We start from the raw sequence: 57,671 nt of genomic DNA, 5'->3' as shown, positions 1-57,671 counted from the left end.
CCGTTATTATGCAGTTCAATTTCTATTCAGGGAGTATGACATAATGAAAGTCGGTATCATAGGTGCGATGGAGCAGGAAGTAACCCTGCTGCGTGATCAGATTACCAACATGCAAACCCTCCGCCACGGCGGCTGTGAAATCTATACCGGTCAGATCAACGGTGTTGATGTCGCCCTGCTCAAATCCGGTATCGGTAAAGTGGCGGCCGCCATCGGTACCACCCTGCTGCTGGAGCTGTGCAAACCGGATGTGGTGATTAACACCGGTTCTGCCGGTGGCCTCGCCCCGCACCTGAATGTCGGCGATATTGTTGTCTCCTCCGAAGTCCGTTATCACGACGCGGATGTTACCGCATTCGGCTACGAGCCGGGCCAGATGGCACAATGCCCGCCTGCCTTTATCGCTGATGCCGGTCTTATTGCACTGACTGAGAAATGCATTCAGACGCTCGGCCTGAACGCCGTACGCGGCCTGATTTGCAGCGGTGACGCCTTTATTAACGGCGCAGAGCCGCTGGCGCGTATCCGTGCAACGTTCCCGTCCGTGGTGGCGGTGGAAATGGAATGTGCGGCTGTCGGCCATGTGTGCCATCAGTATCAGGTACCGTTTGTGGTGGTTCGCGCCATTTCTGATGTGGCAGATAAAGCCTCTCACCTCAGTTTTGATGAGTTTCTGCCGCTGGCGGCAAAGCAGTCTTCCCTGATGGTGGCGGAAATCCTCGCCAATATTGATTCGCTGAAATGATCAGACGATCATTGCGCTTCGCCGGTCTGCTGTTTCTGCTGGCATCCGCCGGAGCACAGGCTGCGGCACAGCGGGTGATCGCCCTCTCCCCGTCACTGGCGGAGATGGCCTATGCCGCCGGTCTGGGAGATAACCTGGTCGGCGTCAGTGCCAACGCGGATTCCCCCCCGGAAGCAAAAAACATCGAACAGGTGTCCAGCTGGCAGGGACTGAATCTTGAACGTATTATTGCCCTGAAGCCGGATCTGATCATGGCCTGGCGCGGCGGCAACCCGCAGCGCCCGCTGAGTCAGCTGGAGCATCTCGGGATAAAAGTCGAGTATTTTGATCCGCACAACCTCGGTGAAATTGCGGATGATCTGGATCGCCTTGCTTCTTACAGTCCGCAACCGGCCCTGGCGGAACAAGCTGCTTCAGATATGCGCAGCGGGATTGAAACCCTGAAAGCCCGCTACGGTGATAAACCGGAAAAACGGATCTTTCTCCAGTTCGGCCAGAACCCGATTTTTACCGCATCCGGCAACACCCTGCAAAGCGAAGTGGTCACACTGTGCCGTGGTAAAAACGTGTTTGCCGACAGCCCGGTTCCCTGGCCGCAGGTCAATCGTGAGCAGGTACTGACCCGCAGACCGGCGATGATCCTGATCTCAGGGGATGACCGCGAAGTGGAGAATGTAAAACGCTTCTGGTCTCCGCAGCTTGATGTGCCGGTTATTACTATCAATGCCGACTGGTTCCAGCGCGGCACGCCGCGGCTGTTAAAGGCTGCGGAAGAATTGTGTGAGAAGATAAATAATACCTGATATGAATATATCATGTTAATAATATGCCGCTTATTATGCGGCATATTATATTTTTGTTTTATTTTATCTCACTCTTCATTTTAAATTCCTCCATATTTAATTCATTTTTATATTCCCTGTTATTATTACTTATTTCTCCGTGACTATTCTTATTCCGTAAACCCAAGAAAATTCCTATACCCGTCAGCGTCATAGCAGGCGACAATATTGCAGACTGAAATATAAAACGGACTGTAACGATGATTAAATACCTCAAAGGTGATTTACTGAGATCTGATGCGCAGGCATTGGTAAATGCCGTTAATTGTCAGGGCGTCATGGGAAAGGGAATTGCCTATCAGTTCAGACTGGATTATCCGGTCAACGCACACGCCTATGAAGCTTTATGCAAAGAAAATAAAATAGGCGCCGGTCAGCTGTCAGTTACGGACGAACACGGCCGGAAAGTGATCAACTTCCCGACCCGCGATAAATGGGACTCCCCTTCCGGTTATGAATTTATCGAAAGCGGACTGCGCGAGCTGAAAGCCCTGATTAAAAAACAGGGACTGAAATCCGTGGCCATTCCGGCACTCGGCTGCGGCAGCGGCGGGCTGGATTGGCGTCAGGTGGATAATCTGATCCAGACACATCTCGGCGAGTTAACAGATACCGATATTATGATCTATCCGCCGGTCAAATATATTGATGACAGTATCAGCCCGCATCATGTGCTGGTCTGGTGGATTGATAACTGCCTGCTGATCCCGTCACGCTACAATCTCTATATTGCCATTTATATTTTACAGCGCCTGAACGGCATGAATCTGTTTAATTTCAGCGGCACGATCAGCACGCTGTATTCCGATGATATTGATCGCTATGTCAATGATCTGCGTGACCGGATTGCATACTACGGTATTGATTTTAATACGGTGATCGATGTGCAGATCAAACTGAACCGCGAGCTCCCGGAAAACCCGCTGCCAATCTTTGATCACTACCTTAACCGGGTGATGGGTTCACTCAATCCGCTGACCTACCGTGATCAGTCTCTGCTGCTGGCGATGATGATTGACGGATTATTGCAGGGGAAAGCAATCAAAGAGATCACCACGATTCTGCGCGAGCGCTATCAGGCGCGGGATATTGATTTTGTGCTGTTCCAGGCCAAAAACGGCGGCCTGCTGAAAGATAATATTTTAGGGGATGTCATTCTTACCCGCTGATAAAAAATCCGGACGTGAAGGCGTCCGGATCTTTGTTTCATACCGCGTATTACCCGCCGAGCGAGAAGAACACCACACGCCCGACCGCTTCACCGGCAAAGACACAGATAACCGCCAGTGCCATCATCAGCGTGCCGTGAGTGACCTGTGCATTTTTCTGACACAGCAGACGTCCGGCAAAGAACATTCCCAGTCCGATCAGCACCACACGGATAATATGCAGGTTCAGCAACCCTTCCGGCATAACCCGTGGTGTCATTCCGGCATAGATCGGCTCACCGATGTTACCGGTCAGCGACAGCGCACTCAGCAGTATCAGCAGCAATCCCGCCACGCCCGCCGCAAGCGCAATCTTCACCACACGCTGAATCAGCACATCCTCACGGGCATAACCCAGTGCAGTTACCAGCAGCAGTCCGGCAATCATTCCGCCGGTCAGCAGCACGGAACCGAAGAACCCGGTATAGGTAAACAGTCCGCCCCACAGATTAAACAGGGTGTTTGCGTACAGCGCGGACATCACATACATATACACCAGCCCCGCCACTGCACTTAACAGCAGCAGGAAGCCGTTCACTTTCTGTTTTAACAGCAGCAGCGCGACACTGAAGAACAGCAGCGCCATATAAACAGCCGTCGCCCAGACTTCACGGCTCATCCACGAGTCAGAAACGTGCAGCATGGTATAAAACATATGGAACGGATTCCCCATATGGAACAGGGAACCCAGCAGACCGGCACAGCCCAGCAGGAAAGAGACAACCAGCGGAACGCGCACCCATTTCATCGCGGTGCGGGCATCCGTGCAGCCGAACAGGCGGAAGTAACAAAGTAACGTGATCACCAGACAGCCGACCGAAGCCTGCATAAATAAGGTGAATATAACAAGAGGCAGTTCATGCATGATCATTCTCCTTATCCTTTGGTGCCGACAACCAGGTTCGGCCGGGTAACGGATGAGTTAGGCAAACCGCCGATATCGGCATTGGTACCGTATTTTTTGCGCAGTTCGCTGATAAGACCAAACTCAATGGCGCGCATCGGGCAGGAATCCACACACATCGGATTGCCGCCCTGCTCCCGCAGATCCAGACAGGTATCACATTTGGTCATCATACCGAGCGCAGGGTCAAACTGCGGTGCTTCATACGGACAGGCCCAGGTACAGTAACGGCAGCCCACACACTTGTCATGATCCACCAGCACCACCCCGTCCTCTTCCCGCTTATGCATCGCGGTTGTCGGGCAATGGCTGACACACTGCGGATCATCACAATGGTTACAGGCAATGGAGAGATGCCAGCGGCGCGGGCGCGGATACTCCCCGGCCTCGATATCATACACCCGGCGGAAGTTACGCCCGACCTCGAGATCGTTCTTATCCTTACACGCCACAACACAGGTTTTGCACCCGATGCAGGCGGCGACATTTATATAAAATCCAACTTGCTTATCCATGTCTGTGCCCCTTATCCGATAATCCGCTGCGGCAGACGCGCATCGTCAGTTAATTGCTCACCGTGCCATTTTTCGATATTACACAGCATCGTGTTCCACCCGGAGGTGCCCAGCCCGGTCGGTACCTGAATCGTCAGGGAGTTATCCGCCCCGGCCATATCGATCCCGGTGGTTTCATCCACATTGGTCCAGCTCCCGTGCGGCAGTGCAACCACACCCGGTTTCATGGTCTGGGTCACCAGTGCCGGACGCAGGATTTTGCCCTGCGGGCTGGTCACCAGAACCGTTTCACCCTGTTTGATATCCAGACGTTTGGCATCGGAGGCATTAATATAGATAGGGCTCGGCCACTGCTCACGCAGCCACGGCACGTTATCCAGGGTACTGTGTGAACGGCGCAGATAGTGCGGGTTATAGACCTGGAACGGATAATCCCCTTTCTCTTTTTTGCTGAAATCTTTAAAACTGGCTTCATAACCGCTCGCAGACGGGATGTATTCGGCGATTGGCGGTAATTCTGTCCAGCCGCACTCTTTCGCTTTCTCCGTCAGCGTTTCGCAGTAGATTTCAAACTTACCGCTCGGCGTCGGGCGCGGATTCGCCGCCGGATCGCGGATAAAGTCCTCATACGCAATATAACCGTAATTATCATCCGCAGTGCGCTCCACCTGATATTTCCCTTTGGTCAGGAATTCATTCAGCGTGATACGTCCTTCCTGCGGCGTACCGGTCACCTGCCATTCATCAATATCCGCCTGCGTAATGGTGAACAGCGGCGCTTTGGTAACGCCATCTTCGGTAATGATGGTTGCACCGTTGAGTTTGTTGAAGAACTGCTGCTTTTCGGAGATCGGGAAGATCTCGTCCACATTGACACCCAGGCGTTTACCCAGCTCTTTCGCGATCCACTGGTCGCTTTTCGCTTCATACAGCGGCGGGGTCACATTCACCGCAGCAATGATTACTTCACGGTTACTCGGGTTAAGAATGGTACCCTCGCGCTCCCACTCGGTTGTCACCGGCAGGATCACATCCGAATATTTCGCACAGGTATGCGGGACATAGGCTGCGGTCGCGATAAATTCCACACCGCTGCGGTAAGCCTCAATCCCCTGCATAATATTGGCGCGGGTCTGTAAGGTGGCGTTAAACGGATGAAAAATCATCTGAATATTGGCATCCACATCCCCGACACCGCGCTGACGGAATTTTTTCTCCAGCAGGGCGCGGTTCAGTTCATTGTGGTTGATTTTCAGACTGACCGGGTTTTTCACCGCCGGTAAGCCGTTCGCACCGGCCATCACCAGACGGGTGCCGTTGTTCCCGGCGGCATAGTGACAACACGCGCCGGTCATGCGGCCCGGGCGGCCCATATGGCCGGTCATAAAGCCGAGTGTTGAAAATGCCTGAACCCATCCCTCACCGTTATGAATACGTGCCGGTGCCCAGCCGGTTAACAGCGCCACGCGCTGTGTGCCGCCAATCTGACGTGCCAGCGAGCGGATATCCGATGCGGAGATACCGCAGATCTCTGCTGCCCATTCCGGAGTGGTCGGTTTGCCGGTATAGGTACCCAGCAGATAATCTTTGAAGTTTTTCTTCGGATCAGCCCCTGACGGCATATTGCTTTCATCGAAACCGACAGTGCAGCGGCGCAGGAATTCCCAATCGATCAGCGGATTTTCCGGGCTGTCCATCTCCAGCAGTGCATGCATGATCCCCAGCGCCAGCGCGTGGTCTGTACCCGGGTTGATCGGATACCAGTCTGCATCCATCAGTTCTGCGGTGGCGGTATAGCTCGGGTCGATACTGATAAAACGCGCTCCGGCTTTTTTCGCCTGATAATAGTTATAAGTCGGACTGCCCGGACTGGACCACGCCGGGTTCGCACCCCACATCACAATCAGCTGTGAGTTACGCATATCAAAACGGTCATTGGTGCCGAAGGTGTAGAACCCTTCCAGCAGCCCCAGATGTGCCGGCGTTTCAAACCACGCCCCCCAGGAAGTCGTCCCCCAGTCACCGGTAAAACCGCCTGCGGCAGAGAATACACTCTGAAAATCCGTACCGTTACCACCGGTAACCCACAGGGATTCATTGCCGTGTTGTCCGGTAATGCGTTTGGTTTCGGACGCCACAATATCCAGCGCCTCATCCCAGCTGATACGCACCCACTGATCGCGTCCGCGCAGGGTTTTATCCCCGCCGCCCGGTGCCCAGTTTTTACGTTTCATCGGGTATTTCAGGCGGTCAGCCCCGAACACCTGTTTACGCTGGGAGCGGCCGCGCAGACACCCGCGCTGCTGCGGGAAGTCCGGGGAATCGGCCACCACATCATCGGTTTTTTGTCTGATCACCACGCCATCAGCCACCAGTGCTTTGTTAACACAGCGGCCGCCGCAGTTATGCCAGCAGGCGACAGGTTTCCACTGCCCTTTGGCGGCTGAAGGTGCTGCGGGGTGGTCTGTGCCGGTGCCGGGGTGGCGGCATGAAGTTGTCTGCTCAGCGGCAGTGCCGCCATGGCGGATGCTGCCGACGTCCATTTCAGAAATGAACGGCGGGTTACGCCGGTTTTCTGTCTGTCTGACATTGCTCTTACCTCATCATCATGTTTTTAAATTATTATTGTAAGTTTATTAATTCATTGATTTTTTTATAATCATTCCGGACAAAGACTTCCAGAAGTGTACTGAGCTGACGATAAAACCCCGTTTCCGCGTGATTATTCAGTTCACGGCAGAACGGTGTGATAAACGCCAGCAGATGTGCCTGCATAAATTCAGATGAAACCGCCAGCAGTGCGGTAATGCGCTCACATATCGCCTGTTCACGGTCAAGTTCCTGTGATGCCTGCTCACTCAGCTTCCACAGGAAATCCAGTTCATAGCCGATGTGATCCGCCGCCTCATACTCCGTTTCCGGCAGATGAAAACCGTGCTGCTGATAAAAGGTTTTCACGTTCAGGGTGCTCTCCTGAAACAGCAGTTTGTCGCGGGAGACATAAACTGACTCCCACGGCGGCGCAGGCGGTGATTCCGGTCCGATAAACAAACGCGTAAAGTCCCAGTGCAGCGCCTCAAAATCAGATGCCCCCTGTTTAAGCATGCGGGTGTTCAGATCATCCCGCATGGCATCGAGCGCACTCTGCATGGCAGGCAGCGAGTCATCTGCCGGAAACAGTGACAGCCCCTCATCACGCAGATAAACCAGCAGTTCTGCTGTCGGCTCGTCCGTCAGCAGACGGCGCAGAACATCATAAGCAAACTGACGCGCATACAGATAATCCGGGTCCCGGTCATCACTGTTCACACATACCTCCGTGGATATCGTCGGGCGAAAATTCAGCGGGCGTGGTGAGTTCAACCCGCACTTCTTTAATCAGGGGATTGCCCTGCTCATCGGCCTCCGCAATATGGGATGTCAGCAGAACAGGCAGTTCAGGGGTTTCCGTCAGGTGCATAATCGATTCAGGACTGAATTGTAAAAAATCGTGCAGGAGATCTTCCCGGAAGGGTGCATCTGCTTTACGCAGCACCGCCGCGACAGCAGCGCAATCCTCACCGAACACCTTCGCGCTTTTGAAAAAATAATCGCGGGGAGAAAAAAGGTAATACGGCTCCGCGCTGAGAAACGCGTTGCTCTGATACACCTGGCCGGTGTGTTTGTTCTCCAGTGAGCAGTAATGCACACCGGCGGAAAGCTGATTTTCGAGGGCAAATTTCAGTACCCGCAGACAGGCAAGTTCACTGTCCGCCACCGCCAGACCACCGGCATACCAGTAATTGTAATAAACTTCGTAAGGCGGATTTTTCAGGGCAAAGCCCCGTTCCTGATAGGCCGGGCTGTTGGTCAGCGGAAAACAGAATTCCAGCAGATTGATGCCGTTCACGCCGATAGCATCCAGTTTCAGCAGCAGGTCATACATCTGCTCTTCACTGCCGGGGATCACCGGCATTTCCACCATCACATCCGGAAAAATCTCCCGTGCCAGCGCTATCCGGCTGAGCACTTTTTCAATTTTCTCCGGCGGATCATCAATTTTGATACTGAAACGCACCTCTTTCAGACCGGCTGCCGCCAGTGCCAGCGCGGTATTGCGATCCAGCGGATCACCGGCGGTATACAGCCGGGTATGAACGCCGGGCAACTTCGCCTGTACCGTCTCAAAAAAGCGGATGCTCTCCTGACGAAACAGCAGCGGCTCGCCGCCGGTCAGCGCAATGTGAGTAAGCGGATACCCTTCTCCGGCAATCGCATTCACTTCACCAATGGCATCACGCATCTCATGCTGAAAACCATCGTAATTTTCCTGATTCGGATTGAAGCAAAAATAGCAGTCGCGGTGACATTTCAGTGATAAAAATGTGGTGTAACTGCCCTCACCGGTGCGGCACTGCACACACGCGGATGACAGCCAGCGGCTGTGAATACTCTTGCCGTTATTGGCAAAAACCGCCCCCAGCGCTTTGACTTCACGGCGCAGTGCATCCGTTTCCGCCCGGCGGCGGCGGGGTGCTTCAAATGGTAATCCGTACTGCGCAATGGCCTGCTGTGTCTGTTTTTCAATATCGGCATAGCGCCTGACATACCGCTGCAACGCCGCATTATGCTGTAAAACCGGGGTCTGTTCTGTCAGCGGGTAAATCATAGAAGATTCCTTAACGTACGCTGCCGGAAACGCTCCGGCGGGTATCACTGGCTGAGATAAAATAGTCAGGTATATTCCTGCATTTATTTCTCATATTTCAGGTGTGACCGATGTGAACAGGTAATATTTTTACATGTTCAGTGTAAATGAGTGAAATACCGGCATATTGAGCGGGATCAAGATGAAATCAATTTATCGCTATAGATACAAGTATATAGCGATAATATTATCAGCCAATGATGAATATAATAAAGTCAGAGAGGATAAATAAAAAAATAACTATAAATCAAAATAATACAATGATGCAGTACTGCATTAAAATGCCGTAAATGCGATTGATATTTAATAAATAATTAAATTAAAAACCATATAGCAATAAAAGTCCGGATTAAAAATATTAAATAATATATTTTTATTTCATTTTATTAATTCATCAGTTTATCTGACAAATAATATTAGCATTACACCGTTATATAATATAATCCGAAGTATTTAAATGCTCCCGTTTCAGCCGGAGATCCTGGTTTTTGCAGCGCAGCGGAATAAAATCATTCTGAATGACCGATTTTCTCTGTCTGAGGCCGGATATACACAATTATCCTCTTTTATTGTATGGATACAGGTTGCAGACAATAACCCTTCTTTCTTTAATGATACTTATCGGCATAAAAACAAAACGGGCGCAAAAGCGCCCGTTTTCAGGCCGTTGACAAACCCGCAGGGGGTGGCGACGACCAACAGTGGTTGTAAAAATAAACCTGGAAAATCAATTTATTGATTTTCGGCTGATAACACTTTCGGCTAATAACACTTTCGGCTGATAACACAAAGCAGGAAAAACCACGTTTTATCCTGCTTTGTCAGCAATATCAAAACGGGCGCAAAAGCGCCCGTTTTGTTTGTTGTCTGCGGATAAATCAGATACTGAAAGATGAACCACAGCCACAGGTTGTTTTGGCATTCGGGTTGGTCACGATAAACCGTGAACCTTCCAGCCCTTCGGTATAATCCACACAACCGCCGACCAGATATTGCAGGCTCATCGGATCAACCACCAGCGCCACGCCCTCTTTCTCGATGGTCATGTCGCCGTCATTGATGGCATCATCAAAAGTGAAGCCATACTGGAAACCGCTGCAGCCGCCGCCGGTGATATACACACGCAGACGCAGGTTCGGATTTTCTTCATCCGCGATTAATATTTTTACTTTTTTAGCTGCCGCATCAGTAAATTGCAGAGGCATTGCTGAATCATCGCTCATTTATTACTCCAGACTGGCCGTGACCAGTAAACACACGCAGAAGCTGACCGCTTCCGGACACTACCGGTGATTATCCACCACCTCCGGCAATCGTTCAAGTTTCGTCACACAGAAAGCACAGTATCCACATTATTAATAAGGATATAGTTATCATGAGGATAATGCGATAAGTTGGATTCACCGGCGCTCTCCTTTACAATAGCCGCAATTTCCCGCTCACCGACTGACAGGAGTCCTGCATGAGCCGTTCTGAAAATCTCTATACTGAAGCACAACATTTTATCCCGGGTGGCGTGAACTCACCGGTTCGTGCCTTTAACGGCGTCGGCGGTACTCCGCTGTTTATCGAACGCGCCAACGGAGCCTATATTTATGACGTCGACGGCAAAGCCTATGTCGACTATGTCGGTTCATGGGGACCGATGGTACTGGGGCATAATCACCCGGCCATCCGCACCGCTGTCATCAAAGCGGTGGAAAAAGGGCTGAGCTTCGGTGCGCCGACCGCCGATGAAGTGGAAATGGCCAAATTTGTCACCGAACTGGTGCCATCCATGGATATGGTGCGGATGGTAAACTCCGGCACAGAAGCCACCATGAGTGCGATTCGTCTGGCGCGCGGCTACACCGCCCGCGATAAAATCATCAAATTTGAAGGCTGCTACCACGGGCACGCTGACTGTCTGCTGGTCAAAGCCGGTTCCGGCGCACTGACCATCGGCCAGCCGAACTCACCGGGTGTCCCGGCAGACTTTGCCAAACACACGCTGACCTGCACCTACAATGATCTCGGTTCTGTCCGTGAGGCATTTGAAAAACACCCGCACGATATCGCCTGTATCATTGTCGAACCGGTCGCCGGGAATATGAACTGTATACCGCCGTCAGCGGACTTCCTGCCGGGCCTGCGCGCCCTGTGTGATGAATTCGGTGCACTGCTGATTATCGATGAAGTAATGACCGGCTTCCGTGTCGCCCTCGGCGGTGCGCAGGCACATTATGATGTTGAGCCGGATCTGACCTGTCTGGGTAAAATTATCGGCGGCGGAATGCCGGTGGGCGCCTTCGGCGGCCGTGGTGAAATTATGGAAAAACTGGCTCCGACCGGCCCGGTTTACCAGGCAGGAACCCTGTCCGGTAACCCGATTGCGATGGCAGCGGGCCTTGCCTGCTTACATGAAATCGCTCAGCCGGGTGTACATCAGCGCCTGACCGAACTGACAGATATGCTGGCAGACGGCCTGTGCGAAAAAGCCCGCGAAGCCGGTATTCCGTTTGTGGTTAACCATGTCGGCGGGATGTTCGGCCTGTTCTTTACCGATGCACCGGCAGTTACCTGCTATCAGGATGTGATGAACTGCGATGTTGAGCGCTTTAAGAAGTTCTTCCATCTGATGCTGGAACAGGGCATTTACCTGGCGCCATCCGCCTTTGAAGCCGGGTTTATGTCTGTCGCTCACAGTGATGAAGATATCCGTAAGACGATTGATGCGGCCGCTTACGCCTTCTCAAAACTGTAATACCGCATAACCCGTCACGCCCGGCATCTGTCCGGGCGTTTTTGTTTTTCGTCTTGCTTTCTTTTTTTTTCTGCTTAAAATTCCCTCTGTTAGCCCACTCTTTTTCCGTATTACCGCGGCTGCTGAACCCGGTAATTCAATTCTGAAAGAGAGAAAAAGATGGATAACACCCGAAACCGCGCCTGGCGCAGATTCAAAAACCGTATCAATAAGTCCCGTGATCAGAAGCACGATGCATCGTTATATGATTATCCGGCAGAAAAATGCTGGAAAATGATGTACGGACGCAGTGAAAAAATGATCCGGGCGGCTCAGTTGGGCATGGCATATCCGCAAATCAGTCAGGCGGTTCTGACGCGCAACGCCTGCGATGAGGAAGATAAAGTATGAATGTCCTGTTTATCTGCAGCCGCAATCAATGGCGCAGTCCGACGGCCGAACATCACTGGCGGAATCACCCGCAGTGGTCAGTTCGTTCCGCCGGTACCAGCCGCAATGCAAAACGCCGGGTTACCCCGGCGTTACTTCAGTGGGCTGATGTGATTTTTGTGATGGAGCAAAAACACAAAAACCGCCTGAAAGCGGAATTTACCCGCCTGTTGGATCACAAACCCCTTCATGTCCTTGAGATCCCGGATGATTATCATTACGGCGATCCGGCGCTGATCGCCCTGCTGGACGATCTGGTGCCACCGTATCTTTCCGCTGACTGAACCTTACCGGATCAGAATTCCCGCTGCTCTGTCAGCCAGCCGTTAAAGCGAACCGAGCACTCATCCTTGTCAGCCAGTCCGGAGGCGATAAATATATTCTTTTTATTGTCCCTGTTCACATACGTGATCCGCAAAACCAGGTTATACGCCGGGTTAGCGGTAAACAGTTTCTTATAGGATTCCGGTGAGCTTTTGGCTTTGTCTGTCAGGGCATCATAAGTTTCCTGCGCAAACTGAGAAATCAGCAATTCCCCGGCCGGTTGAGCAGACAGAATTTCTGTTTTGGTTTTGCTTTCATCGATCTGCTTTATATCAATATGAAGCGTATGCTCCATCACTATCTGCATTTCCCGGTCAACGGAACGGCCGGGTGTGCTGCATTCACTGACAATATCCGGTGCGGCAAATAACGGCGCACTGACCAGTGCTAACAGCAGCGGAGATAAATATTTCAGTTTCATTCGACAATCAGCTCCGTATCACCACTGTCCACAATTTCTTTTCTGCGGGATTTTATCAGAACAATACAGCCGGTGGATGCAGTCCCGGGATTACTGACACTGTCACCGTGGATCAGAAATCCGTCCCGCCCGCACATACTGTTACCGGCATCCGGGGTTAACCGGAGAGTATACGCACCTGCTGTATTATGTGTGAAAGGTGCGCCGATAGTGTATGTTCCGCGCGGCAGCGGCCCCTGATTAACTTTGCATTCATTGGCTGAATCATTTTTGTACCCTTCCGCACCGGCGTACTCCGCATAAAACTGATGCACGCCGTTCAGTGAAAAAGCCCGTGTTGATACATTATATTTCCATGACATTTTAGAATATTCCTTATCCGTTAAAACAAATCATCATGATAAAAGTTTGATAAATTTAAAATCTTAAAAATAATACCACCATGACAATAAATTGACAGCACAGTGCCCATACACGGTAATTTAACTTAAGGTGGATTACGCGGTGCTGTAATGAAAAAATACGCCTCCCGGAGAAAGAGGCGTATAAGATTACGAGCAATGTAATCAAACCTTATAACTGTGAATATTATACTTTTATAAATGATTGCACGGTGGTCAGCGCCAGCCGGGTCAGTGCAGAATAAAACGGGCTGTTTCCGTGGGTATCCAGCCGCTGCGCGTAACGCGGCAGCCAGTTCATCAGGTGCTGACTGAGCAGCGTGTTAACGGCCGCTGCCCGCATTTCAGAGGCCAGTACCGCCGCCTGAAATAAAATCAGCCCGACATGGTCAGCCGGTTCCGGATACGGAGTATTGAGTTTCAGCCGCTCCTGTTTTAAAAACGCACTCAGCGCAAGGGTTGAATCCCCCTGCAATAATCCTTCCGCATCCAGATATACCGACCCCCAGGGCGGAGCCGGTAACGCTCCCGGCCCGGCAAACAGTGACTGCCATGCGGATTTCAGCATTTCTGTGCCCGCTGCCGCCGTACGGCTCAGTTGCAGGCAAAGTGTGTCATCCACCTCACACGGCCACTGCTGCGCAAACCCCGGTAAGGAAAACAAACGCATGGCGGTCCGGTTGCTGTCATCATCCGGCGGGAACAGATAGCAGATCCCCAGCACGTTAAATGCAGCCGCATAGTGAGCTGTTCTGCTCATGACATCCCCCGTCAGATATGAATGTAATAGAACACATAGCGCAGCATAAACTCTGCCGCGATGGTCAGCAGACAGCCGCTGATAAATCCGCCGCAGACCGGTAAACCGCTGCGTGCTTTTTTCTGTACCCGCACCAGAGAGATACCGCAGAGTGCCACACCAATCACCGCCGCTGCCCAGACACCAATCCGCAGCCCGGCAATACTGTCATACGCCTCAATCGGTGACAGCGGAAAGGTGATTGATGTGTGTGTCAGTTGCGTACGCGTCAGGTAATGCGCATAAAACGGCTGATACAACAGGCGCCCGATCAGACTTACCGCCATCACACTCCACAGCAGCCATAATGATGATAATGACAGTGCGTCAGCAGGCAATGTAATTCCGGCCCGGTGTCCGGCTTTCCGGATCACCATCACCACCAGAACAAACAGGACGGCCCCGAGTGTCAGTGTTGTGCCGTAAAACATCAGATAGGTGTTGATATCATTCCAGGTCAGAATCGAGGTATAGCGGTAAATCGATGCCATACAAAAAATATCAGCCAGCCCGATCGCCATTGCCCCGCCGTATAACAGGAAAGAGAATTTTCCTGTCTTCCACAACCAGAGAAAACTGACACCGAGCGCACCGACAAACGCGGCTGTTACCACCACTTCCCGGCTGAGCCAGGCGCTGAACACATTATTAATCGCATTCGGGGCATTAAGCGGCACACCGAGGTGAGTAATTGATGCAACTGAGCCCGCACCGGCAATACCGCAGATAATAAAAATCGTCAGCATCATAAAGCGCTTAAAACTGTCTGCCGGGAGGCGGCGGCTGAGATGCACGGCAAACACCCCGCTCACAACGCACAGCCCCGCCGCCGCATTCATCATGTAAGTGAAAATTAAAAGTGACCACTCATTCATTTTTCTTTTCTCTCACTGTTCATATCATCAAAATTTGCGCCCTGATGCGGATTAATCACCAGATTCGGATGTGTAATTGCCGGATCCGGCAGCCCGGTCACGTAATCAAGGTCACCGTATTTCGCCCGCAATTCCTCAATAGGCCCGAACTGAATCGCCCCGAGCGGGCAGGTGCTGACACATACCGGCTGCTCACCGTTCTGCTGAAGATCAATACAGAAATCGCATTTCGACATCTGCTTTGTTTCCGGATTCATCTGCGGTGCGCCATACGGACACGACCACGCACAGGCACCGCAGCCGACACATTTATCGGTATTGACCATGACGATGCCGTCCCCTTCGCGCTTATGCATTGCAGTTGTCGGGCAGTTGCGCACGCAGATCGGGTCTTTGCAGTGGTTGCAGGAGATGGAGAGCGTATAGGCGAACACGTTATTGATCAGTGCGCCGTTTTTATTGCGGCTGTAACCACCGCCGGACATTTCATACACGCGGCGGAAGCGGCGGCCGACATCAAGATTATTTTTATCCTTACACGCCACCTGACACGCCTTGCAGCCGGAGCAGCGCGCGGAATCAATATAGAAACCTAACTGTTTGTCGCTGACTGCCGGATAAACGATAAATTTGCTCATGCTTTTTCCACCTCAACCACTTTTTCCACCTCAACTACTTTTTCCACCTCAACTAATAATGTCTGGTGCGCGTTGCCGTGGGCGAGCGCGGTACTGCGTGACGAGGTGAGCACGTTGGCACATCCGCCCTGATCGATGCCGTTACTGTCCGGCTGCCACCAGGCGCCGGCCTGTAATGCCACCACTCCCGGCATAATGCGCTGTGTGATTTTCACCGGTATCATGGTGATCCCGCGATCGTTATGCACTTTCACTTTTTCACCGTCACCGATACCGCGATCTGCCGCGTCCGCCGGGTTGATCCACAATTCCTGGCGCTGCACTTCCTGTAACCACGGGTTGGCAAACTGAGTGGAGTTCGCGCGGTTGCGCCCTTTCCAGGTGATCAGCTGTAACGGGTATCTCGCCGTGAGACTATCCTCCGGGCCCTCGGTGGCTGCCACATAATGAGACAGCGCCGGGATCTCCGGATTGTGCATGTCATACAGGCGCTTGGAGAAAATCTCGATTTTGCCGGACGGAGTCGGGAACGGGTTGTTTTCCGGATCCTGAATGTTCTGCTCAAACGCGACGTTCTGCGTATGCGGACGATGCGTTAATAAATGGCGGCGTTTAACCAGCAGTTCCGCAAATGACGGAATGTTATCTTCCGGGCGCTTTTGTGCAGCATCATTAACGAGGAATTCTATCCAGTCGCGATCCGTTTCGTGACCTTCCGTAAATTCATCACGGACCCCCAGTTTTTCAGCAACCTCACACAGCCAGTCATAATCCGTGCGACGCTCAAACTCCGGTTCAATGGCTTTTTCAGACAGGATCAGGTAATCACCGTAACTCCAGGTACCGCCGATATTCCAGCGTTCGAGGAAACTGGTTTCCGGCAACAGCAAATCGGCATATTTGGCGCTCGGTGTAAGATAGAGATCACTGCACACGATAAATTCGACTTTCGATTCATCCTCCAGCACTTTCGCGGCATGAAGAATATCGGTGTTCTGGTTGGTCATGTAATTACCCGCCATCGAGAACATCATTTTGATTCCGGTGCCGAGTTTGTCTGCATTTTTCAGCCCGTTCTCCGGGGTCACCAGGGTTTTGTCTTCGCACGCCTGCACCCAGTTGGTGATATTAATTTTGGCTTTGACCGGGTTATCAAACAGCGCCGGACCGGCGATGGTTTTGCGCAGTTCCGGGTTCAGCGCCATGCCGTAACCTGCTGCCCAGCCGCCGCGCACACCGACATTACCGGTGATGGTTGCCAGCAGCGTGGCTCCGCGCGCACTCCGCTCGCCGCAGATATGGCGCTGCGGTCCCCAGCCCTGCATCAGCACTGCCGGTTTGGTGACGGCATATTCACGCGCCAGCTGACGGATAGTCTCCGCCGGCACTTTGGTGATTTTCTCTGCCCATTCCGGGGTTTTGGCAACGCCGTCTTTTTTACCGGTCAGATACGCTGACAGCGATTCATTATCCGCGACACCTTCCGGCATCTGGTCTTCGCTGAATCCCAGGGTGTATTTATCAATAAATGACTGGTCATGAAGATTTTCTGTCACGATGACATACATCATCGCATCCATCATGGCGTTATCAGTCGTCGGCAGGATCGGTATCCACTGATCGGCCAGCGAGGACGCTGTATCGGAGTAGCGCGGATCAACGACAATAAATTTGGTGCCGTTCTTTTTCATCTTCTGAAAATAGTGGTTGCTGTGCCCGAAAATCGTTTCGTTCGGGTTATGCCCCCACAGGATCACCAGCGGCGTGTTTTCCAGGGTATCGAGCGTACTGCCGCTGGCAGCGGTTCCGTAGGTATACGGCGTGGCGGCCATGGTGTTACCGTTACTGACCGAGTGATAATTTTCCAGGAATCCGCCGGTCAGATTAAACAGGCGGCGCAGCATATTCGCGCCGGAAAAAATCCCGCCGGTCACCCCGGTACTCAGACTGACAAACCGCGACGCCGGGCCGTGTTTGTCACTGATGCGCTGCCATTCAGCGGCGATCAGACTGGTGGCCTCATCCCAGCTGATGCGCTCAAAACGTCCCTCACCGCGCTTACCGACCCGCTTCATCGGGTATTTCAGGCGATCAGGGTGATAAATAAATTTCCGGTAACCGCGTCCGCGTACGCAGGCGCGCATGATCGGCATCTCTTCATTCAGTTCCGCATCCGGACGGGTCGTGATGCGGACAGCTTTTCCGTCTTTGATATGGGCGCGGATATCACATTTCCCGCCGCAGTCAAAACTGCTGCAGGTCGGTACAATGCGCACGCCGTCATCCGCCTGATGAACCGGAATATGTGCCGGATCAGACGGCGCGGATGCAATACTTTCAGAGGCCAGAAACGGCACCGCAGATAATACGGAGCTGACCTGTATAAAACGGCGGCGGCTTATTTCGCCGGGCGCAGCGGATTTTTCATTATGGTGGCCGGATTGATGACTCATAATAGATTTACCCCGGGTGAGAAACACATTGCGGAATTTAACAATCAGAAAATAATAAATATTATTTAATTTTAAATAACCGGAAATAACATCACACCGCCGGTAATCAGTTAATAACCGGTAATAATGATAATCTGAACAAACAGAATGGCGGCAGCAAGATAGTAATAGATTAATATATTGCCGCCATGCGCAAATCAGACAACGACAATTGAATTCCGGCCTCTTTCCCGCTACTGTTAACTGAACGTTTTGTATTTGTTATCGTAAAAATACAGATGCGGCATCCGGTTCCGTTATTATCACAATAAGACCTGTTTTGCGGTGACGGGATCTGATATAACACCCGCCGGTTTTTCCTTTCAGTCAGATACGGAGCACAGCACTTATGAGAAATATTCCGTTAAAAAGCGTGGATAATATCGCGCGGGATGTCATTGCGCTCGGTACAGATTATCTGCCTGATACCCTGCTGGAATATCACGCTCACCGCCGGGCGCAGTTTTTGTATCCGGCCACCGGACTGATTGAAGTCAGTACCGCAGACGGCGAATGGGTGATCCCGCCGTCCTGCGGGGTATGGATACCGGAACAGGTCGCCCATGAAACACGGATGCTGAATGTCAGCACCCGCAGTCTGTATATCGAACCGGCAGCAAAACCGCGCCACGCCGTCAGTTGTGAGGTGGTGAGTGTTTCCCCGCTGCTGCGCCAGCTGCTGCTGGAAGCCGTGGATATCCCGGCGGAATATGATATTCAGGGACGTGACGGTATGCTGATGCAGCTTATTCTCTGCGAACTGGCGCGTATGCCTCCGCTGCCGTTTTTCGCGCCGATCCCGCGTGATGAGAAACTCGGCCGTCTGTGCAGAGAGTTTATGCGCAAGCCGGTGATTACCTCACAGCCCGGGGAATGGGCTGAACAGCTGCATAAAAGCGAACGCTCTTTCAGCCGTTTTTTCCGCACCCAGACCGGGATGTCGTTTTCAGAGTGGCGCCAGCAGGCTTGCCTGCTTAACTCGCTGTCTCATATTCTGTCCGGGAAATCGATTACCGAAGTGGCCTATGAGCTGGGTTACAACAGCGCAGGTGCATTTTCCATTATGTTTAAAAAACAGATGGGGCAATCCCCTTCCCATTTTAAAAATGACGATTCGGATATCCGCCATTTTTAAATTGTTTTTTAACAAATATAATTTTAGTATGATGTCCGGAATACATTTGATTTATTTTCCTGTTTTCTCTTTTTGTGTATTTCGTTTAATTGATCTGAATCAAATTTAAATTTACCTTACTACTACTTTGTGATTATTTACAAAACACTAAAATCTCTGATTATTAATTATTAAACATCAAAGTTCACTTTCATTGATTTCAGGCAATATAAATTCAACCTTTGCTGATATTCTCCTCACGATTTTTTACAAATAAATAAAAAAGAGGATGCGATGAATTTCAGCCGCAGACAGTTCTTTAAGGTTTGTGCCGGTGGTCTCGCCGGAACAACTGCCGCCGCTTTAGGCTTTATGCCGTCAGTAGCAATGTCCAATGTCCGGGAATACAAATTACTCCGTTCAAAAGAGACCCGTAACACCTGTACCTACTGCTCCGTCGGGTGCGGATTACTGATTTACAGCATGGGCGATGGTGCCATGAATGCCAAATCAGCAATTTTCCACGTCGAGGGCGATCCTGATCATCCGGTCAACCGCGGAGCGTTATGTCCGAAAGGTGCCGGTCTGCTCGATTATATTCACAGTGAGAGCCGTCTGCGTTATCCGCAGTATCGTGCGCCGGGTTCTGATAAATGGCAGCGTATCAGCTGGGATGACGCGTTTGAGCGTATCGCCCGCCTGATGAAAGCTGACCGTGATGCTAACTTCATTGAAAAAAACAGCGAAGGCACTACGGTAAACCGCTGGCTGACCACCGGGATGCTCTGCGCCTCAGCCGCCAGTAACGAAACCGGGATGCTGACCCAGAAATTTACCCGTTCCCTCGGGATGCTGGCAGTCGATAACCAGGCGCGTGTCTGACACGGACCAACGGTAGCAAGTCTTGCTCCGACATTTGGTCGCGGTGCCATGACCAACCACTGGGTTGATATCAAAAACGCCAACGTCGTTGTGGTAATGGGCGGGAATGCTGCGGAAGCACATCCTGTCGGATTCCGCTGGGCGATGGAAGCAAAAAACAACAACGATGCCACACTGATTGTTGTCGATCCGCGTTTTACACGGACCGCATCGGTGGCAGATCACTACATCCCGATCCGTTCCGGAACCGACATTACCTTCCTTTCCGGTGTGATCCTGTATCTGATGGAAAACGGGAAATTCCACGACGAGTATGTGCGCCATTACACCAATGCGCCGTTACTGGTCCGTGAGGATTATGCTTTCAGCGACGGTTTATTCAGCGGCTACGATGCTGAAAAACGCCGTTATGACAAAACCACCTGGAATTACCAGTTCGGTGAAGACGGTTATGCCCTGCGTGACGACACTCTGCAACATCCGCAGTGTGTATGGAATCTGCTGAAAACGCATGTCAGCCGTTATACCCCGGATATGGTAGAAAAAATCTGCGGTACACCGCAGGCAGATTTCCTCAAAGTCTGTGAGATTCTGGCGTCCACCAGCCCGGCCAACCGTGCGGCCACTTTCCTGTACGCCCTCGGCTGGACCCAGCATACTGTCGGTGCGCAGAACATCCGTACCATGGCGATGATCCAGCTGCTGCTCGGCAACATGGGTGTGGCAGGCGGCGGCGTGAACGCCCTGCGTGGTCACTCCAATATTCAGGGACTGACAGATCTGGGTCTGCTCTCCACCAGCCTGCCGGGTTATCTGACCCTGCCGTCTGAAAAACAGACCGACATCGGCAGCTATCTGAAAGCCAATACACCGAAAGCCACACTGCCGGGCCAGGTCAACTACTGGAGCAACTATCCGAAGTTCTTCGTCAGCCTGATGAAATCGTTCTACGGCGATGAAGCAACCAAAGAGAACCAGTGGGGCTATGACTGGCTGCCGAAGTGGGATCAGGCTTATGACGTGCTGAAGTATTTCGACATGATGAACAAAGGCGAAATCAACGGCTATATCTGCCAGGGCTTTAACCCGGTTGCGTCCTTCCCGGACAAAAACAAAGTGGTCAGCTGCCTGAGCAAACTGAAATACCTGATAACCGTTGACCCGCTGAGCACTGAAACCGCGAGCTTCTGGCAGAACCACGGTGATATGAATGATGTCGATACCGCATCCATTCAGACTGAGGTGTTCCGTCTGCCGTCCACCTGTTTCGCGGAAGAAGACGGCTCGATTGCCAACTCCGGCCGCTGGTTACAGTGGCACTGGAAAGCGGCGGATGCCCCGGGGGAAGCCCGTACCGATGGTCAGATCCTTGCCGGTATTCTGTGGAAAATGCGTGAACTGTATGAACAGGAAGGCGGTCAGGGTGTTGATCAGCTGATGAAAATGTCCTGGGATTACAAGCAGCCGTTTAACCCGGAATCCGACGAAGTCGCCAAAGAGAACAACGGCGTGGCCCTTGAAGATCTGTATGATGCCAACGGCAACTTACAGGCGAAAAAAGGTGAACTGCTCAGCTCCTTTGCACTGCTGCGTGATGACGGCTCAACCGCGTCCTCCTGCTGGATCTACACCGGCTGCTGGACCGAACAGGGCAACCAGATGGCGAAACGGGATAACAGTGACCCGTCCGGCATCGGTAACACCCTTGGCTGGGCATGGGCATGGCCGCTGAACCGCCGTGTGATCTATAACCGCGCCTCCGCTGATCCGCAGGGTAAACCATGGGATAAGAACCGTATTCTTATCGAATGGAACGGTAAGAAGTGGGTCGGTAACGATATCCCTGACTTCAATACCTCTGCACCGGACGCCGGTACCGGGCCGTTTATCATGCAACCGGAGGGTTTAGGCCGTCTGTTTGCCATCGATAAAATGGCGGAAGGTCCGTTCCCGGAACACTATGAACCGTTTGAAACGCCGATTGGTACTAACCCGCTGCATCCTGAGGTTGTTTCCAACCCGGCCGCCCGTATCTTTGAGGACGACAAAAAACGTCTCGGAAATCATACGGAATTCCCGTACGTCGGCACGACTTATCGTCTGACAGAACATTTCCATACCTGGACCAAACATGCGCGGCTCAATGCTATCGCACAGCCGGAACAGTTTGTGGAAATCAGTGAAACCCTGGGGAATGCCAAAGGGATCAGCAGCGGCGACAAAGTAAAAGTCAGCAGTAAACGCGGCTTTATCCGTGCGGTTGCTGTGGTCACACCGCGTCTTCAGACACTGATGGTGGATGGTAAGCCGGTCGAAACGGTCGGAATTCCGATTCACTGGGGTTTTGAGGGTGCTGCCCAAAAAGGCTTTATCAGCAATACGCTGACCCCGGGAGTCGGTGACGCCAACTCGCAAACGCCTGAGTTTAAAGCGTTCTTAGTTAACATCGAGAAGGCGTAAGGAGGAATTATGTCCATGCAATCTCAAGACATTATCAAACGTTCTGCGACCAACAGCATAACGCCGCCTCCTCAGGCCCGTGACGACAAGTTTGAAGTCGCCAAACTGATCGATGTATCCACCTGCATCGGCTGTAAAGCCTGTCAGGTGGCCTGTTCTGAGTGGAATGATATCCGGGATGACGTCGGGTTCTGTACCGGGGTTTATGATAACCCGACCGATCTCAGCGCCAAATCCTGGACTGTCATGCGGTTCAGCGAAACCAAAGAGAACGGCAAACTGGAGTGGCTGATCCGCAAGGACGGCTGCATGCACTGTTCAGATCCGGGTTGCCTGAAAGCCTGCCCGTCTGCCGGTGCCATTATTCAGTATGCCAACGGTATCGTTGATTTCCAGTCAGAGCACTGCATCGGCTGCGGCTACTGTATCGCGGGTTGTCCGTTCAATATTCCGCGTCTGAACCCGAAAGATAACCGGGTGTACAAATGTACGCTCTGTGTTGACCGGGTCAGCGTGGGCCAGGAACCGGCCTGTGTGAAAACCTGTCCGACCGGCGCTATCCATTTCGGCACCAAAAAAGACATGCTGGAAGTGGCGGATGAGCGCGTGCAGAAACTGCAAAAACGCGGCTTTGCCAATGCCGGTATCTACAATCCGGACGGTGTCGGCGGCACACACGTGATGTATGTGCTTCAGCACGCGGATAATCCGGAACTCTATCACGGGCTGCCGAAAGATCCGCAGATTGATACACCAATCGATCTCTGGAAAGGGGTACTGAAACCGCTGTCGGCTATCGGGTTTATCGCCACCTTTGCCGGACTGGTTTTCCACTACGTGGGGATCGGGCCGAACAAAGAGACGGACGATGAGGAAGAGGAGGAAACTCACCATGAGTAAGAAAAGCAAAATGATTGTCCGCACGAAATTTATTGATCGTGCCTGTCACTGGACAGTGGTGATCTGCTTTTTCCTGGTCTCCTTATCCGGTATTGCGCTGTTCTTCCCGACACTGCAATGGCTGACGGAAACATTCGGGACACCGGCGATGGGGCGTATTCTGCACCCGTTCTTCGGTGTGCTGATTTTCGTCGTGCTGATGTTTATGTTTTTCCGCTTCGTTAAGCACAACATCCCGGACAGAGAAGATCTGCCGTGGATTAAAAACATTATCGAAGTGCTGAAAGGCAACGAGCACCATGTGGCGCGTGTCGGTAAATACAACGCCGGACAAAAAATGATGTTCTGGAGCATTATGAGCATGATCTTTGTGCTGCTTGCCACCGGGATCATCATCTGGCGTCCGTACTTTGCGCACTACTTCCCGATGTGGATGATCCGCTGGAGTCTGCTGATCCACGCAACGGCAGCCATCATCCTGATCCACGCCATCCTGATCCATATGTATATGGCTTTCTGGGTGAAAGGGTCAATCAAGGGTATGGTGGAAGGTAAAGTCAGCCGCCGCTGGGCGAAGAAACATCACCCGCGCTGGTATGAAGAAGTGGAAGCCAAAGAAGCTGCTGAGGAAGCGAAGCAGAAGAAGTAATTTTCACCGGCTTTTAACTGTGAACTGCGCCGCAAACGTTCAATGCAACGAATGCGGCGCAGTTTTTTTATGGTTTAATTTCCATCTGCAATAAGGCATACCGCACAGTAAAACGGATAAATCAGCAGAATGAATAAGTATCATGTATCAAACAGTGAAGGAAAATTTGCTGCCGGTTCAGGTGATGACGTTTTGGAAAACAAGCTTCAGCTATCTGAAAACAATGATATTAATGATGCCGAATTAGTATTACTGGAAAAGCTTTATAAGTTTGTTTTCAGTACTGCATTTCCTGCCGGAAAAATTACCGTACCACTAATAAAACAATGGCATCGTCAGTGGCTGGGGAATATCTATGACTGGGCCGGGCAAATCCGGACTGTTAATATCAGCAAAGATAATTTCATTTTCGCGCCTGCAGGCAGAATTGCGGGGTTACTTTTACAATTCGAAAAGGAGTTCCTGAGCAGGTACACGCCCTGTACAGGAATGACCAGAGAACAACTGACAGAAGCGATCGCAGTCGTCCACACTGAATTTATACTGATTCATCCGTTTCGTGAAGGAAACGGCCGTTTGTCCCGCCTGATCGCTGATGTTATGGCAGTTCAGGGTGGATTACAGCCTCTGGATTATAACTGCTGGAAACAACATCCGGCACATTATATTGCTGCTATTCACGCAGCATTAAATCTGAATTACGAACCAATGAAATATTGGGTTAGTCAGGCACTTAAAAAAACTAAACCGCCAGCCTGAGGTGGGCATATTTTTCACGTTTTTTTTTCAGAGCCTCAGCCAGTTTTTGTGGCTCCTGTCCGGTTTCAACCGCTGTAGATGTTACAACAGCCCGGATTAGCTGTTCATTATCAGGCATTATCAGCTTCTGTTGTGTTTTCTTACTGTTTTTCATTTTTCCTCCGGACATATACCGCATACCTGATCATAATGCCATTACACATAATCCGCAATGGTCACTAAAAAAACAAAACCCGCCTTGCGGCGGGTTTTCAGTGCTTCTCACAGAACAGAGATTACTGTTCAAACATCTCTTTCAGCCAGCCGGGGGCTTCTTCACCCTGCTGCTGAGCCGGTACCTGCTGTCCGCACAGTGCCTGTGCATCTGTTGTCCAGACCGGTAAAGTCCGGGTGACACCGACGCCGTTGCAGACAAAGTTTCCATCTGCATCCACGGCCATCTCTGCGATATCTTCCGGCGGCGTGAGGTTCAGCGCCAGCGGCGGCTGATTGTCCAGATAACGGCCGTAGAGCACCAGCGCACCGGAACCGCCGTACAGGCCGGACGGGCTGTTATCATCCAGACCCATCCAGGATACGGTGACTTCTTTGCCGTCGATACCGACAAACCAGCTGTCACGCATCAGGTTCGTGGTCCCGGTTTTCCCGGCCAGATGGTATTTACCGAATTTAGATCCCAGGCGACGCGCTGCGGTACCGCGTTCCACCACCTGCTGCATGCCGTAGAGCGTCATATAAGCCGCCTGCGGAGCCACGGCGCGCTGCGCCTGCGGGAAGCTCTGGTAAATCACCGTACCGTCTTCCGCAATCACTGAACGCAGTGCGGACAGTGTCGCGCGGTTACCGCCGCTGCCGATGGTCTGGAACAGCTGAGAAACCTGCAATGGCGTCAGGTTTACCGCGCCGAGCAGCATCGCCGGAACTTTCTGGATATTTTTCGGCGGTGCGCCAAGGCGGATAAAGGTATCCGCTACCGCATCCAGGCCAACCGCCATACCGAGGTTAACCGTCGGCACGTTGATAGAGCGCGCCAGACCATCCACCAGCATCACACGGCCGCTGAAGGTTTTGCTGTCGTTACGCGGTGACCAGGTCCCGCCGCCGCCCGGCACGTTAATGGTCAGCGGCTGATCGTCCAGCCAGGTATTCAGACGGTAAGAGTCGGGAATACCGAGCGCGGTAAGATAGGTCATCGGTTTTGCCAGTGAGCCGATAGAGCGCTCCGCTGCCATCGCGCGGTTAAACCCGGCAAACTGCGGCTGGGAACCGCCGACCATCGCGCGGACTTCGCCGCTGATGCGGTCAACCACCACCATCGCGCCTTCCAGCTCCGGCTTTTTACGTTCCGCACGGATGGCTTTCACGCCCTCTTCAACCGCATTTTCTGCCGCATCCTGTGAAACCGGATCAAGCGTGGTGAAGATTTTCACCCCGGACAGATCATCCACTTTATCGCCGAGCTTCTCGCGCAGTTCCTGGCGAACCAGCTGCATAAACGCAGGCTGCGGCGTGATCACACCACTTTTCTCTTTCACACCCAGCGGACGTGCGCTCAGGACATCATACATTTCCTGATCGATCACACCGCCCTGGGTTTGCAGGAGTTTCAGTACCACGTTACGACGCTCAAGCGCATTTTTCGGGTTACGCCACGGGTTATAGACTGACGCCCCTTTCACCATACCCACCAGCAGTGCCACCTGGTCGAGGCTCAGCTCATCCACCGGACGGCCGAAATAATAGAGGCTCGCCAGCGGGAAGCCGCGGATCTGTTCATCCCCGCTCTGCCCCAGATAGACTTCGTTGAGGTACAGTTCCAGGATACGGTCTTTGTCGTAGCGGTAATCCATAATGAGCGCCATATAGGCTTCATTGGCTTTACGCACCAGTGTCCGTTCGTTGGATAAGAACAGGTTTTTCACCAGCTGCTGTGTCAGGGTACTGCCGCCCTGCACCGCACGTCCCGCCGTCAGGTTTGCCAGCAGGGCACGTCCGATGGAGGTGATGCTGATACCGTCATGTTCATAGAAGTTGCGGTCTTCGGTCACCAGCAGGGCTTTGACCAGCTCATCCGGGAAGCCGCTGCGGGCCAGGAACAGACGCTGCTCACCATTCGCGGACTGCATCATGGTGATCAGTTTCGGATCGAGGCGGAAGAAACCGAATTCGCGGCCGTTATCCACGTTTTCTATTTTTTCCAGTCCGCTGCTGCCGAAGGTCAGACGGGCATTGATCTGCCCCTCTTTGCTGTCCGGGAAATCAAACGGGCGGCGCAGCATCTGAATGGTATTACCGGTCACAGAAAACTCACCGGCACGGGTGATTTTAGTGACTTTGCGGTACTGCATGCCTTCCAGCAGTTTAACCATCTCATTCAGGCTGTAATCCATACCAGGCTCAAGGTTAACGGTGCGTCCGTAAACCGCGGCAGGCAGATCCCAGACTTTGCCGTCCAGGCGGTCACTGATTTTTCCGGCCAGATAAACGCCGTAGATCCCCAGCAGGATAGCCATCACAATGCCGAGTTTGACCAGGAACCAGAACCAGCGCCAGCGTCGTTTAGGCGGCTTGTTTTTGCGCCCTTTTTTACTCATGCGCGCAGTATCCTCTTCATCGTCATAATCATCATCCGGCTCGTCATCACCAAATTCATCATCGTATTCAATATCATCGTCATAATCCTCATCCCGGCGGCGACGGCGGTCTGAGCGCCCTCTTTTTTTACCGGCAGAGGCTTTACTGCCCCTGCGGCCGGTGGGTTCACGATCAAAATCAGACATGGTCTCTCCCGTCAGTCTGTCTGCCGCACAGTGATGTGCCGGGCGGGACAGGCGGTTATTTCATCAGTCGCTATTGTCGCCGATTCCGGCAACAGACACAGTAAAAATCCGTTAAACAAAGGCTATCTTTGCATTTACATAAACTTTTTTACACGCTTTGTCGGCAGTGCGTTTGCCGGATCATCCGGCCAGAAATGTTTGGGATAACGCCCTTTCATCTCTTTCTGCACATCCCGGTAACTCCCGCCCCAGAAGGCTTTCAGGTCAGCGGTCACCTGCAGCGGGCGGTGTGCGGGGGATAGCAGACTGACCGTCACCGGCACTCTTCCCTGCGCCACCACCGGCGTTTCACGGACACCATACATCTCCTGAATCCGGACTGCCATCACCGGCGGTTTATCCGCGGCATATTCTACAGGTATCCGGGTCCCGGTGGGTACTTCAAAATGACGCGGGAACTGTGCATCCAGCCATTGCTGCTGTGACCAGTCCATCCGCTGACGCAGCGCGCCGCACAGATCCAGCTTTGCCAGCTGCTGCTGATTGCGCACCCCGGTCAGATACGGCGACAACCACGTCTCAAGCGTGGCGAGCAGTGTATCATTATCTGCGGCAGGCAGTGTCTGTTCCGGAAACAGATCGTGTGCCAGCTGCTGGCGGATAAGCAACTGCTCACAGGCGTCACTGAACGGCAGAACAGATAATCCCTGTTCGCGGATCCAGCTGAGCAGGGCTTCGCGGACAACCTCATCAGACGGTGCCGCCAGCGGTTTGCGCTCAATAATCAGCTGCCCGCAGGTGACCGCCTGCCATGCCTGCCAGCTGCCTTTGTTTTCATCACGGGTAAGACGATTTTCGGTTTTCAGCAGATGCGGTGCCATTTCTGTCAGCTGTGACAGCGCAAACGGCACTGCTTTCAGTATCCGCGCATTGGCCTGCTGATCATTTTGCAGGATCAGCGGGGCGATAAGCCCCGGCTCATTACCCAGCGGGCTGCTTTCATCTGTAACAGCGCCGGTGCCGTTTGCCAGCAGAAAAGCACCACCGCGCCCCCGGCTTCCGGCAATTCTGTCCGGAAAGCCCTGTAATAAGGTGCGGCACAACCAGCCGCTGTCCGGATCATGTGCCGGTTTTCTGACCGGCAGACCGGCCGCCTGTAATAACTGATGCGCCCGCTTATCCCAGCGGGCGGACGGGTGTGTCAGGTCATGCAGCAGATTACCGCTTCCCTCGCGGGATGGCTCTTCCAGCGCCGCAATCAGCCTGGCGGCGTAATATATCTGCGCCGGTTCTTTATTAAGTGTGTACAGCCACAATGCGGAGAGGCGCGGTTCCGTCCCGGAAGCCGCCATCGCCTCACCTTTGGCGGTCAGTCCGCCCTGCGGCAGCAGACAGCCCATTTCTGTCAGTAATTTTTTCGCCACCTGTACCGCCACGGCGGGCGGGGTATCAAGCCAGGAGAGCTGAGATACTTCGCGGCAACCCCACTGCGCCAGATTCAGCATCAGCCCGGCCAGGTCACTGTGACAGATTTCCGGTTCACTGTGGGCAGCAGCGCGTTCCGCTTCTGCCTGACCGCAGAGGTGCAGACAGATCCCCGGGGCAAGACGTCCGGCCCGACCTGCACGCTGCGTCATTGATGAGCGGCTGATACGGCTGCGCACCAGACGGGTCAGCCCGCTGCGCGGATCAAACTGCGCAGTTTTTTCCAGACAACTGTCCACTACCAGCGTCACACCTTCGATGGTCAGACTGGTTTCGGCGATATTGGTGGCCAGCACGATTTTGCGCATACCGGGCGGCGGCGGTTCAATCGCCTGCTGCTGCTCTTTCAGGGAAAGTGCACCGTACAGCGGGCAGATAAGCGTATCCGCACCGGTTTTACCGGTCAGTTGTTCCTGTAACCGGCAGATTTCCGCCTGCCCCGGCAGAAATACCAGCACGGAGCCTTCCTCCTGCTGATACAGCTGCAACACCGCACGGGCGACCTCACCGATAAAAGGCTGATGTGTACTGAGCGGCTGATAGCGTCTCTCCACCGGAAAAGCGCGCCCCTCTGCGGTGATCACTTCTGCCTGCGGCAGCAGAGAGAGCAGTTGTTCATTATCCAGGGTCGCGGACATCACCAGCAGACGCAGATCATCACGCAGCGAGGACTGCACATCCAGCAGCAGGGCAAGGGCGAGGTCGGCCTGTAAATTACGTTCATGGAATTCATCCAGAATAATGATACCAACTTCGGATAATTCCGGATCCTGCTGTAACATTCTGACCAGAATTCCCTCAGTAACAACTTCAAACCGGGTGGCGGCACTGACCCGGGTTTCGCCGCGCATCCGGTAACCGACCGTTTCCCCCGGACGTTCGCCGAGCTGTGACGCCAGACGGTGTGCCACGCTGCGGGCCGCGATACGACGGGGTTCCAGCATGATAATCCGCCCGGTGACAGAAGCATCTTTCAGCATCAGCAGCGGCAGAATAGTGGATTTCCCGCTGCCGGTGGGTGCCTGTAACAACACCTGCGGGGCACTTCTCAGTGCCGTACTGAGTGCCGGATAAATGTTACAAACGGGGGAATATGTCACAAAAACCTCATCATTATCTGCTTAACTTTCGACGCACAACATTGTAGCATTGCCGCCCCCTGAAAAGTGCAGTCACATTGACAGGAGTTATGATGGAATTTCATCCCCCGTTACAGGCGGGTACACTGGTACAGCGTTATAAACGTTTTCTTGCGGATATTATCACGCAGGACGGCCGCACAATTACTATTCATTGTGCCAATACCGGTGCGATGACGGGTTGTGCCACGCCGGGTGATACCGTCTGGTATTCCGAATCCGCTAATGCGAAACGCAAGTATCCGTACAGCTGGGAACTGACACAAACACAGGCCGGGCATCTGATTTGCGTGAATACCCAGCAGGCAAACCGGCTTGTGGCAGAGGCCATTGCGCAGAACCGAATCCCGGAACTTGCCGGGTATCAGACGCTCACGCAGGAAGTAAGATACGGCAGCGAAAACAGCCGGATTGATTTTTTACTGACGGACCCGGAGAAAAAGCCCTGCTATGCGGAGGTGAAATCCGTCACGCTGCTGGAAAACGGACACGGTTATTTTCCCGACACCGTAACTTTACGTGGACAAAAACACGTACGTGAGTTACAAGCAATTGCTGAAGCGGGAAATCGTGCTGTTCTGTTTTTTGCTGTACTGCATTCAGGGATTGAGGCCGTATCGGATGCAGCACACATTGATAAAAAATATTCATCACTTTTGCAGAAAGCGTCACAATCCGGAACAGAGATTATTTGCTACAGAATGCGGATAACACCGGATGGCATCACTGCCGGAGAAAAGATACCCTTCTCATTCATGGGGTGAATATCAATTTTTTTAATAATAAATAGGATGTTTTGTAAGTTTCGGAGTAAATAAACACGCGGTTCTTCACACCTTACAAAACTAATGAGATCAAGGGTTGCATTATCCATAATCATCTGCTATCTATAGCGGCCTATTTTTCCCCTCTAAGGGATATTGTCAGACATGCGTGTGTAGGAGAAGCATTATGCAAGAAGGGCAAAAACGTAAAACCTCGTCCCTGAGCATTCTTGCCATTGCCGGCGTGGAGCCGTATCACGAGAAGGCAGGCGAAGAATACATGAACGAAGCCCAGTTGGCCCATTTCAAGCTGATACTTGAAGCATGGCGCAACCAACTCAGGGATGAAGTAAACCGCACTGTCACGCACATGCAGGATGAAGCCGCTAACTTCCCGGACCCGGTTGACCGTGCCGCTCAGGAAGAAGAATTCAGCCTGGAACTTCGTAACCGTGACCGCGAGCGCAAACTGATCAAAAAGATCGAAAAAACCCTCAAAAAGGTTGAGGACGACGATTTTGGTTTTTGTGAGTCCTGCGGGGTCGAAATCGGTATCCGCCGTTTAGAGGCGCGTCCGACCGCAGATTTATGTATCGACTGTAAGACACTCGCTGAAATCCGCGAAAAGCAGATGGCGGGCTGACAGGTTCACCACAGACGGCGCTTTAACAGCGCCGTCCGTTTTTCTGCCTCTTCAGATGATGGAATATTCTGCCGGCTCAGCGCCCGGTTATACCGGCCGCTTCGCACCCTCTCCCTCCGGTGCGCTTCATTTCGGCTCTCTGGTCACCGCACTGGGGAGTTATCTTCAGGCCCGTCATCTCGGCGGACGCTGGCTTCTCCGTATTGATGATATTGACCCGCCGCGCGAAGTCCCGGGTGCTGCGGATGCTATTGTGCGTATTCTTGATCACTACGGTCTGCACTGGGACGGCGATGTGCTGTATCAGTCGCGCCGCCATGACGCTTACCGTGATGTGATTGAACAGCTGAAAGCAACAGGATTGTGTTATTACTGCACCTGCACACGGCATGATATCCACGACAGCGGCGGCCACTACCCCGGTACCTGCCGTCAGCGCGGGCTGCCGCCGGATAATGCGGCGCTGCGGCTGAGAAGAACGCATCCGGTGTACCATTTTACCGATGGTTTGCGCGGAAATGTGTTTACGGATAACGCGACGGCAGAGGAAGATATCATTATCTTCCGCAAAGATAAGCTGTTTGCCTATAACCTGGTGGTGGTACTTGATGATGATTATCAGGGTGTGACCGAAGTGGTCAGGGGCGCAGATTTACTGTATCCCACTTCACATCAGCTCTCATTATACCGTCAGCTCGGGCTGCCTGAGCCGCATTATCTGCATTTGCCGTTGATGCTGAGCCCGGCGGCGCGTAAACTCTCCAAGCAAAATCATGCCACCCCGGTGCCGCTCAGTGATCCGCGCCCGCTGTTATGGCAGGCGTTGCAGGTGCTCCGGCAGCCGCTGCCGGAGACCGATCCGCAGTCTCTTTCTCTGACTGAACTGCTGGCATACAGTGTGCAGAACTGGGATATTAGCGCCGTACCACGCGATGATGTGGTGACAGACCGGGAATAATTCCGCAATATCCCGGGTAAGGCATTCTCAAAAAACCAAGTGTACGATATTATTAGTCGCTTATTTTTTAGATCATTTAATTGTTATACAGAGGTGTACCATTTTAAACCGAGTCGCAAAGTTCTGTCGCAGTCTGATTTCCCGCGAGAATAAAGCAGATTGCACAGAGGCTGCCAGTGAAAGGCCGGCCCCGGATGCTGACCATACGCAGCGGAATCCGTCACCCCGTGAAGCTTCCCCCGCGCGTCCTGCCGCTAAACGCAAAAAACCGGCAAAACATATGGATAACAGCGGGACAGTCAGCGCAACGGTAATTCCCCGCAACAGTCACTCTATTTCCCGCCAGGATATCAGCGAAAATGCGCTGAAGGTTCTGTACCGCCTGAATAAATCCGGTTTCGATGCTTACCTGGTCGGCGGCGGTGTCCGTGATTTGCTGCTGGAACGCAAACCCAAAGATTTCGATATCGCGACCAATGCCACGCCGGATGAAGTGAGAAAATTATTCCGCAACTGCCGTCTGGTCGGCCGCCGTTTCCGTCTGGCACATATTATGTTCGGGCCGGATATTATCGAGGTCGCAACTTTCCGTGGTCCGCATGACAATAATGAACCGGCTGATGACGGCAAAGCCCGCTCTCAGCAGGGCAAAAACGGCATGCTGCTGCGTGATAATATTTTCGGCACCATCGAAGAAGATGCTGTCCGCCGCGATTTCACCATTAACAGCCTCTATTACAGTGTGGCTGATTTTACTGTCCGCGATTATGTCGGCGGTCTCGCAGATTTACAGCAGCGGATTATCCGCCTGATTGGTGATCCGGAAACCCGTTACCGGGAAGACCCGGTGCGTATGCTGCGCGCTATCCGTTTTGCCGCCAAGCTGGATATGACCATTGAGCCGAAAACGGCCGCGCCTATCCGCACGATGAGCACACTGCTGCGCGATATTCCGCCGGCACGTCTGTTCGAGGAAGTCCTCAAGTTATTACAGGCCGGTGACGGACACCGTACCTTTGAATTATTACGTGAATACGATCTGCTGGATATGCTGTTCCCGCTGGTTGCCGGACCGCTGAAAGAGAACCCGGACACCCCGCTGTCCCGTATCGTGGATCAGGTACTGAAAAATACCGACTACCGTATTCATAACGATCAGCGCGTCAATCCGGCTTTCCTGTTTGCCGTGATGCTGTGGTATCCGCTGTGTGAACATGCGGAAAAAGTGACTCAGGAGAGCGGGCTGGCCTATTACGAAGCCTTCGCTATCGCCATTAATGACATCCTGGATGAACAGTGCCGCGCAATTGCCATTCCGAAGCGCCTGACCACCACCATGCGTGATATCTGGCAGTTACAGTTACGTCTGCCGCGCCGTCAGGGCAAACGCGCTGTCCGTCTGATGGAAAATCAGAAATTCCGCGCCGCCTTTGATCTGCTGGAACTGCGGGCCAATGTGGAAGGACGTCATGAATTGCAGGAGCTGGCTCACTGGTGGGCTGATTTCCAGCTGGCGAATGCCCCGCAGCAGCGCTCGATGGTGAGCGAACTGGGCAGTGATCCGGTCAAACGCCGTCCGCGTCCGCGCCGCCGCCATCCGCGTGCCCGTCAGGGTAACGGAAACAGCGAATCATGATTCCGGTCTATATTGCGATCGGCAGTAATCTTGCCGATCCTTTAGATCAGGTAAACCGGGCGATTGCAGCGCTGGATACGATCCCGCAAAGCCGCCTGGTGCGCCACTCTTCTTTTTACCGTACGGCACCGATGGGACCCGCAGGACAACCTGATTATCTCAATGCGGCTGTTCTGCTGGAAACCGATCTGACACCGCACCAGCTGCTCGACGCCACCCAGGCCATTGAACTGGCTCACGGCCGTGTCCGCAAAGATGAGCGCTGGGGTCCCCGCACGTTAGACTTAGATATCATGCTGTTTGGTGATAAGGTCATCAGTGACGCGCGGCTGACAGTGCCCCATTACGGCCTGAAAGTGCGTGAATTTATGCTGTATCCGCTGGCAGAAATCGCCCCCGGGCTGATACTGCCGGACGGCGAATCACTGGCAGCGGTTGTTGCCCGTACCCCAGAAAACGGACTTGGCCTCTGGTCATCATCAGAGCCGGTACGCTGAACGCTCTGCTCAACAGACAGACAAAAGGAGACACTGATGCGGATTATTGAAACTGCGCTGATCCTGCGCAAAGAGATTGCCCGTCTGCGGACTGACGGCAAACGTGTTGCGTTTATCCCGACAATGGGAAACCTGCACGAAGGCCACCTGGCACTGGTAAAAGAAGCCCGCGCACAGGCGGATATTGTCGTGGTGTCTGTTTTTGTTAACCCGCTTCAGTTCCCGCGGGAAGATGATTTGCAGCGCTACCCGCGCACACTCCAGGCAGACTGCGAAAAACTGAGCAAAGCTCAGGTGGATCTGGTGTACGCACCGGCGGTCAGTGATGTCTATCCTCACGGATTCACTCACCAGACTCAGGTGATTGTGCCGCCGCTGGTCAGTCAGTGTGATGAGCCTCATCAGCGAACCCGCCTGCGCGGAATCGCTACCGTAATGTGCAAACTGTTCAACCTGGTTCAGCCGGATATTGTTTTCTTCGGCACCAATGACCATCCGCGTTTCCTGACGGTCCGCCGTCTGATCCGTGATCTGAATTATGACATTGCACTGGCCGCGATCCCGACCGTCAGGGAAAAAACCGGGCTGGCACTCAGTTCCTGCAATTCCCTGCTGGGCAAAGAAGAGAAAGAGGCCGCACCGCGCCTGTATCAGGTGATGCAGACTCTGGCAGATATGATCCGCGAACGCCCGAGCGCCATTGCCGAAAGTCTGGATAATGCGCGTGATGATCTGAGCCGTGCCGGATTCCGTGATATCAGCCTGGAGATCTGTGATGCTGATGATCTGGAGGCTGTGCGGGTCAACAGCGGACAAGCAGTGATCCTGGCTTCCGCCTGGCTGGGGAATATCCGCCTGATCGACTGCCTGCACGTCAATATGCCGAACCCGGCAGACAGTGATACAGCGACTACGTCACTGTAAATAGCGCTCAATCTGCCTGAAAAGCCCGGTTTCCGGTGTGCTGCTGTAATGATGCAGCCGGAACCAGGCCAGAAGCCCGTCATAGCGGGCCTTTGTCAGTTCCTGTTCCGCCTGATAATACTGCTCCCGGGCATTTGTCACATCCTGCTGACTTTTCTGTCCTGCTGAATACCCTTTTTCCGCCGCAGTTACCAGCACCCCGGCGGCAGCGGCAGCCTGCTCCAGCGCCGCCAGCTGTACACCGCTGTGACGGAATATCTGATACTGACGCCTCAGATCACGCAGGCGTGTCTGCACCAGCGCATCCTGATCATACTGTGACTGCTGAATCTGAGCAGATACTTTCCGCATCCCTGCCATATCCTTTCCGCCGCTGAACAACGGAACCGAAAGATGGAACCCGGCACTGAGATTCCGGTAACGCTGCCCCACCGTGTCACTGCTGTCTGACTGAGTATCGGACCAGGCCGCAAAGATCTGTGCTGACGGCATAAATGCCCCGCGCTGCACCTCTGCCGCGGCTTTGGCCAGTGCGGTTTCATGTTGTGCCGCTTTGATTTCCGGATGTACTGTCAGCATCTGCCGCTCCAGCGCGGCATAATCCGCTTCCTTCAGTTGCGGCAGCCGGAACGCCCCCGGTTTCAGTACCGGAACATCCTGCATCCGCAACTGCGGAAGGCCGGTGAGATCCGATAAGGTGAGCAGCGCATTCAGGCTTTCCGCCTCTGTTTCAGCAAGTTGAGCCTGACGCTGACGCAGACGGGCCCGGGCTGATTCCACCTCTGTCATCGTTCCTTCCCCGAGCTTTAAAAGACGCTGTGCGGCGGTCAGCTGCGAGTTGTCCAGCGCCAGCCGGAGCCGGTCTGTTTTCTGTATTTCCAGGGCACAGGCCAGATTCAGATAGGCCGATACCAGCCGGTTCATCAGCGCTGCCTGCTGTATCTGCAATCCGCTTTCTGCGGCTGTACCGCGTATCTGTGCCGCCCGGTACTGATGATATGCGGTGTAATCCAGCAGCGGCTGCGTGACGACCAGATTGAGAGAGTGGCTGCGGTAACGCCGCTGATCCGTCACCGGTGCCCGCTGTGTCAGCCGGTTATACGGCGTACTCTGATAACTCAGTCCGGCTGAGGGCAGAAGGTGTGATTTCCCGGCGTCAGCCTCCGCCTGTTCCGCCTCATAGGCCTTACCCGCCGCACGAAATGAGAGATCGTTTTCCAGCGCAGGCTGACGAAGTTCTGACAATGTCACCGCCTGCACAGCGGCGGACAACAAACACAACAGCGCCGCACAAAAAATATTTGCAGGATACATACCCGTCACTCCTCTGTCAGCGCGAAAAAGAGCCTGTCAGTCACCGGCTTAAACAGATAGCTGAGCAGAGATCGCTCCCCGGTGCGGATAAAAATCTCAGCGGGCATCCCGGGTTTGATCACCTGAGCGGCCGCCGTTTCGGGTACTGCAATCTGAATCTGATAATAAGGCTCACCGGTTGCCGGATTTGTCAGACGATCGGCGGAGATCATCGTCAGTTCGCCGCGTAGTTTGGGTGTCAGGTTCTGATTAAACGCGGTAAACAGCAGATCGGCGGTCTGACCGGGAGCCACTTTATCTATCCACTGTGGTGATAATTTGCCTTCAATAATCAGCGTCTGCTGTTCCGGCACCACGGACATCAGTTTTTCCCCTGCCCGCACCACACCACCGGCCGTAAACACCGATACATCCATAATAGTGCCGGTCACCGGTGCGGTGATCACATGCTGATCCAGCCGGTCATTCTCAATAACCTGCTGTTTTTTCAGCTCACTCCGCTGTACTGACAGACGCGATAACTCCTCGCGGATCCCGCTGTGAAAAGCAGCCCGCCGCTGTGTGATCTGTTCTGACTGAGCGGCTTTTTCTTCCTCCGCACGGCTTATCTGTATCCGGGTATCATCCGCCTGATTGCGCAGTGCCGCACTTTCCCGCACGATTTCCTGGTAGCGGTGACGCGGCAGATATCCCTCATCAGCCAGCGATTTCAGATTTGCGGCCTGTGCTGTCAGGCTGTCTGACTGCTGAATGGTGCTGCGGACAATCCCCCGCAGGGTAATAAGCCGCCGTGTCAGCCCGTCAATCACAACCTGACGGGCCTGAATATCACTCTCCAGCTCAAGCCGCCGGTCAGTCAGCAGTGCATTCTGCGCCTGCAATTGTGCCTGCTGATAGTCAGGCGGCGTATAAAATATGTCTTCCGCCGCCGGTGTCAATGCCTGTTCACCGCGCAGTTCGGCCTCCAGCCGCCGCTGCATCAGCAGTGTGCTGTCGAGCTGCCCGGCCAGTGACTCCGCCTGCGCCAGAGCCTGTACCGGACGCAGCCGCACCAGCACCTGATCTTTCTCCGCCCGCTGACCATTCTGTACATAAATATCAGCAATCACGCCATCCGCCGGGGACTGCACCTGTTTGATATTACCTGCAACCACAACGGTTCCTGAGGCGGCAACGCCCTGATCCAGCGGTGCAAATCCCGCCCATAACAGAAAACCGGCAAGACCGGCGGCAATAACAAAACATCCCGCCCGCTGATATCCGCGCGTGTCTGTTTTTACCCCCGGCTCCGCTGAAAGCAATTTAGTTATCATTATTTTTACCCGCCTGATGATTAAGTGTTTCAATGACCTTCTCTGTACGGCCAAAAATTTGCATCCGTCCGCCGGATAACAGCAGCAGTTTGTCTGTCACCGACAGCAGTGGTTTATGGTGAGTAATCAGAACGATTGTTTTTTTCTGTGCTTTCAGCGTATTAACGGCAGATATCAGCGCATTCAGCCCGGCATCATCCAGGGCGGCATTGGGTTCATCGAGGATAATCAGTGCCGGTGAGCCGTACAGCGCCCGTGCCAGCGCGATCCGCTGACGCTGGCCACCGGAAAGCCCGGTGCCGTCTGCGCCGGTCAGGGTTTCATACCCCTGCGGCAGTTGCAGGATCAATTCATGTACCTGTGCCAGTTGTGCCGCACGGATAATATTTTCCGGATCAGCATCCGGGTCAAAACGGGCGATATTATCGGCGATTGTGCCGGGAAAAAGCGCAACTTCCTGGGGAAGATAACCGATATACTTCCCGGATACGGCTTTATCCTGCTGACAGAGATCTGCCCCGTCGAGCCGGACAGCTCCCCGCCCGGCAGGCCACAACCCGGCGAGTAATTTAGCCAGTGCTGATTTCCCGGCTCCGGACGGGCCGATAATCCCCAGCACGTCTCCCGGTCCGAGGCCGAAATGCAGATTGTGTAACAGTGGTACATCACAGCCAGGATAGCCCGCCTGCATCACGGAAACAGACAAATTCCCTGCCGGATGCGGCAGTACCAGCTTCTGCGGCGGCTGCGGATGAGCCGCCAGCAGCGCAGTGAGCCGCTGATACGCCAGTCTGCCCTCTTTCGCGCTTTTCCACACTCCGGTAACCTGCTCAACCGGCGACAGCGCCCGTCCCAGCAGAATCGACCCGGCGATCATCATGCCGGGTGAAATGGTATTATCCAGCGCCAGCCAGCCCCCCAGCCCCAGCATCAGGGATTGCAGGATCAGGCGGACGGTTTTGGTGATCGCCATAATTTTTGCTGAATAATCACTGGCCCGGGTCTGCTCATGCAAACTGCGGCAGTGGCGGTTCAGCCAGCGCTGACGCAGATGCTGCTGCATCCCCATCGCCTCTGCGGGCTCCGGATGAGCAAGATGGCTGCTTTGCATGCCCTGTGCGGCGGCAGACAAACGGTTCGCGGCTGTCAGCGGCGGCCCGGAAAGCCGTTCATTAAGCAGTGCAAGCGCTATCAGCACCGCTGCGCCGCCACAGGCAAACAACCCGAGCCACGGGTTAAACAACGCGATCACCAGCAGATAAAGCGGGAACCAGGGCAGATCGAGAAAGGCAAAGATACCGTTACCGGTTATAAACCGGCGCAGGACCATCAGGTCGCTCTGCGCCTGCTGCGGCAGATGATCCGCAGTATTGTGCAGTTTTGCCTGAAATGCCGAATCATAGACGCGTGTATTCAGTGCCAGGTCAAACTGGTTGCTCATGCGGATCACCAGCATATTACGCAAATAATCCAGACCGCCGGTCAGTGCCAGTAATCCGGCCATTATCAGTGTCAGCATCAGCAGTGTCATTTCATTGCCCGAGGGCAAAACACGGTCGTACACCTGCAACATATACACAGACGGTACCAGCATCAGCAGATTAATCAGCGCACTGAATAATGCGAGTGAGATAAACAGGGATTTTCGGGCAGCAATAAATGCCGTAATGTCATTTCTGGTTTTCCCGGAAAGCATACACAGGGACTCCGCCCGGCATACCCGCCGGGATGTAAGATGATTAGTCATGGGATAAAGAGAACCGTTACTCTTTCAGAAGATATGCACCCTTTTCATGCCAGATTTCCGCACGGTAACGGCCGGGGGATTCCGCAGAAAAGAAATAACGGGTGGTGCCGTCTGATGTAATAAAAGCAATGCCGTCCGGTGCCGGACGCCAGGCTGATATTTGCGGCTGTCCCGGGAAATGCAGCTGAAATCCTTCCGCTGTTTTATCGGGAACACTCGTCAGCGTGACAGGTTGTGTCTGCCCGTCTTCCGTGAACTGCCAGTTACCCTGAAGTTCTTCAGCGGCGGGAATTCTCTGACTGACTGCCGCGCTCTGCTCTGATAACAGCAGCGAAAACAGTAATAATGAGGGTCTGCTGATTTGCATGGTGACTTCCTGAATGCTGCGGACGCCGCACCGGCCGCGCCCGCCTGCTGCGTTAAACGATAAAGTCAGTGTGAACATTCACCATACCGGTGATATCCACTTTAAAATCAGGCTGACACTGATTTCCGCTGACATTAATCAGCAGCTCTGTCAGATTCCGCCCGCCATCATACCGTACGACCGCTTCGCCGGCCGCGCCGCTGAATTCATCGGTGAAATAGATAAATTTTTCCCCGTCACGGTTCTGATTCAGCCCCTGTAAATCGATCATGTCCAGACCGGTTGAGAAATCACGGATATGATCCGGACGGTCATACAGAGAATCCGTCACTGCCGAGAACACAAAAATATCATTCCCGGTGCCGCCCCAGAGCTGATCCTGCCCGGCTCCGCCGTACAGCACATCATCCCCGCCGTTGCCCATCAGGATGTTGTTCTCGTCGTTGCCGATGATCACATCATTTCCGCGCCCGCCAAACGCATTTTCAATCTTCACACCATGTGCGATTGACACATTCCCGGTCAGGCCGCCGACATCCGAAAAATCACCTTCCCGCAGCGAAATTTTCTGATCCTGCTTATAACGGGAGAAATTCAGGGTGTCATTACCGCCGCCGTCCCAGACGGTGAAAATAAGCTTATCTGACACACTTTTTGCAGAGTAGTAATCACGCCCGGTATTGGAATCGAAACCATAAACGGTGTCACCGGTACGGGTGTGATAATTTGCACCGTACAGTTTCTGAATCGCGGTAATATCATCCAGCAGCGGCGCGGAAGCGTAATAGCCTTTATGATCTGCGCCGGTGATTTTCTCACTCCAGTAGCTCATTACACTGTACTGACGCGTGTCCTCCGCGTAATCCGCGTCTTTATAAGAAGGCACGCCCTGACCCGCGTTATAATTGCCCGGATGATTTAATCCCAGGGTATGACCAATTTCATGGGTAAACGTCAGACGCCCGTAGTTTCCGGCTACCGGCGTCACGTTCAGCGCCCCGGGCTCCGAGCTGTACCAGGACTGGCCGGAAACATCAAAGCCGCGGGCATCTGTGTATGGCCGGCCATAGTTATCTGTGGTGTGCGGCAGCCAGGCATACGCCTGTGTATATTTATCACTGATATAACCGAAAGTGATATTGGTGTAAATTTCCCCTCTGCCGGCCTCAACTTCAGTAAATGTAATGTTTGCCACATCTGCCCAGGACTGTAATGATAAGCGTGCCTGGTCTTTTTGATACTCGTTGAATCCCCGTAAACCGCTATTTCCTGCCGCGTTATAATAAATCCCTTCCCACGTCGGGAATGAATAGGTCACTTCAGCAGACTGCCCGGTAACCCCGGCACCATTCCAGCCGGTATTCGTTCTGGCAATATAGTTTCCGGCTTCAAAGGCATCATATGAGATTTTGTTATTAATCAGGCGTCCGCCTCCCCGCCCCGGACTACTCAGCACCTCATCGATAAGCGTCCACCCGTCTTCTGTGCCGTATGCAGCGATACTCATAAAAATATCTCCGTATGTAATAATAAAACAGAATGAAATTTATCCTTAAACATCAGTTAACCGCCGGAATTCACCAGCCCGCACACGATAGACACATTAATTTAATTAATCTATGTGGTAAGGAATAAACGCATACTAATTCTGTGATTTGGCTTTGGCGCCGGCAGGAACGGGAGAAGGTCTGTATTAATCAGGGATAAACCGAGGAAAAATAATTACATAGCGCAAGAAAATAATAAGGGCAGATACAAAAAGCCCGGCAACAATGTGCCGGGCTGATTATCAGAATGCCGGATCAGGTTCTCAGGCCGCGTCCTTTTTCAATCAGACGCCAGGTCAGCAGGTAGAACGCTGCAATAAACAGGCTCAGTACCCCGAGAGTGGTGGTCAGAGAGACATCACTGATACCGAGGAAACCATAACGGAATCCGCTGATCATATAGACAATCGGGTTCAGTTTGGACACCCCCTGCCAGAATGCCGGTAACAGTGTCAGCGAATAAAACACCCCGCCAAGATAGGTCAGCGGCGTCAGGACGAACGTCGGGATAATGCTGATATCATCAAAGCTTTTCGCAAACAGCGCGTTAAGCAGCCCTGCCAGCGAGAACAGAACGGATGTCATCAGCAGAGTTGTGATGATCATAAACCAGGAGTGGATCTGTAACGGCACAAAGAACAGCGACACCAGCGTGACTAAAATCCCGACCAGCACACCGCGCGCCACCCCGCCGCCGACAAACCCGGCAATAATCACGTGAGTCGGTACCGGTGCCACCAGCAGTTCCTCAATGCTTTTCTGGAATTTTGCCCCGAAAAACGATGAGGATACGTTGGCATAGGAGTTAGTAATCACTGACATCATAATCAGGCCGGGTACGATAAACTGCATGTAACCGACACCGCCCATTTCACCAATCCGGTTACCGATAAGATTGCCGAAAATAATAAAATAGAGTGACATGGTGATCACCGGCGGGATCAGTGTCTGAACCCAAATCCGCATAAAACGGGTGATTTCTTTGCGCCAGATTGTTTTCAGCGCCACCCAGTACAGCGACATCATTTCGCAGCCTCCAAATCATGATTCACCAGATGCACAAATAACTCCTCCAGCCGGTTCGCTTTGTTACGCATACTGAGGATATCAATACCCTGCGCGTTCAGCTGGGCAAAAACACCGTTCAGCCCCTGCCCGCGACGGACATCCACCTCCAGCGTCGAGGTGTCAGTCAGCCGGAAAGCATAGCCCTCAAGCTGCGGCAACGGGTTTTTCGATCCCAGATCGAGGATAAAGGTTTCAGATTCCAGTTTACCGAGCAGCGCTTTCATACTGGTGTTTTCCACCAGCTCACCGTGCTGGATAATCCCGATATTACGGCACAGCATTTCCGCTTCCTCGAGATAATGTGTGGTGAGAATAATCGTGGTGCCCTGCGCATTGAGGGTTTTGAGAAATCCCCACATCGAGCGGCGCAGTTCAATATCCACCCCGGCTGTCGGTTCGTCGAGGATCAGCAATTTCGGCTGATGCATCAGAGCACGGGCGATCATCAGACGGCGCTTCATCCCGCCGGACAGACGCATCGCGCGCTCATCACGTTTCTCCCACAAATCCAGCTGCGTCAGATAGGTTTTCGCCCGCTCCTGCGCCAGTTTGTGCGGCACCCCGTAATAGCCGGCCTGCTGTAAAACGATCTGCAATACAGTCTCAAACGGGTTAAAGTTAAACTCCTGCGGCACCAGGCCGAGCTGACGTTTGGCGAGAACCAGATCAGTATCAATGTCATACCCGAACACGGACACTTTTCCGCCGGTTTTATTCACCAGCGAGCTGATAATGCCGATAGTGGTGGATTTTCCCGCGCCGTTCGGACCCAGCAGGGCGTAAAAATCGCCGGCACTGACTTTCAGGTCGATTCCCCGTAAAGCCTGCACGCCTCCCGCATACTGCTTGGTTAATTGTGATATTTCCAGTGCATAGGTCATAACAGAAAAATACCTTTTTAATTTAGAAATTTGGGTGCAATATAAGCCGCAATATTACCTGCGAACCGAAATCGGTTCTTGACAATTCGTCTTCTTTACTGAAATTATTTAATAACAATTTATTAAAATTTAAATTTTTTATACAAGAGATTCTAGCGAAAGGATCTGCAACAGGCTATCCGTCATGATGAAAAAAATCGAAGAACTGTTTGCGCATAACAAACAGTGGTCCGAATCTGTAAATGAAAAAGATCCGGAGTTTTTCAAAGAGTTAGCACAGGCTCAAAAGCCCCGTTTTCTCTGGATCGGCTGCTCTGACAGCCGTGTTCCTGCCGAAAAACTGATCGACGCCGCACCGGGCGATCTGTTTGTGCACCGTAATGTGGCCAACCTTGTCATCCATACCGACCTGAACTGCCTGTCAGTTATCCAGTATGCCGTGGATGTGCTCCAGGTTGAACATATTATCGTCTGCGGTCACTACAACTGCGGCGGTATCCAGGCGGCCATTGAGGGTACTGAGCTGGGGCTTATCAATAACTGGTTACTGCATATCCGCGATATCTGGTATCAGCACAGCTCCCTGCTGGGCGAACTCGCACCACAGGATCGCATCAACCGCCTGTGTGAGCTGAACGTGGTGGAGCAGGTCTATAACCTGGGTCACTCGACGATTATGCAGGCAGCGTGGAAACGCGGCCAGCGTGTGATGATCCACGGCTGGATCTACGGGATTAACAACGGTCTGCTGCATGATCTGGATATCAGCTCTGACAGCCGCGAGAAAATGGAACTGGTTTACCGCCAGGCCGTCGCCAAACTCTCGAACATGCCGTCGTCCTGATCACTGCAAAAGCAAACGGCACCCGCAGGTGCCGTTTTTATATTCACAACCGGAAAAATTACTCTTCCAGCAGTGTCACATGACCGATATACGGCAGGTGGCGGTAGCTCTGGGCGTAGTCGATGCCGTAACCCACCACAAATTTGTCTTCAATCGCGTAGCCGACCCAGTTAACCGGAACATCCACCTCACGGCGGGACGGTTTATCCAGCAGAGTACAGATTGCCACGGAGTTCGGGCCGCGCAGAGACAGAATGTCACGCACGCGGTGTAATGTATTGCCGGAATCAATGATATCTTCCACGATCAGCACGTCTTTGCCGCGGATATCTTCGTCCAGGTCTTTGACAATTTTCACATCACGGGTGGACGAGGTGCCGCTGCCGTAACTGGATACCGTCATAAAATCGACTTCATGAGGAACATCAATTTTACGGCACAGGTCAGCCATAAAAATAAAAGATCCTTTCAGTAACCCGACTAAGACCAGCTCTTTGTTGCTGTGACGATAGTGTGCGGAAATTTCGCTGCCGAGATCGGCAACGCGCTGCTGGATCTCAGCTTCGGAGATCATTGTATCTAAGGTGTGTTTCTTCATGATTTTTGTCGTCAACGGTACGCTGTTTCAGTGGTTCGGCATTAAACCCGGTTTAATACCGGTCAGAAAGCGCGTTAGTTTAGCATACCACGGACAGATAAACAGTATCCGCGCCATGACTGACGCGGATTGTCACCGGGTAATTTTATATTCAGGCCGTGACAGTAAAGCCCGTCATCATACCGGTATCTTCATGTTCCAGCAGGTGACAGTGCGCCATAAACGGATGCGCATTAGTGGCCGGATGGTCAAATTTCACCAGAACCTCACTGACATTGCCCTCTATCCTGACCATATCTTTCCAGCCCTGCCGGTGAGCCGCCGGTGTGCGTCCGCCCTCACTGAGAATACGGAAACGGGTGCCGTGGATATGGAACGGGTGCAGCATCATGTCACCGACGCCGGAGATAACCCAGCGCTCCGCCTGTCCCTGCTTCACATCAAATGCGCTTTCGGTCATTGAGAACGGAATACCGTTGATACTGTTGGCGTTCATCAGATCAACATCGCCGGAGCCGCAGTGACCGCCGCCACTGTGCATACCTCGGCTCATGCCTTTCATTCCGCCCATATGCCCGCCGCTCATATGGCCGCCGCCCATGTTGCCGTGCATGCCCATTCCGGCCATCGCCTGCGGGCCGTATTTATCGGTCAGCATCATCATGCCCTGCATATCAAGGCGCATATCCATCATCAGACGGAATTCACGTACCGGCAGGCGGGAGGTATCGATCAGAGCCGGCATCGCCGCCAGCACATCCGGCAGTTTGCCGCGTGCGGCATCGAGTGTCGGACGGATGGACAGCACCGGCAGCGCCTCATCAAACGGTGCCAGTGTCATTCCCATCTGACGTACCGGTAAGGTGACAATATCAAAGACTTTCCCGTCTGATGTATCCACCAGCACTTCAAAACGTTCTCCCGGCAGCATCGGCAGCTCCTGCACTTTTACCGGTTCGGCCAGCAGGCCGCCGTCACTGCCGATCACATACAGCGGACGCCCGTCACCGGCCGCCATCCGCAGACTGCGGGCATTACAGCCGTTGAGCAGACGCAGGCGCAGCCAGCCGCGCGGTGCCATATGCTGCGGGTAAACCGCGCCGTTGGTCAGCATGGTGTCGCCAAACCAGCCGACTGCGGCAGACATCACATCCAGCTGATAATCAATTTTACCGTCTGCGGTCAGGCGCTTATCCTGCAAGACCACCGGGATATCATCCGTTCCCCACTCACCCGGCAGGCCGGTTGATGCGGTATTATCATCTTCAATCAGCACCAGTCCGGCCAGTCCCATTGCGACCTGATGGCCGGTTTTGCCGTGGGTGTGCGGATGGAACCAGCAGGTGGCTTCCGGCTGATCCGGCGTGAAACTGACCGTACGGGTGCTGCCCGGGGCAATAATCGCCTGCGGACCGCCATCCTGTTCACCACTGATTTCCAGGCCGTGCCAGTGGACGGTTGTCGCTTCCGGCAATTTATTGACGATATCCACCGTTACCGGCTTACCACGCCGCAGTTTCAGCGCCGGGCCCAGCAGGTCACCGTTATATCCCCAGGTTTGGGTGGTTTTTCCCGGAATAAACACCATTTGCCCCTGCTGAATATTCAGGGTGATTTTTTGTGCATTATCCGCCGTTAACAGCGGCGGAATACCGAGTGCCGGACGTTCCTGCGCCGCAAAGGCAAACCGGCTCCATGCCGGCAGCATCGTGGCAGCACCTAAGAATGCGCTATATTTCAAAAAATCGCGTCGTTGCATGATATGCTTCCTTTATCATCAGTGGTGATATGCTATGACAAAATGATTGGGTTCTGTTATAGCGCAGGCTAAACCCTGCCCTAAGGGCAAGGTCAATGTATTACCTTTCCGGGAATAAGGTCTTTACATCACTTTAGTCAGCGGATGCAATCTGCGACAAAACTATTAAAATCTTCACATAAACTGACAGGCGATACCGGTAAACTACTCACTATGAAACTATTCTTTCACGCTTTATTCAGCTGTGTCCTGCTGCTTTCCCTGCCCGCGAAAGCGCTGACGCCGTCACAGGCTGAAGACCTCGCCGGACTGACTGCGGTTTTTATTTATCTGAAAAATGATTGTGGTTACGAAGATCTGCCGAATTCCCGTATCGAAAAAGCGATCTTACTGTTTGCCAAAAGTAACCGCTGGGATATGAGCAATTATGATACCCGGCAGATGGCGGCAATGAATAAAGAGAACTATTTCGACATCAAACAGATAAAGCTGCCGGAAAACTACAAATGCACCGCACTGGCACGTGATTCACTGCCGTTGCTTGCTTATGTGAAATAATTTCCCTGCAACCGAATCGGTTAAGCGGTAAAAAAACAGCCGGAGAGCGGATTTCTGTATGAATATCCTCGATTATCACCCGCTATATTGATATAACCTCTGTCAATAATTGATCCCTCTCTGCTGATAATACGCTGTCCGGACATGATAAAAATAGTGCTCATCGATGACCATATAGTTGTGCGATCCGGTTTCGCTCAGCTCCTGACACTGGAGCCGGATATCACTATCGCCGGACAATATGCCAGTGCTGCGGAAGCCTGGCCTGAACTGAGCCGTCCGGATATTGATGTGGTGATCATGGATATTTCCATGCCGGATGAAAACGGATTACAGCTGCTCGACCGCCTGCGGGAGCGCAAAACCACGTTCCGTACCATTATCCTCAGTATTTATGATACCCCCGCCTTTGTGCAGAGTGCGCTGGATGCCGGTGCCGGTGCGTATCTCACCAAACGCTGCGGCCCGGAAGAACTGGTGCAGGCGGTACGTTCCGTGCATCAGGGCGGCTGCTATCTGTGTGCGGATGCCATGCGCGCGCTGCGCCAGTCACCACCGGAAAACCGTGCGCTGGAAGAACTGACCCCGCGTGAGCGTGAGGTGTTTGATCTGCTGGTGGCCGGGATGAGTGTGCGGGCTATTGCGGATAAACTGGCGCTCAGTCATAAAACCGTCCATGTCCACCGCGCCAATGTGCTGGGCAAACTTCAGTGTGAAAGCACAATTGATCTGGTTCATTTTGCCCTGGCGCATCACCTGATCGCAGGACAATAAGCCATGAGGCGCGGCGCTCGTCTGCTGTTACAGTCGGTGTTTCTGCTGTTTACCTATTCACTGACCTGGATAGGTTTGTGGATCATCGGTTTTTATCTCAGTCAGAACAGTGTGCTGTCAGCTTTTTTCCTGCCGGAAGGCTTACGGCTGGCGCTGATGATCCTGCTGTGGCGGCGTTTCTGGCCGACCCTGTTACTGGCGGAGCTGCTGCTGAATATCTGGCTGGCGCAGGAGCAGTTACTGTCGCAGCCGGTGATCCTGTTGTCGCCGCTGCTGAGCCTTATCAGCGCCTTTATTATCCAGACCACCTGGTGGCGCTATACCCTTTACTGGCAGCGGCTGTTACTGCTGATCGCCGGTGTCGGTATCAACAGTCTGCTGCACACCCTGGTGTTCAGCCTGCTGACCCCGCTGAGTGTCAGCCAGATTTTCCTCACCACCCTCACCGGCGGTATTCTGCTGACCCCGTTCGTCTATCTGATCTATGAATACCTCCATGAACAGCATTTCCGCCTGATCCTGGATTACGGCACACCTGATCCGCAGCTGCGCACCTCATTACTGATGTGGTGTTTTCTGTTCTGCCTGGCCGGACTCAGTGCCCAGATCTTTTTTACCCCGGAAATTGAGCGCCTGCTGGTGCTGCTGGTCTTTATCCCCAATGTCTTTATGGCATACCGCTACGGCTGGCAGGGCGGTGTGCTCTCCGCTCTGCTCGGCAGTCTGATTATCACCTTTGCCCGCCAGTTTAACGGCGCATTTGCTGATTTACAGGAATTACAGATGTTTATGAGCACCCAGGCGCTGATTGGTATCGGCCTCGGGATTGCCATCAGCCGTCAGCAGCAGTTGTCACGTAATTTACAGCGCTACCGCGAACGGCTGGAGCAGGAGCTGCAGGCACGGCGGGATCTGATGCAGCAACTGGTACACACGGAAGAGGATGTCAAAAAAGCCATTGCCCGCGAGCTGCATGATGAAATCGGCCAGAACATCACCGCAATTCAGATCCAGTCGATGCTGGTCAGAAAAACCGCACCAGATCCGCAAAGCAGCCGTGCGGCAGCACAAATCAATGACCTGGCACAGAAAATTCACCAGTCCACCCGCCAGCTGCTGCGCGAACTGCGCCCGCCGGTACTCAGTGAAATGTCTCTCGAAAATGCACTGCGCCATCTGATCGCTGAATTTGCTTTCGGCGAGAACGGTATTCAGTGTGAGTTTCATTACGAACTGGAACAACAGCCGGAAAATGAAACGGTGCTGTTCACTCTGTACCGGCTGGTGCAGGAGTTGTTAAATAATATCAGTAAGCATGCCGGTGCCACCCATATCCTCATCATCCTGAAACAGCAACGTGACACGATACAGCTTCATGTCTCTGATAACGGCATCGGTATCCCGGAGAGCAAACGCCGCGGCGGCTTTGGTCTGCGCGGTATTGAGGAGCGGGTCCGCGCGCTCGGCGGTGACTGGACACTGACCACCGCCGGCGGAACCCGGATTATTGTTAACCTGCCCACATTTTCTGATGAAAATCACGAAAACTAAGACTTATTCCTAGTCATCTACTACCTTCTCTCATCCTTTTTGTTGACAGATTGATTACATTTGCAGCCAGAACGGAAAATAACATAATGGCCGGAAAACAGACCGAAACCATGGATAAAACCTATCAATTCTGGCGCAACAAACTGATGTTATCGATGATAATCGGTTACGCCACGTTTTATCTGACCCGGAAGAGCTTCAACTTTGTGATGCCGGTGATGCAGACCGAACTGCATCTCGATAAAAGTGATATCGGTCTGATAGCGACCGCGTTTTATCTGAGCTACGGCCTGTCAAAATTTGTATCGGGGATTTTCCATGATATCACCGGTTACCGCTGGTTTATGGGTGCCGGACTGTTTATGACCGGTGTGCTGAATATTGTGTTTGCCTGGTGCCTGTCATTCCCTGCTCTGCTGATTGTCTGGACACTGAACGGATTTTTTCAGGGCTGGGGCTGGCCGCCGTGTGCGCGCATTCTGACACACTGGTATTCACGCAACGAGCGCGGCTTCTGGTGGGGATTATGGAATATCTCCATCAACCTCAGCGGTATTACCCTGCCGCTGCTGACCGCCTGGCTGGCGACCCGTTACAGCTGGCAGACTGCCCTGATAGTCCCCGGTATTATCGGGATGGTCACCGGCCTGTGGCTGTGCGGCCGGTTGCACGGCACGCCGCAGGAGGAAGGATTACCGTCTGTCGGACAATGGCGGCATGACCCGTCAGAACTGCGTCAGGAGCAGTTATCCCCGCCGCTGCCGATGCGGGTGATCCTGAAAGAGACAATTTTATGTAACCGGATGATCTGGTTACTCGGTTTTTCCTACATTCTCGTTTATCTCATCCGGATGGCGATCAATGACTGGGGAAACCTGTGGTTATCCGAAACACACGGCAGCAATCTGCTCAGTGCCAACGCGACGCTGTCACTGTTTGAACTGGGTGGTTTGCTGGGTGCGGTCTGTGCAGGCTGGGGATCGGATATTTTATTCCGTGGTCAGCGCGCCCCGATGATTCTGCTGTTTTCCCTCGGCCTGTTTATTGCTGTCAGTGCCCTGTGGTTAATACCGATTCATCATTACGGACTGCTGGCAGTGTGTTTCTTCAGTACCGGCTTCTTTGTATTCGGGCCGCAAATGTTAATCGGACTGGCGGCGACAGAATATTGCCATAAAAAAGCCGCCGGTACGGTAACGGGTTACCTGGGTCTTTACGCCTACTTAGGGGCGGCAATGGCCGGGTGGCCGCTCGCGCAGGTCATGGCACATTACGGCTGGCAGGGCATGTTTACCCTGCTGACCAGTGCCGCGGCACTGACGGGATTACTGCTGATGCCGCTGCTGATAGCTAATGTCAGCAAGCGGGAACATCTGGCAGGCTCTGTTTCACTCTCCGGTGACAGAACCCTACAATAAGGAATAAACTTATAATGAAACTCAAGACTCTCTCTGCTCTCGCCGCTGCCGGTTTATCACTGGCCGCTGTTACCACATCCGCAAATGCCGCCGGTCGTCTGGTGGTTTACTGCAGTGCGACCAACGCCATGTGTGAAGCGGAAACACAGGCCTTCGCCAAAAAATATGATGTGAAAACCACGTTTGTCCGTAACGGTTCCGGCAGCACCCTGGCCAAAATCGAAGCGGAAAAACGCAACCCGCAGGCTGACGTCTGGTACGGCGGCACATTAGATCCGCATTCACAGGCGGGTGAGATGGATCTGCTGGAAGCGTACAAATCCCCGAATTTAGATCAGATCATGCCGCAGTTCCGTGATCCGGCCAAACGCAAAGGCAACTACTCTTCTGCGGTTTATGTCGGCATCTTAGGTTTCGGTGTGAACAAAGATCGTCTGAAAGAGAAAGGCCTGCCAATCCCGACCTGCTGGAAAGATCTGACCAAGCCGGAATACAAAGGCGAAATCCAGATTGCTGATCCGCAAAGCTCCGGAACTGCTTACACCGCGCTGGCGACATTTGACCAGCTGTGGGGCACCGATCAGGCATTCGATTACCTGAAAAAACTCAACAGCAATATCTCCCAGTACACCAAATCCGGTATCGCCCCGGCGCGTAACGCCGCCCGTGGTGAATCCGCTATCGGTATCGGCTTCCTGCACGACTATTCGCTGGAAGTGGAAAACGGCGCACCACTGGAGTTAATTTCCCCGTGTGAAGGCACCGGTTATGAAATCGGCGGTATCAGTATCCTGAAAAATGCCCGCAATATGGACAACGCCAAACTGTTCGTTGATTTCGTACTGTCCAAAGAAGCCCAGGAAATCAGCTGGAAAGAGGGTAAATCTTACCAGATCCTGACCAATACCACGGCTGAATCCTCGCCAATGTCACTGAAACTCTCTGATCTGAAACTGATCAACTACGATATGGATAAATACGGCGATGCAGATACCCGTAAGAATCTGATCAATAAGTGGGTCACCGAAGTCAAAATGAGTAAGTAATGTTGTCCGCCGCGCGGTGTCCTGCCGCGCGGCGTTATTTTAATTATAATTATTATATTGTTCTGACTCATTCGCCCGGATGAAAATGAGCAAGGGAGTGTCTTTATGTCTCAGACCCTGACTCTGTCTTCAAAACAGGGACGGGATTCCATCTTCTTATGGCTGCTGATCGCGTGGCTGGGCTTTGCCCTGCTGCCGTCCTGGAGCCTGGATTATGGTTTAACCGACTCCACACCAGATGAAATTTTTGCCGCTTACGGCTGGAGCGGGCTGAATGTCAGCTGGCTCTGGTATCTTCTGCCGTCAGTGCTGTTTTTCCGTTCGCTGACGCCGGCATCCCGCGACCAGCGGGGACGTCACTATACCGATATCGCTGTCGCTGTTCTGACGGCGGTAGTGGCGATTGTCAGCGCCGTATGGGAAGGAAAAGGCCTGGGCTATTCCGCTATCGTGCTGTTTATCTCACTCGGCATGATTATGACCCTCGCCCTTAAGCGCCTGGAATGGCTGGGCGGTGACCAGTTTGTTATCGGCTCGCTGATTGCGGTGGTCGGGCTGATTGCGCTGTTTATTGTGTTCCCGAGTGTCGCGATTTTTATCCCGATGTTCACCGACAATAACGGGGATTTTGCGCCGTTTGCGTTTGTATCGATTCTCACACAGTCCCATATTGTGCAGGTCATCTGGAACTCCGTGATGCTCTCGCTGGCAGTCGGTGCGGGCTGTACCTTCTTCGGATTGATTCTGGCGATTTATACCAGCCGTATCGCAAAACGCTCGGCGGTTATCGGCCGCGTGTTCTCCATTCTGCCGATTGTCACCCCGCCGTTTATTGTCGGCCTGGGTGTCACCCTGATGATGGGGCGTTCCGGTTATGTGACTGAATTCCTCGCCACCTATGCGGGGCTGGAAAACACTAACTGGCTGTACGGTTTCACCGGGATCTGGCTGGCACAGGTGCTCGCCTTTACACCGATGTCCTTTATGATCCTCGACGGTGCCATCAAAACCATTCACCCGTCGCTGGAAGAAGCGTCTTACACCCTGCGCGCCAACCGTTTTCAGACGTTCTTCAACGTCTTTATGCCGCTGCTGAAACCGGCGCTGGCTAACGCATTCCTGATCGTGATTGTGCAATCCCTGGCAGACTTCAGTAACCCGCTGGTACTCGGCGGTAACTTTGACGTGCTCGCCACCCAGATCTATTTCTATATCACCGGTTCCCAGCTCGATTATCAGGCCGCCAGTACCCTCGGCGCTTCCCTGCTGGTCTTCTCACTGCTGGTGTTCTGTGTGCAGTATATGTGGATCGGCAAACGCTCTTATGTCACGGTATCCGGTAAATCGTACCGCGGGGATGTCCAGCCGCTGCCTGCCGCGCTGGTCGCTTTTGTCACCACGTTCCTCGCTATCTGGGTCATCTTCAACCTGGTGCTGTATGGCAGTATTTTCTACGGCAGCTTTACCGTGAACTGGGGCGTGGATTACACCTTAACCCTGGATAACTTTATCAAGCTGTTCGGTCAGGGCATGAATGACGGCGCATGGCCTTCACTGATCGACACCCTGCTCTACGCCGGGATCGCCGCACCAATCACCGCAGTGCTCGGTCTGCTGATCGCCTACATTGTGGTGCGCCAGGAATTCCGCGGCAAAAAAACCATCGAATTTACCACGATGCTCTGCTTCGCAGTGCCGGGTACGGTGGCGGGTGTGTCTTACATCCTCGCCTTTAACGATTCCCCGTTCTATTTAACCGGGACGGCGGCAATCGTGATTATCTCCATGACGATGCGAAATGTGCCGGTCGGTATCCGCGCCGGTATCGCCGGTCTGGGACAAATCGACAAATCTCTCGACGAGGCGTCACTCAGCCTGCGGGCCGGTTCGATGCGGACGATTTTCCACATCCTGCTGCCGCTGCTGCGTCCGGCGATCCTGTCTGCGCTGATTTACAGCTTTGTCCGCGCCATCACCACGGTCAGTGCCATTGTGTTCCTCGTGACACCGGATACCCGTGTGGCCACCGCCTATATTCTGAACCGCGTGGAAGACGGCGAGTACGGTGTGGCGATTGCCTATGGCTCAATCCTGATCGTCGTGATGCTGGCGATTATTTTCCTGTTCGACTTTTTGATTGGCGAAGCCCGTGTTTCACGTTCCAAAGCCAAAAATGCACAGTAATCATGGAGTAACCGACATGACACAACAAAGTTTTGTTGAATTAAAAAATGTGACTAAACGCTTTGGCACCAATACGGTCATCGACGATTTAAGTCTTTCTATTCCGGCGGGCAGTATGGTCACTCTGCTCGGCCCGTCCGGCTGCGGGAAAACCACCGTGCTGCGTCTGGTGGCGGGACTGGAAAAACCGACCGAAGGTAAAATGTTTATCGATGGCGAAGATGTCACAGACCGTTCCATCCAGCAGCGTGATATCTGTATGGTGTTCCAGTCTTACGCGCTGTTCCCGCATATGTCCCTCGGTGATAACGTCGGCTACGGGCTGAAAATGCTGGGACGCCCGAAAGCTGAAATTAAAGAGCGCGTGGAAGAGGCGCTGGAACTGGTCGATCTGGCCGGGTTCGGCGATCGCTTTGTCGATCAGATCTCCGGCGGACAACAGCAGCGTGTCGCACTGGCACGTGCACTGATCCTCAAACCGAAAGTGCTGTTATTTGATGAACCGCTGAGTAACCTCGATGCCAACCTGCGCCGCAGCATGCGGGAGAAAATCCGTGAATTGCAGCAGCAGTTCAATATCACCTCCCTGTATGTGACCCACGATCAGAGCGAGGCCTTTGCGGTCTCGGATATGGTGCTGGTGATGAACAAAGGGAAAATCATGCAGCTGGGATCGCCGCAGGAGCTGTACCGTCAGCCTGCCTCGAAGTTTATGGCAAGCTTTATGGGGGACGCCAATATCTTCCCGGCCACTCTGACCGGTGATGCCGTTGAGATTTTCAGCTATCGCCTGCCGCGTCCGCCGCAGTTTGTCACGGAAAAAACCAATGTCACCGTGGGCGTACGCCCGGAAGCCATTACCCTCAGTTTACAGGGTGATGAGAGCCAGCGCTGTACTGTATCTCACGTGGCGTATATGGGGCCGCAGTATGAAGTGACCGTCGACTGGCACGGACAATCGATGCTGTTGCAGATTAACGCCACACAATTACAGCCGTCTGTCGGCGACAGTCTGTTCCTGCAAATCCACCCTTACGGTATGTTTATTCTGCCGGAAGAGCGGTAATTTTTCCCTGAATGCAAAACCGCCTCCGTGAAAAGAGGCGGTTTTTTTGTGCTGCTCACAATTGCACGGTCAATTATTTTTTATAGCGGTAACCGGCTGAGAAATTCTCACGCGCCTGTTCCTGAGCGGTATCAAAGAATGCCGCCACTTCCGCTGCGGTCTGTTCCGGCAGCTTTTTCGCCGCTTTCTGAATACGGTGCAATGCTTCTGTCGCATCGGAACGGATTTTGTCCGTATTCTGCTGTGTCAGCTGACCAAAACGTTTTTTCACATCCCCGTTGACGATAACAGTATCCACCCCGGACGCAGTGGTTTGCAGCACCACTGAGCCCGCAGGATAACTGGATGGCACAAACGCTTCTTTCTGGGAAACGATAATAATATCTGCTTTTTTACCTTTGCTGATGGAGCCGATTTCTTTCTCCATCCCCATCGCTTCCGCACTGCCGTGTGTTGCCCAGGTCAGCGCATCACGCACACTCAGGTCAATCTTAGTGGTGGTTTTGCCGGTGCGGTTTGCTTCCGCTTCATTATCCATACAACGCTGGAACTGAAGACCCAGACGCATCTGTGAGAACAGATCACCGGAGCCGACACACACAATATCGCTGCTCAGTCCGGGTTTAAAACCGTGGTCAATACTGGCGCGGAACGGCGGACGCCCCATCCCCATCTGCATTTCGGTTTCCGGTGCGATAGAAACTTTACCGCCGGTTTCTTTCAGGATCTTCCATTCACTGTTATCGAGAGAAGTACAATGGATATGGAGATGGCCGGGCTTAAGCAGATTATTGTGTTTCAGCTCATGTAACCCTTTAAGAAGAATAGATTTTTCTGCCGCCCCGGTATGGGACGCCACAAAAATCCCCAGTTCATTGGCCAGCTCAATCTCTTTCGCGGTATCAGCAAACGGAATCGTACCGAAATCACTCAGCAGAACCCCCATCTGGTTGAGGCTTTTATTACTGTGACCGTAATAGTGCTGATGGATATTTTTCATGACCTCCAGGCGCTGCTGATGGCTGCGGAAGCGGTTACTGCCTTTATAATCATACGCCTGCATACCATAGGCATAGATACTGCGGATACCGGAGGCGCGCAGGGATTCAATCGCTGCCGGTGCATGATCCGGTGAGTTAACACAGTCACAACAGTCAAGAATGGTCGTCACCCCGGCGTTCAGTGCCTCCACTGATCCCACCAGCGCCGCCATACGGATATCTTCCGGCTCCATAACCGAGCCGATACCGTAGAAAGTGGAACCCAGGAAACCGGCCAGTGACATATCTGCGGAGATCCCGCGCAGCAGTGACATCCAGGTGTGACGGTGACTGTCGATAATCCCCGGCAGAATAATCCCGCCGTCGGCATCAATCAGCTCCGCATCAACCCCGGCAAATTTGGACACCGGACCGACATCGACGATTTTATCACCGTCAACCAGCACTGCGCCGTCAGCAATATCACCGTATTTTTCATCCATAGTGATAAGATAGCCGTTATAAATCAGCTTATTACGCTTATCGGTTTTGATATAGCGTTTATTTTTATCATCAGCACCCGCCAGCACGGCATTACCACCCGCTAATGCAGAATGGCTGCCGAGTACACCTGCAGCCAGCCCCGCAGTACCAAGACCGGCATTTTTCAGGAAAGACCGTCTTGACGGATCCTGCGCTTTCTCTGTCATTGAATTATTGCTCCTCACACAGTTAACAGATACCCACAAAATGTACTACATAGTACACATTTAAAGTCTAACAAGACTGATTCGTATTAACCAGTACATATTGTGTGATTTTCTGTCCCGGCTGACACCGGACACAGTTTTTACCGTGCGCTTTTTTTATACTGACTGATATATTTTCTGTCTGAATATCAGGGAAGAAACAATAATGCGTCCGGCTTATTTGTTTGTCAGGGGACTGTCTGTACTGCTGCTGTGCGGGATGTTAAGCGGCTGCGGGGTATTTTATGGTGCCATGTGCGGCAGTATGGCCCTGTTTACGCCATCAGAATCAGT

At 53.0% G+C, this 57,671-nt stretch carries 53 protein-coding genes (1 of these 53 cut by a window edge); 27 read left to right on the top strand and 26 right to left on the bottom strand.

What is annotated here, in order from left to right; genetic code table 11:
• Positions 1-43: 43 nt before the first annotated feature.
• From mtnN to AAZR23_RS13280, 3 genes are all read left to right on the top strand, one after another.
• Positions 44-745 carry a 5'-methylthioadenosine/S-adenosylhomocysteine nucleosidase gene (gene mtnN / locus AAZR23_RS13290; protein ID WP_072871926.1) on the top strand — a complete coding sequence of 234 codons (702 nt, stop codon included), beginning with the start codon at positions 44-46 and terminating at the stop codon, positions 743-745.
• Complete coding sequence (gene btuF / locus AAZR23_RS13285) at positions 742-1,548, top strand: vitamin B12 ABC transporter substrate-binding protein BtuF (RefSeq protein WP_434693111.1); 807 nt, start codon at positions 742-744, stop codon at positions 1,546-1,548. Before mtnN ends, btuF begins: the two co-directional genes overlap by 4 nt.
• Before the next feature lie 239 nt (positions 1,549-1,787).
• Positions 1,788-2,756 (top strand): macro domain-containing protein, encoded by a 969-nt coding sequence (locus AAZR23_RS13280; protein WP_052926401.1) that lies wholly within the window; start codon positions 1,788-1,790, stop codon positions 2,754-2,756.
• A 49-nt stretch (positions 2,757-2,805) separates the two neighbouring features.
• Here the strand turns inward: AAZR23_RS13280 and AAZR23_RS13275 are convergent, their stop codons facing one another.
• The 6 genes from AAZR23_RS13275 to AAZR23_RS13250 form a co-directional block, all read right to left on the bottom strand.
• Complete coding sequence (locus AAZR23_RS13275) at positions 2,806-3,660, bottom strand: dimethyl sulfoxide reductase anchor subunit family protein (RefSeq protein WP_434693108.1); 855 nt, start codon at positions 3,658-3,660, stop codon at positions 2,806-2,808.
• Positions 3,661-3,671: 11 nt separating this feature from the next.
• Entirely contained in the window at positions 3,672-4,214 is a 543-nt protein-coding gene (locus AAZR23_RS13270; RefSeq protein ID WP_112550366.1) for a DMSO/selenate family reductase complex B subunit, read from the bottom strand.
• An 11-nt stretch (positions 4,215-4,225) separates the two neighbouring features.
• Positions 4,226-6,448 carry a molybdopterin-dependent oxidoreductase gene (locus tag AAZR23_RS13265; RefSeq protein WP_434693263.1) on the bottom strand — a complete coding sequence of 741 codons (2,223 nt, stop codon included), beginning with the start codon at positions 6,446-6,448 and terminating at the stop codon, positions 4,226-4,228.
• Between the two features lie 119 nt (positions 6,449-6,567).
• Entirely contained in the window at positions 6,568-6,804 is a 237-nt protein-coding gene (locus tag AAZR23_RS13260) for a twin-arginine translocation signal domain-containing protein (protein ID WP_434693105.1), read from the bottom strand.
• 32 nt (positions 6,805-6,836) lie between these two features.
• Entirely contained in the window at positions 6,837-7,523 is a 687-nt protein-coding gene (locus AAZR23_RS13255; RefSeq protein ID WP_046895120.1) for a TorD/DmsD family molecular chaperone, read from the bottom strand.
• On the bottom strand, positions 7,513-8,862 hold the full coding sequence (locus tag AAZR23_RS13250; protein WP_434693102.1) for a radical SAM protein: 1,350 nt from the start codon (positions 8,860-8,862) through the stop codon (positions 7,513-7,515). The genes AAZR23_RS13255 and AAZR23_RS13250 overlap by 11 nt, the downstream gene beginning before the upstream one ends.
• A 496-nt stretch (positions 8,863-9,358) precedes the next feature.
• On the opposite strand from AAZR23_RS13250, the gene AAZR23_RS13245 reads away from it, so the two are divergent.
• Complete coding sequence (locus tag AAZR23_RS13245) at positions 9,359-9,640, top strand: hypothetical protein (protein ID WP_434693099.1); 282 nt, start codon at positions 9,359-9,361, stop codon at positions 9,638-9,640.
• 139 nt (positions 9,641-9,779) lie between these two features.
• Here the strand turns inward: AAZR23_RS13245 and erpA are convergent, their stop codons facing one another.
• Positions 9,780-10,124, bottom strand: coding sequence for an iron-sulfur cluster insertion protein ErpA (erpA, locus tag AAZR23_RS13240; RefSeq protein WP_004235975.1), 345 nt, complete (start codon positions 10,122-10,124; stop codon positions 9,780-9,782).
• 239 nt (positions 10,125-10,363) lie between these two features.
• Here erpA and hemL point away from each other — a divergent pair, with 239 nt between their 5' ends.
• From hemL to AAZR23_RS13225, 3 genes are all read left to right on the top strand, one after another.
• Positions 10,364-11,644: a glutamate-1-semialdehyde 2,1-aminomutase gene (gene hemL / locus AAZR23_RS13235; protein ID WP_166707113.1), complete on the top strand. Its 1,281-nt coding sequence runs from the start codon at positions 10,364-10,366 to the stop codon at positions 11,642-11,644.
• A gap of 159 nt (positions 11,645-11,803) precedes the next feature.
• Positions 11,804-12,034 (top strand): hypothetical protein, encoded by a 231-nt coding sequence (locus AAZR23_RS13230; RefSeq protein ID WP_046895116.1) that lies wholly within the window; start codon positions 11,804-11,806, stop codon positions 12,032-12,034.
• Positions 12,031-12,357: a low molecular weight protein tyrosine phosphatase family protein gene (locus tag AAZR23_RS13225; protein ID WP_046895115.1), complete on the top strand. Its 327-nt coding sequence runs from the start codon at positions 12,031-12,033 to the stop codon at positions 12,355-12,357. Before AAZR23_RS13230 ends, AAZR23_RS13225 begins: the two co-directional genes overlap by 4 nt.
• Positions 12,358-12,368: 11 nt before the next feature.
• Here the strand turns inward: AAZR23_RS13225 and AAZR23_RS13220 are convergent, their stop codons facing one another.
• The 6 genes from AAZR23_RS13220 to AAZR23_RS13195 all read right to left on the bottom strand — a co-directional run bounded on the left by AAZR23_RS13220 (position 12,369) and on the right by AAZR23_RS13195 (position 17,984).
• Positions 12,369-12,818 (bottom strand): hypothetical protein, encoded by a 450-nt coding sequence (locus AAZR23_RS13220; protein WP_434693095.1) that lies wholly within the window; start codon positions 12,816-12,818, stop codon positions 12,369-12,371.
• Positions 12,815-13,180, bottom strand: a complete 366-nt coding sequence (locus tag AAZR23_RS13215) for a tlde1 domain-containing protein (protein ID WP_434693093.1) — start codon at positions 13,178-13,180, stop codon at positions 12,815-12,817. The genes AAZR23_RS13220 and AAZR23_RS13215 overlap by 4 nt, the downstream gene beginning before the upstream one ends.
• Before the next feature lie 226 nt (positions 13,181-13,406).
• On the bottom strand, positions 13,407-13,979 hold the full coding sequence (locus AAZR23_RS13210; RefSeq protein ID WP_218427545.1) for a molecular chaperone TorD family protein: 573 nt from the start codon (positions 13,977-13,979) through the stop codon (positions 13,407-13,409).
• Between the two features lie 11 nt (positions 13,980-13,990).
• Entirely contained in the window at positions 13,991-14,893 is a 903-nt protein-coding gene (locus AAZR23_RS13205) for a dimethyl sulfoxide reductase anchor subunit family protein (protein ID WP_434693089.1), read from the bottom strand.
• Positions 14,890-15,531 (bottom strand): DMSO/selenate family reductase complex B subunit, encoded by a 642-nt coding sequence (locus AAZR23_RS13200; protein WP_434693086.1) that lies wholly within the window; start codon positions 15,529-15,531, stop codon positions 14,890-14,892. The genes AAZR23_RS13205 and AAZR23_RS13200 overlap by 4 nt, the downstream gene beginning before the upstream one ends.
• Positions 15,528-17,984 carry a DMSO/selenate family reductase complex A subunit gene (locus AAZR23_RS13195; RefSeq protein WP_434693083.1) on the bottom strand — a complete coding sequence of 819 codons (2,457 nt, stop codon included), beginning with the start codon at positions 17,982-17,984 and terminating at the stop codon, positions 15,528-15,530. The genes AAZR23_RS13200 and AAZR23_RS13195 overlap by 4 nt, the downstream gene beginning before the upstream one ends.
• 388 nt (positions 17,985-18,372) lie before the next feature.
• Here AAZR23_RS13195 and AAZR23_RS13190 point away from each other — a divergent pair, with 388 nt between their 5' ends.
• The 5 genes from AAZR23_RS13190 (at position 18,373) to AAZR23_RS13170 (ending at position 24,787) form a co-directional block, all read left to right on the top strand.
• The gene (locus AAZR23_RS13190) at positions 18,373-19,158 is read left to right on the top strand and encodes an AraC family transcriptional regulator (RefSeq protein ID WP_045139064.1); all 786 of its coding nucleotides are present in this window, start codon (positions 18,373-18,375) and stop codon (positions 19,156-19,158) included.
• Between the two features lie 273 nt (positions 19,159-19,431).
• Positions 19,432-22,479 carry a formate dehydrogenase-N subunit alpha gene (gene fdnG / locus AAZR23_RS13185; protein WP_166707107.1) on the top strand — a complete coding sequence of 1,016 codons (3,048 nt, stop codon included), beginning with the start codon at positions 19,432-19,434 and terminating at the stop codon, positions 22,477-22,479.
• Between the two features lie 9 nt (positions 22,480-22,488).
• Complete coding sequence (fdxH, locus tag AAZR23_RS13180) at positions 22,489-23,379, top strand: formate dehydrogenase subunit beta (protein WP_052926392.1); 891 nt, start codon at positions 22,489-22,491, stop codon at positions 23,377-23,379.
• On the top strand, positions 23,372-24,028 hold the full coding sequence (fdnI, locus tag AAZR23_RS13175) for a formate dehydrogenase-N subunit gamma (protein ID WP_218427538.1): 657 nt from the start codon (positions 23,372-23,374) through the stop codon (positions 24,026-24,028). The genes fdxH and fdnI overlap by 8 nt, the downstream gene beginning before the upstream one ends.
• A gap of 129 nt (positions 24,029-24,157) precedes the next feature.
• Positions 24,158-24,787 (top strand): Fic/DOC family protein, encoded by a 630-nt coding sequence (locus AAZR23_RS13170; RefSeq protein WP_434693077.1) that lies wholly within the window; start codon positions 24,158-24,160, stop codon positions 24,785-24,787.
• Here the strand turns inward: AAZR23_RS13170 and AAZR23_RS13165 are convergent.
• From AAZR23_RS13165 to hrpB, 3 genes are all read right to left on the bottom strand, one after another.
• Positions 24,771-24,941 (bottom strand): hypothetical protein, encoded by a 171-nt coding sequence (locus tag AAZR23_RS13165; RefSeq protein ID WP_166707106.1) that lies wholly within the window; start codon positions 24,939-24,941, stop codon positions 24,771-24,773. The genes AAZR23_RS13170 and AAZR23_RS13165 overlap by 17 nt on opposite strands.
• 121 nt (positions 24,942-25,062) lie before the next feature.
• Positions 25,063-27,567 (bottom strand): bifunctional glycosyl transferase/transpeptidase, encoded by a 2,505-nt coding sequence (mrcB, locus tag AAZR23_RS13160; protein WP_166707104.1) that lies wholly within the window; start codon positions 27,565-27,567, stop codon positions 25,063-25,065.
• 134 nt (positions 27,568-27,701) lie between these two features.
• Entirely contained in the window at positions 27,702-30,152 is a 2,451-nt protein-coding gene (hrpB, locus tag AAZR23_RS13155) for an ATP-dependent helicase HrpB (RefSeq protein WP_434693074.1), read from the bottom strand.
• Between the two features lie 92 nt (positions 30,153-30,244).
• Here hrpB and sfsA point away from each other — a divergent pair, with 92 nt between their 5' ends.
• The 6 genes from sfsA to panC all read left to right on the top strand — a co-directional run bounded on the left by sfsA (position 30,245) and on the right by panC (position 35,613).
• On the top strand, positions 30,245-30,955 hold the full coding sequence (gene sfsA / locus AAZR23_RS13150) for a DNA/RNA nuclease SfsA (RefSeq protein ID WP_046895105.1): 711 nt from the start codon (positions 30,245-30,247) through the stop codon (positions 30,953-30,955).
• A gap of 187 nt (positions 30,956-31,142) precedes the next feature.
• Positions 31,143-31,598 (top strand): RNA polymerase-binding protein DksA, encoded by a 456-nt coding sequence (gene dksA, locus AAZR23_RS13145; protein ID WP_004238923.1) that lies wholly within the window; start codon positions 31,143-31,145, stop codon positions 31,596-31,598.
• A 55-nt stretch (positions 31,599-31,653) separates the two neighbouring features.
• Complete coding sequence (gene gluQRS / locus AAZR23_RS13140) at positions 31,654-32,556, top strand: tRNA glutamyl-Q(34) synthetase GluQRS (protein WP_166707102.1); 903 nt, start codon at positions 31,654-31,656, stop codon at positions 32,554-32,556.
• Between the two features lie 100 nt (positions 32,557-32,656).
• Positions 32,657-34,192 carry a polynucleotide adenylyltransferase PcnB gene (pcnB, locus tag AAZR23_RS13135; protein WP_182107558.1) on the top strand — a complete coding sequence of 512 codons (1,536 nt, stop codon included), beginning with the start codon at positions 32,657-32,659 and terminating at the stop codon, positions 34,190-34,192.
• Positions 34,189-34,689 carry a 2-amino-4-hydroxy-6-hydroxymethyldihydropteridine diphosphokinase gene (gene folK, locus AAZR23_RS13130; RefSeq protein WP_046895102.1) on the top strand — a complete coding sequence of 167 codons (501 nt, stop codon included), beginning with the start codon at positions 34,189-34,191 and terminating at the stop codon, positions 34,687-34,689. Before pcnB ends, folK begins: the two co-directional genes overlap by 4 nt.
• 36 nt (positions 34,690-34,725) lie before the next feature.
• Positions 34,726-35,613, top strand: a complete 888-nt coding sequence (gene panC / locus AAZR23_RS13125) for a pantoate--beta-alanine ligase (protein ID WP_218427531.1) — start codon at positions 34,726-34,728, stop codon at positions 35,611-35,613.
• On the opposite strand, the gene AAZR23_RS13120 is transcribed toward panC, so the two are convergent.
• From AAZR23_RS13120 to AAZR23_RS13090, 7 genes are all read right to left on the bottom strand, one after another.
• Positions 35,605-36,927: a TolC family protein gene (locus tag AAZR23_RS13120; protein WP_247717315.1), complete on the bottom strand. Its 1,323-nt coding sequence runs from the start codon at positions 36,925-36,927 to the stop codon at positions 35,605-35,607. The genes panC and AAZR23_RS13120 overlap by 9 nt on opposite strands.
• 5 nt (positions 36,928-36,932) lie before the next feature.
• Positions 36,933-38,240 carry an HlyD family type I secretion periplasmic adaptor subunit gene (locus AAZR23_RS13115; protein ID WP_218427530.1) on the bottom strand — a complete coding sequence of 436 codons (1,308 nt, stop codon included), beginning with the start codon at positions 38,238-38,240 and terminating at the stop codon, positions 36,933-36,935.
• Entirely contained in the window at positions 38,230-39,936 is a 1,707-nt protein-coding gene (locus tag AAZR23_RS13110; RefSeq protein ID WP_434693258.1) for a type I secretion system permease/ATPase, read from the bottom strand. The genes AAZR23_RS13115 and AAZR23_RS13110 overlap by 11 nt, the downstream gene beginning before the upstream one ends.
• A gap of 67 nt (positions 39,937-40,003) precedes the next feature.
• Positions 40,004-40,432, bottom strand: a complete 429-nt coding sequence (locus AAZR23_RS13105; protein WP_434693069.1) for an AprI/Inh family metalloprotease inhibitor — start codon at positions 40,430-40,432, stop codon at positions 40,004-40,006.
• Positions 40,407-41,861 (bottom strand): serralysin family metalloprotease, encoded by a 1,455-nt coding sequence (locus AAZR23_RS13100; RefSeq protein ID WP_434693067.1) that lies wholly within the window; start codon positions 41,859-41,861, stop codon positions 40,407-40,409. Before AAZR23_RS13100 ends, AAZR23_RS13105 begins: the two co-directional genes overlap by 26 nt.
• 295 nt (positions 41,862-42,156) lie before the next feature.
• Positions 42,157-42,927 (bottom strand): ABC transporter permease, encoded by a 771-nt coding sequence (locus AAZR23_RS13095; protein ID WP_046895097.1) that lies wholly within the window; start codon positions 42,925-42,927, stop codon positions 42,157-42,159.
• Positions 42,924-43,850, bottom strand: coding sequence for an ABC transporter ATP-binding protein (locus AAZR23_RS13090; RefSeq protein WP_166707096.1), 927 nt, complete (start codon positions 43,848-43,850; stop codon positions 42,924-42,926). The genes AAZR23_RS13095 and AAZR23_RS13090 overlap by 4 nt, the downstream gene beginning before the upstream one ends.
• A 184-nt stretch (positions 43,851-44,034) precedes the next feature.
• Here AAZR23_RS13090 and can point away from each other — a divergent pair, with 184 nt between their 5' ends.
• Positions 44,035-44,694, top strand: a complete 660-nt coding sequence (can, locus tag AAZR23_RS13085; protein WP_025154028.1) for a carbonate dehydratase — start codon at positions 44,035-44,037, stop codon at positions 44,692-44,694.
• 58 nt (positions 44,695-44,752) lie between these two features.
• Here can and hpt read toward each other — a convergent pair whose 3' ends face one another.
• Positions 44,753-45,292, bottom strand: coding sequence for a hypoxanthine phosphoribosyltransferase (gene hpt, locus AAZR23_RS13080; protein ID WP_171819759.1), 540 nt, complete (start codon positions 45,290-45,292; stop codon positions 44,753-44,755).
• A 151-nt stretch (positions 45,293-45,443) separates the two neighbouring features.
• On the bottom strand, positions 45,444-47,051 hold the full coding sequence (cueO, locus tag AAZR23_RS13075) for a multicopper oxidase CueO (protein ID WP_218427525.1): 1,608 nt from the start codon (positions 47,049-47,051) through the stop codon (positions 45,444-45,446).
• Between the two features lie 213 nt (positions 47,052-47,264).
• Between cueO and AAZR23_RS13070 the strand changes: the two genes are divergently transcribed.
• From AAZR23_RS13070 to fbpC, 7 genes are all read left to right on the top strand, one after another.
• Positions 47,265-47,609, top strand: a complete 345-nt coding sequence (locus AAZR23_RS13070) for a YacC family pilotin-like protein (protein ID WP_046895378.1) — start codon at positions 47,265-47,267, stop codon at positions 47,607-47,609.
• A 144-nt stretch (positions 47,610-47,753) separates the two neighbouring features.
• On the top strand, positions 47,754-48,383 hold the full coding sequence (locus AAZR23_RS13065; protein WP_434693062.1) for a response regulator: 630 nt from the start codon (positions 47,754-47,756) through the stop codon (positions 48,381-48,383).
• Between the two features lie 3 nt (positions 48,384-48,386).
• Complete coding sequence (locus tag AAZR23_RS13060) at positions 48,387-49,934, top strand: MASE1 domain-containing sensor histidine kinase (RefSeq protein ID WP_107680569.1); 1,548 nt, start codon at positions 48,387-48,389, stop codon at positions 49,932-49,934.
• A 53-nt stretch (positions 49,935-49,987) separates the two neighbouring features.
• Positions 49,988-51,352, top strand: coding sequence for an MFS transporter family glucose-6-phosphate receptor UhpC (gene uhpC, locus AAZR23_RS13055; RefSeq protein ID WP_348770433.1), 1,365 nt, complete (start codon positions 49,988-49,990; stop codon positions 51,350-51,352).
• Between the two features lie 14 nt (positions 51,353-51,366).
• Complete coding sequence (locus AAZR23_RS13050; protein ID WP_046895382.1) at positions 51,367-52,398, top strand: ABC transporter substrate-binding protein; 1,032 nt, start codon at positions 51,367-51,369, stop codon at positions 52,396-52,398.
• Positions 52,399-52,503: 105 nt separating this feature from the next.
• Complete coding sequence (locus AAZR23_RS13045) at positions 52,504-54,582, top strand: ABC transporter permease (RefSeq protein WP_434693059.1); 2,079 nt, start codon at positions 52,504-52,506, stop codon at positions 54,580-54,582.
• A 16-nt stretch (positions 54,583-54,598) separates the two neighbouring features.
• Complete coding sequence (gene fbpC, locus AAZR23_RS13040) at positions 54,599-55,648, top strand: ferric ABC transporter ATP-binding protein (RefSeq protein ID WP_054424270.1); 1,050 nt, start codon at positions 54,599-54,601, stop codon at positions 55,646-55,648.
• Between the two features lie 73 nt (positions 55,649-55,721).
• Here fbpC and AAZR23_RS13035 read toward each other — a convergent pair whose 3' ends face one another.
• Positions 55,722-57,338: an amidohydrolase family protein gene (locus AAZR23_RS13035; RefSeq protein WP_434693056.1), complete on the bottom strand. Its 1,617-nt coding sequence runs from the start codon at positions 57,336-57,338 to the stop codon at positions 55,722-55,724.
• A 205-nt stretch (positions 57,339-57,543) separates the two neighbouring features.
• Here AAZR23_RS13035 and AAZR23_RS13030 point away from each other — a divergent pair, with 205 nt between their 5' ends.
• On the top strand, positions 57,544-57,671 hold the start of the coding sequence (locus tag AAZR23_RS13030; protein ID WP_434693054.1) for a hypothetical protein. The gene runs 355 nt beyond the window's last position; the window shows 128 of its 483 coding nt (coding positions 1-128); its start codon is at positions 57,544-57,546; the stop codon falls past the right edge of the window.

Source organism: Morganella sp. Je.2.23, assembly GCF_051129855.1.
GTDB lineage: Bacteria > Pseudomonadota > Gammaproteobacteria > Enterobacterales > Enterobacteriaceae > Morganella > Morganella sibonii.
This window is presented reverse-complemented; position numbering and strand designations above follow the sequence as displayed.

What these genes read in the sequence shown, in the direction of transcription:
- mtnN (WP_072871926.1), top strand. Translation starts at nt 44, where the DNA reads ATGAAAGTCGGTATCATAGGTGCGATGGAGCAGGAAGTAACCCTGCTG.
- btuF (WP_434693111.1), top strand. Translation starts at nt 742, where the DNA reads ATGATCAGACGATCATTGCGCTTCGCCGGTCTGCTGTTTCTGCTGGCA.
- AAZR23_RS13280 (WP_052926401.1), top strand. Translation starts at nt 1,788, where the DNA reads ATGATTAAATACCTCAAAGGTGATTTACTGAGATCTGATGCGCAGGCA.
- AAZR23_RS13275 (WP_434693108.1), bottom strand. Translation starts at nt 3,660, where the DNA reads ATGCATGAACTGCCTCTTGTTATATTCACCTTATTTATGCAGGCTTCG.
- AAZR23_RS13270 (WP_112550366.1), bottom strand. Translation starts at nt 4,214, where the DNA reads ATGGATAAGCAAGTTGGATTTTATATAAATGTCGCCGCCTGCATCGGG.
- AAZR23_RS13265 (WP_434693263.1), bottom strand. Translation starts at nt 6,448, where the DNA reads ATGAAACGTAAAAACTGGGCACCGGGCGGCGGGGATAAAACCCTGCGC.
- AAZR23_RS13260 (WP_434693105.1), bottom strand. Translation starts at nt 6,804, where the DNA reads ATGTCAGACAGACAGAAAACCGGCGTAACCCGCCGTTCATTTCTGAAA.
- AAZR23_RS13250 (WP_434693102.1), bottom strand. Translation starts at nt 8,862, where the DNA reads ATGATTTACCCGCTGACAGAACAGACCCCGGTTTTACAGCATAATGCG.
- AAZR23_RS13245 (WP_434693099.1), top strand. Translation starts at nt 9,359, where the DNA reads ATGCTCCCGTTTCAGCCGGAGATCCTGGTTTTTGCAGCGCAGCGGAAT.
- erpA (WP_004235975.1), bottom strand. Translation starts at nt 10,124, where the DNA reads ATGAGCGATGATTCAGCAATGCCTCTGCAATTTACTGATGCGGCAGCT.
- hemL (WP_166707113.1), top strand. Translation starts at nt 10,364, where the DNA reads ATGAGCCGTTCTGAAAATCTCTATACTGAAGCACAACATTTTATCCCG.
- AAZR23_RS13230 (WP_046895116.1), top strand. Translation starts at nt 11,804, where the DNA reads ATGGATAACACCCGAAACCGCGCCTGGCGCAGATTCAAAAACCGTATC.
- AAZR23_RS13225 (WP_046895115.1), top strand. Translation starts at nt 12,031, where the DNA reads ATGAATGTCCTGTTTATCTGCAGCCGCAATCAATGGCGCAGTCCGACG.
- AAZR23_RS13220 (WP_434693095.1), bottom strand. Translation starts at nt 12,818, where the DNA reads ATGAAACTGAAATATTTATCTCCGCTGCTGTTAGCACTGGTCAGTGCG.
- AAZR23_RS13215 (WP_434693093.1), bottom strand. Translation starts at nt 13,180, where the DNA reads ATGTCATGGAAATATAATGTATCAACACGGGCTTTTTCACTGAACGGC.
- AAZR23_RS13210 (WP_218427545.1), bottom strand. Translation starts at nt 13,979, where the DNA reads ATGAGCAGAACAGCTCACTATGCGGCTGCATTTAACGTGCTGGGGATC.
- AAZR23_RS13205 (WP_434693089.1), bottom strand. Translation starts at nt 14,893, where the DNA reads ATGAATGAGTGGTCACTTTTAATTTTCACTTACATGATGAATGCGGCG.
- AAZR23_RS13200 (WP_434693086.1), bottom strand. Translation starts at nt 15,531, where the DNA reads ATGAGCAAATTTATCGTTTATCCGGCAGTCAGCGACAAACAGTTAGGT.
- AAZR23_RS13195 (WP_434693083.1), bottom strand. Translation starts at nt 17,984, where the DNA reads ATGAGTCATCAATCCGGCCACCATAATGAAAAATCCGCTGCGCCCGGC.
- AAZR23_RS13190 (WP_045139064.1), top strand. Translation starts at nt 18,373, where the DNA reads ATGAGAAATATTCCGTTAAAAAGCGTGGATAATATCGCGCGGGATGTC.
- fdxH (WP_052926392.1), top strand. Translation starts at nt 22,489, where the DNA reads ATGTCCATGCAATCTCAAGACATTATCAAACGTTCTGCGACCAACAGC.
- fdnI (WP_218427538.1), top strand. Translation starts at nt 23,372, where the DNA reads ATGAGTAAGAAAAGCAAAATGATTGTCCGCACGAAATTTATTGATCGT.
- AAZR23_RS13170 (WP_434693077.1), top strand. Translation starts at nt 24,158, where the DNA reads ATGAATAAGTATCATGTATCAAACAGTGAAGGAAAATTTGCTGCCGGT.
- AAZR23_RS13165 (WP_166707106.1), bottom strand. Translation starts at nt 24,941, where the DNA reads ATGAAAAACAGTAAGAAAACACAACAGAAGCTGATAATGCCTGATAAT.
- mrcB (WP_166707104.1), bottom strand. Translation starts at nt 27,567, where the DNA reads ATGTCTGATTTTGATCGTGAACCCACCGGCCGCAGGGGCAGTAAAGCC.
- sfsA (WP_046895105.1), top strand. Translation starts at nt 30,245, where the DNA reads ATGGAATTTCATCCCCCGTTACAGGCGGGTACACTGGTACAGCGTTAT.
- dksA (WP_004238923.1), top strand. Translation starts at nt 31,143, where the DNA reads ATGCAAGAAGGGCAAAAACGTAAAACCTCGTCCCTGAGCATTCTTGCC.
- gluQRS (WP_166707102.1), top strand. Translation starts at nt 31,654, where the DNA reads ATGATGGAATATTCTGCCGGCTCAGCGCCCGGTTATACCGGCCGCTTC.
- folK (WP_046895102.1), top strand. Translation starts at nt 34,189, where the DNA reads ATGATTCCGGTCTATATTGCGATCGGCAGTAATCTTGCCGATCCTTTA.
- panC (WP_218427531.1), top strand. Translation starts at nt 34,726, where the DNA reads ATGCGGATTATTGAAACTGCGCTGATCCTGCGCAAAGAGATTGCCCGT.
- AAZR23_RS13120 (WP_247717315.1), bottom strand. Translation starts at nt 36,927, where the DNA reads ATGTATCCTGCAAATATTTTTTGTGCGGCGCTGTTGTGTTTGTTGTCC.
- AAZR23_RS13115 (WP_218427530.1), bottom strand. Translation starts at nt 38,240, where the DNA reads ATGATAACTAAATTGCTTTCAGCGGAGCCGGGGGTAAAAACAGACACG.
- AAZR23_RS13110 (WP_434693258.1), bottom strand. Translation starts at nt 39,936, where the DNA reads ATGCTTTCCGGGAAAACCAGAAATGACATTACGGCATTTATTGCTGCC.
- AAZR23_RS13105 (WP_434693069.1), bottom strand. Translation starts at nt 40,432, where the DNA reads ATGTTCACACTGACTTTATCGTTTAACGCAGCAGGCGGGCGCGGCCGG.
- AAZR23_RS13100 (WP_434693067.1), bottom strand. Translation starts at nt 41,861, where the DNA reads ATGAGTATCGCTGCATACGGCACAGAAGACGGGTGGACGCTTATCGAT.
- AAZR23_RS13095 (WP_046895097.1), bottom strand. Translation starts at nt 42,927, where the DNA reads ATGATGTCGCTGTACTGGGTGGCGCTGAAAACAATCTGGCGCAAAGAA.
- AAZR23_RS13090 (WP_166707096.1), bottom strand. Translation starts at nt 43,850, where the DNA reads ATGACCTATGCACTGGAAATATCACAATTAACCAAGCAGTATGCGGGA.
- can (WP_025154028.1), top strand. Translation starts at nt 44,035, where the DNA reads ATGATGAAAAAAATCGAAGAACTGTTTGCGCATAACAAACAGTGGTCC.
- hpt (WP_171819759.1), bottom strand. Translation starts at nt 45,292, where the DNA reads ATGAAGAAACACACCTTAGATACAATGATCTCCGAAGCTGAGATCCAG.
- cueO (WP_218427525.1), bottom strand. Translation starts at nt 47,051, where the DNA reads ATGCAACGACGCGATTTTTTGAAATATAGCGCATTCTTAGGTGCTGCC.
- AAZR23_RS13070 (WP_046895378.1), top strand. Translation starts at nt 47,265, where the DNA reads ATGAAACTATTCTTTCACGCTTTATTCAGCTGTGTCCTGCTGCTTTCC.
- AAZR23_RS13065 (WP_434693062.1), top strand. Translation starts at nt 47,754, where the DNA reads ATGATAAAAATAGTGCTCATCGATGACCATATAGTTGTGCGATCCGGT.
- AAZR23_RS13060 (WP_107680569.1), top strand. Translation starts at nt 48,387, where the DNA reads ATGAGGCGCGGCGCTCGTCTGCTGTTACAGTCGGTGTTTCTGCTGTTT.
- AAZR23_RS13050 (WP_046895382.1), top strand. Translation starts at nt 51,367, where the DNA reads ATGAAACTCAAGACTCTCTCTGCTCTCGCCGCTGCCGGTTTATCACTG.
- AAZR23_RS13045 (WP_434693059.1), top strand. Translation starts at nt 52,504, where the DNA reads ATGTCTCAGACCCTGACTCTGTCTTCAAAACAGGGACGGGATTCCATC.
- fbpC (WP_054424270.1), top strand. Translation starts at nt 54,599, where the DNA reads ATGACACAACAAAGTTTTGTTGAATTAAAAAATGTGACTAAACGCTTT.
- AAZR23_RS13035 (WP_434693056.1), bottom strand. Translation starts at nt 57,338, where the DNA reads ATGACAGAGAAAGCGCAGGATCCGTCAAGACGGTCTTTCCTGAAAAAT.